Below are 57,671 nucleotides of genomic sequence, written 5' to 3' on the forward strand. Positions count from 1 at the left end.
AATGTCACCTATTGCTTTTGAAAAAAAACTATTAAATTTAAATCAAGCTATATGCTAAACAAAAAATACTTGAATACTAATCAAGTATAAATGACATAAAACGGTCAACTTCATTCAGGCATTCACACAATCCAATTTACCACTTACCATTAACCATTTACCATTCAAAAGTTCTTTTTTTTCCAGAAATAAAATCCTAAATTATTACCTAATCAAGCATTGCATAAATAATAAGGCCTATGAATTTCTCATTTAAAGAATACCAAACAGAAGGGTTTTACGACGAAATGTTCAGTCCAGAAGGACAAGTTCGTGAAGGATACGGACCATTTAAAGAGCGCGTAGAACAATTAAGTCAAGAAGAGTTTTTACGTCGACATCAATCTGCCGAAAGAGCCTTAATGGCCATGGGGATTACGTTCAATGTCTATTCCGAAAATGAAGGAACAGAGCGTATCATGCCGGTAGATATTATTCCCAGAATTGTGAATGGTTCTGATTGGGATAATGTAGAGAAAGGCTTAGTTCAGCGAATCACTGCCTTAAATTTATTTTTATCCGATATTTATTCCGATCAAAAAATCATCAAAGACGGAATCATTCCCAAGGAAGTGATCTATTCTTCCAAGAACTTTTTAGAACCTTGCATGGGCATAAAGCCTCCCAAAAACATTTGGATTCACATTACTGGAACGGATTTGATCCGTGGCGACAATGGTGAATTCATGGTATTGGAAGACAATTTGCGTTGTCCCTCAGGCGTATCCTACATGTTGGAAAACCGAGAATTGTTCAAACAAACATTTCCTGAAGTAGTAGCCAAAACGCAGATTCGTACTATTTCTGATTACCCGCATAAACTGTTGGAAATGCTGCGTTTCATCAGTGATCGTCCAGAGCCTACTGTGGTGGTTTTAACCCCCGGTATATATAATTCTGCCTATTTTGAGCATTCCTATTTGGCCCAGCAAATGGGAGTCGAATTAGTGGATGCCCGAGATTTGGTCGTTCATGAAGGCTATGTCAAAATGCGTACAACAAAAGGTTTCAAGATCGTGGATGTGATTTACCGTCGCATTGATGATACCTTCTTAGACCCACAAACCTTCAACCCTGATTCCATGATTGGTATTCCGGGGATATTTGAGGTGTACAAAAAAGGAAGAGTAGCCTTAGCCAATGCCCCTGGAACGGGTGTGGCAGATGATAAGGTAATCTATGCCTATGTACCTAAAATCATCAAATACTATTTAGGCGAAGATGCTATCTTACCTAATGTGGAAACTTATATCTGTGGAGAAGAGGCCGACAGAAAGTATGTCTTGGAAAACATTGAAAAACTGGTGGTGAAAGAAGCCAATGAAGCAGGAGGCTATGGGATGTTGATTGGCCCAAAATCCACGAAAGAAGAACAAGAGAAATTCAAGCAATATATCTTAGCAAATCCAAGAAACTACATCGCTCAACCGACCATCTCTTTATCACGTGTACCCTGTTTGATAGAAGACCATCCTGAAGGGCGCCATGTGGATCTAAGGCCTTATATTTTATACGGAAATGAAGTTAAGGTAATCCCCGGTGGACTAACCCGTGTGGCACTTAGAAAAGGCTCCTTAGTGGTCAATTCATCACAAGGAGGTGGCTCGAAGGATACTTGGGTGCTTTATTAATGGTGAATGTAGAATGACTTAACCTTAAAGGTAATGTGTCTTTTCCACTAGTAATGCATGGTAATGTCGGATGCGATATATTGGGAATTTATTCGCAAAACCCTTCAGTGAATTTATTTAATTGCATTCCAATTTCAGTCTAAAATTTACTATTTATTCAAAATGAACCTTCGGAATATTTAAATAGTGTAGTAAAATTCAAATTTATATGTAAGATTCCCTCCAAATAATTTGAATTAAGAATAATGAAAAGCAAAAGCTGGTTAGATTTAAAGCCATTAAAAAACCAAGACAGAAATATTGAATATTTTGAAGATTATTATAATAGAATTAAACTAAAAACTGAATTTTCACATATTCCAAAAGGAGTTTTTGAACAATGGTTGTGGGCTCATCATGATAAAGAGGAAAGTAAAACAAATTACGGATGGTTGAATTATGAAAATATCGAATTTCAAATTTGCAGTTGGCCAACTAATCAATTTTCAAATATTTATATTTTAGATAGTTATCGTGAATATTACAAACTCAGATCAAGTTATAATGATTTAAATAAATTTTGCTGCACAAAAATTGACTTAAATCATTGGGAACAAAAAGGAACATGGAGAACACCACCTATTATTTTGGATATTATGTCTTTAAATAAAGAAATACCCAAATGGTGTGAATTAATCCCCCCTTTTCAATTGGTAGAAGGGCATTCACGATTAGGATATTTACATTCAATGGTTACTATTGACACACTTGGAAAAGAAAAAATAGCACCTAAACATGATATTTTTTTGATGAAAATAAATCGAAATAATTTTTAGAGCAGTAGTTAAATATAATTTTGTTGATTTTTTGAATAAAATTTGGTTTGAAAAAATATAAACACCCAATATTTTAAAGTAAATTTCCAAACATTTCATTGAACTATGAAAACAGAATCAATCATTCAAAGCAAAAAGTTAGAATTAATTCAATGGTTATCAACTATCGATGATTTAACTGTGCTCAATAAAATCGTTGAATTAAAAAAGCAAGAAAATATTGATTGGTGGAACAGTATTTCAACAAAGGAAAAGCAATCAATTGAAAATGGATTGCAAGATGCAGAAGACGGAAAAATAAATAATCATTCGAAAGCCAAGCAGCTTTATGAAAAGTGGTTATAGAATTGTTTGGACAAATCATGCTTTAACTGAATTACAAAATACAATCCATTATTTAGAAGAAAATTGGACAGGAAAAGAATTACAAAATCTTGCAACAAATATTGAAGAAGCCATTTCTTTAATTTCTCATAATCCATACTTATTCCAAGTATCTGAAATCAAAAGAAATATTCGCAGAGTCACCATTGCGAAACATAATACTTTATATTATCGACTGAAAGAAGATCAAATTGAAATACTATCTTTCTTTTCTCATCGTCAAAGTCCGGAGAAAAGAAAACTAGGAACCACCTCTTAATTGTGTATTAGAAAATCGTGTTGGTTTTGGTAGATTGGCAAGCATCAGCTGTTCGATTTCTATGATTGTTAATACATTAATGGGTTAAAATTCGAGTCATACCTATTTTGGGTATAGAATATTTGATTAGCACTCCATTAGAAAAATAAATCCCTATTTTTATTTGAGCTATTGTTTCTAATTTTACTTTCCATGGAAATAATTTACAATCAATGATACTTCCTTCAAAACATGATTTCAGATAAAAATTTAGCCCGAATTGCAGGGTTTTGCTATTTAGTCGTGATTGCTACAGGATTGTTTTCAGAAGTTTTTGTAAGGCAAGCTTTACGAGTGCCGAATAATGCCTTGGCAACTGCCCATCATATTAAAACGAATGAAATGCTTTATCGTTGGGGTTTTGCTGCTGACCTGATCAATTTTGTGATTGGAATACCCACCATATTGATCATTTATCACTTTTTCAAAAAACTCTGCTGTTCGACATGTTCCGAAGGGTCATGTCGAACGACAGATGAAAGGGATTTGTAATCCCATGCTAAAAATAAATTTGGCTTCGAGAACCTCAGCCAACTTCTAGAACCTCCGCTGTTCGATTTCTCTGATTGTTAATACATCAATGGGTTAAAATTCGGGTCATGCCTACTCTGCTGTTCGACATGTTCCAATGGGTCATGTCGAACGACAGATGAAAGGGATTTGTAATCCCATGCTAAAAATAAATTTGGCTTCGAGAACCTCAGCCAACTTCTAGAACTTCCGCTGTTCGATTTCTCTGATTGTTAATACATCAATGGGTTAAAATTCGGGTCATACCTATTTTGAATATAGAATATTTGATTAGCTTACCATCTGAAAAATAAGCCTCTATTTTTATTTGAGCTATTGTTTCTAATTTTACTTTCCATGGAAATAATTTACAATCTATGATACTTCCTACAAAACATGATTTCAGATAAAAATTTAGCCCGAATTGCAGGGTTTTGCTATTTAGTCGTGATTGCAACAGGATTGTTTTCAGAAGTTTTTGTAAGGCAAGCTTTACGAGTGCCAAATAATGCCTTGGCAACTGCCCATCATATTCAAACGAATGAAATGCTGTATCGTTGGGGTTTTGCTGCTGACCTGGTCAATTTTGTGATTGGAATACCTACCATATTGATCATTTATCACTTTTTCAAAAAATCGAATAAGCTTATCCTACAAATTGCTTTAGCCATGGTTATTATTCAAACGGCCATTATTGCAGTCAATTTATTAAATCAAATTACCCCTTTGTTACTTTTAAGCAATGACACTTACTTAACATCTTTTCAATCAAGTCAATTAGCCACACTCTCCCTTTTGTCCTTAAATATTCAAGCACAAGGTTATGGAATTGGTTTAGTATTCTTTGGATTTTATTGTATTCTAATTGGGTATATCATTTTCAAAACCAATGCCATACCTAAAATTATTGGTGTATTATATGCCATAGCTGGACTGTGCTATTTGATCAATAGTTTTACCATGTTTCTCTCCAAAGGATTTGCCAATCCGATGTTCATGTACCTTGCCATTCCGATTTTTGTAGGTGAATTATCTCTTTGTTTGTGGTTGCTCATCAAAGGAATTGATTCATCAAAATGCTAAGGATTGTCGAAGCTTGGAACTAAGATTTGTCAAATTTTGAAAATTTGACAAATCTCAAACGCCAATCTCAAACACAAATCTCAAACACAAATCCCTAAAAGATCTGATTCCTCACCAAATCCTCCAAGGAATCTCTTTTGCGGATTAATTTGGCTTCAGATTGGTCTACCAATACTTCGGCGGGAAGAAAGCGAGAGTTGTAATGAGATGCCATGGTAAAACCATAAGCGCCAGCATTGGCGAAGGCAATGATGTCTCCTTCCTTCACTTCATTTAATATGCGCTCATTTTGATTTCCTTCAAAATCAAAGGAGAAAGTATCTGTCTCGCATATATTTCCGACCACACGGTAAGCATCTTGCTGAATATCTTCCTCGTTAGAAGCATTGAAAATATAATGATATGAACCGTACATCATCGGACGAATCAAGTGGTTTAATCCAGAATTAATGCCCACAAATGTTTTAATGGGATCACGTTTAACCACTGTAGCAGTAGTCAATAAAGTTCCTGCCTCTGACACTAAAAACTTACCCGGTTCCACCCAAAGCTTCAATTCTTTGCCATAATGGGCACAAAATTTTAAGAAAGCATTGCCCATGATTTGGCCAATCTCTTGCATGTTAACTCCTGGATCTTCCGGTGAATAAGGTACTTTAAACCCTCCACCCAAATCCATCAATTCCAAATCTGGAAAATCCTTCGCAAATTCAAACAAAGCAGACGCTGCTTGTTCAAAGGTCTTTCCATCTTTAATATCAGAACCCGTATGTTGATGTAAACCAATCACTTTGATTTGATATTGATTCACTAAAGCCAATATTTCCGCCTTCTGATGAATGGATATACCAAATTTGGATTCGGGATGTGCCGTCATGATTTTGGCATTTCCACCTCCAAAAACGTGGGGCTTGATGCGTAATAAACATGGCACAGAAGAACCATATTGTTGGCCAAATTTTTCCAATACCGACAAATTATCCAAATTCACCATCGCGCCTTTGGATACCGCAAATTCTATTTCCTCAAATTCCACTCCACTTGGTGTAAAGGTTATTTGATCTCCTCGATACCCTGCCAATAAACCTAATTCCAATTCCTGTGGCGAAACCACATCCAAGTCCACGCCTTCAGCCAACATCAACTTCAATACGGAGATATTCGTATTTGCCTTACAAGCGTACTTGATCGACAAGGATATATCATCAAATGCGGAACGAAGAACCGAGATTTTTTCTCTAATTTTGTCGGCATTATATACGTAAAGAGGTGTACCAAATTGTTTGGCAAGCGTTGTCAAAGGAATACCTTGAATGGAATAATAGGCCATTGTTAATAAATTAAGGCACAAAGATAGTGCTAATCTTCTTATCTATGCAGTCAACAAACAAAATAAGACGTATCCTATTCAGCTTATTCTTCGGAATTGCAGCCATTTTCTCTTCTTGGGCACAAGTAAAAAGCGGCCCCATGTTGGGATATTCTGAAATGAAAGAAGTACTGATTTGGGTACAAACTCAAAAGCCCGCTCAGGTTCAAATCAAATATTGGGAAAAAGGTAATGAAGCCAATAAATTGCTTCACCTTTCTTCTGCCATTAGCACACAAAAATCCCAAGCCAATATCGCTCGAATCATTGCTGATGATGTCAGCATGGATAAAAAATATACTTACGAAGTGTGGGTAGATAACAAAAAGGTCAACTTTGATTATCCATTAGAATTTCAAACTCAAACGCTTTGGCAATACCGAACTGATCCTCCCAATTTTCAATTCGTAGTTGGTTCATGTAATTACATCAATGAAGAGGCCACCGACAGACCCGGAAGACCCTATGGTGGGGCTGACGAAATCTACAAGGCGATATATGACAAAAAGCCTGATTTCATGATTTGGGGAGGTGATAACTTTTATTACCGAGAAGCCGATTGGAATACAAGAACGGGCATGATACACAGAAATGACCATACTCGTGGACAAAAATCCGTTCAGCCATTATTGGCTAGTACGCACCATTATGCGATTTGGGATGATCACGATTATGGCCCTAACGACGCCGACCGTTCATTTGCTTTAAAGCATACCTCTTTGGAATTGTTTAAACTGTATTGGGGTAACCCCAATTTTGTTTATCCCAATGAAGCCGTTACCGGGATGTTTCAATGGGCGGATGTCGAGTTTTTCATGATGGACGATCGCTGGTTTAAAGCACCCAACGATGAAAAGAATCCAGCCAAAGATTATTTTGGACAAAAACAATTGCAGTGGTTGTTGGATGCTTTAACGACCAGCAGAGCTAGTTTTAAAATCATCGTCAATGGCGGACAAGTGATTAATCCTGCCAAGGTATTTGAAAATATGGCGAATTATGAACAAGAGCATACTCAATTATTAAAAGAGATTAAAAATAGAAATATTCCAGGTGTTTTATTCATTTCTGGCGACCGTCATTGGTCAAGTTTTTGGAAAATGGAACGCCCAGGCACCTATCCTTTGTTTGACTTAACAGTTTCTCCATTAACTGCAGGAACTGCAAGCCCTACCCCGGAGGATTTAAATAAAACATTAGTACCTGGTACAGTGAGTAATCAACGTGCTTTTGCCCATATTTCTGTCAGCGGTCCACTAAAAGATCGTATATTAGAGATTAATTTAGTGAATTCAGAGGGGAAGGAATTGTGGAAACAACGTATCACATCAAGTCAATTGAAATAACATGGAAGTTGTATTAAATCGAGTAGATCAAGATTTTCATTTCGAAGCAAGGGGCAGTTCTGCTGTACCTGTACATATCGATGCCGCTGAGGGAATCGGTGGCCATAATGCAGGCGCAAGACCGATGGAGTTACTCTTAATGGGTTTAGGGGGCTGTACCGCCATTGATGTCATCTTAATTTTGAAGAAACAAAGACAGGTGGTAGATGATTTTCAAATCCGGGTTTCAGGCACTCGAGAGAAAATAGAAGGGACAGAAAAAACGCCCTTTAGAACGATCAACATTCAGTTTGAATTACAAGGCAATATCGATGGAGCTAAAGCTTTGAAAGCGATACAAATGTCCATGGACAAATATTGCTCGGCAACAGCCCAATTAGAACCTAGTTCTGTCATTACCCATACCCTAATGTTGAACGGTGAAGCCTTTGAAATTTAGTCCATGAAAGTATATTTAGACCTATTACGTCATATCAAAGAAAACGGCACCTTTAAATCGGACCGTACAGGCACAGGAACTTTAAGTGTATTTGGTTACCAAATGCGATTCAACTTGGAGGAAGGTTTCCCCATGTTGACCACAAAAAAAGTACATACCAAATCCATCATTTATGAGTTATTGTGGTTCTTGAAAGGTGAAACTAATATTCAGTACTTAAAAGAACATGAAGTGTCTATTTGGGATGAATGGGCGAATGAAAACGGAGATTTGGGGCCAGTATATGGTAAACAATGGCGTTCATGGGAAGGCCCCAATGGTCAAGTGATTGACCAAATCAAAGAGGTTATCCATACCTTAAAAACCAATCCAGATTCTCGAAGGATCATTGTTTCGGCTTGGAATGTGGCTGATTTACCTAAAATGGCCTTGATGCCGTGTCATGCCCTTTTTCAGTTTTATGTGGCTGATGGTAAGTTATCTTGTCAGTTATACCAGCGTTCGGCCGATGTATTTTTAGGAGTGCCATTCAACATTGCTAGTTATGCACTCTTGACGATGATGATAGCCCAGGTTTGTGATTTAGGTTTAGGAGATTTTGTGTGGACTGGTGGTGATACTCACCTATATTCCAATCATATGGAACAAGTGGAAAAGCAGTTGTCCCGTGAACCAAGAGCTTTGCCTCAAATGAAAATTAATCCAGCCGTTAAAGATATTTTTGAATTTACTTACGAGGATTTCACCTTAGAAAACTACGACCCTCATCCGGGGATTAAGGCACCGGTGGCCGTGTAAATGTAGAATGTAGAATGAAGAATGTAGAATTCTTACTCATGAAACAGTGAAAATAAAAATATAACTAAACGAATTATTCTTCATTCTTAATTCTTCATTCTACATTACAATCTTCCTCACCACTTCCGCGGCATTCAATCCTTGTGATTCCGCTTTGTAATTCAATATAATACGATGTTGAAGAACGGGTACAGCAACTGCACGTACGTCTTCCACATTGGGTGAAAATCTCCCTTGCAATAAAGCGCGGCACTTAGCAGCCAAAATTAAATTTTGAGAGGCACGAGGGCCAGCACCCCAAGAAATATAGGAATTAGTCACGTCCGTAGCCAAAGCTGAATTAGGTCTAGTTTGATGTACCCATTTCACGGCTGTTTCTACCACATGATCTGGTACGGGCACTCGTTTAACCAATTGCTGGTATTCCAACAAAGTATGGGCATTTAAAATGGATGCTGGTAAGGTTTCGACATTGGATTTTTCCGACATACGCACTACCGCAACTTCTTCTTCATAGGATGGATAATCCAAGACCAACATGAATAAAAAGCGATCCAACTGCGCCTCTGGAAGTGGGTAAGTACCTTCTTGTTCAATGGGATTTTGTGTCGCTAAAACAAAGAAAGGCTTAGGTAAAGGATAACTCTCCCCTGCCACTGAAACTGTCTCTTCCTGCATTGCCTCTAACAAAGCAGACTGCGTTTTAGGAGGAGTACGGTTAATTTCATCGGCCAATACAATATTGGAGAAAATTGGCCCACGGTTAAACACAAAATTTCTTTGTGCATCCATTACTTCAGCTCCAATGATATCCGAAGGCATTAAATCTGGTGTAAACTGAATCCTTCTGAATTCCAAATCCGTCAATGCAGCTACCGTATGTACTAATCTTGTTTTGGCTAATCCAGGTACACCCACTAATAAGCAGTGGCCTTCGCAAAACAATGAAATTAGAAGTAAATCAATAATTTCATCCTGACCAACGATTCGTTCGGCAACTGCTGTTTTAATACGCTGGAAATCTTTTACAAATGATTCGGCTAGTTGTACGTCGTTCATCATTCTCCTGTTACACTGCCCGACAATAATTTACAATCCTTAAACTCATCATCAATGAAAATGAAAACATCATCCTTGGCTTTCATAAACCATTTTTCAACAGCTTGGTTCTTTTTACGGGTCAAAGCAATGGCGGCAATCTTTTGATAATCATCTTTCAAATTGGCAAAATGTGGAGGATGCTTTGCTTTAAAATATAAAACACGAACGGCACTTCTTCCATCTTCTGTACGGTAAGGAATGGGCGTTGAAATAGTCCCTACTTTCATAGAATCTAAAGAGAAATACAATCCTGGCTCCATACCACTATCAAATGGCATTCGAGTAGTGCGTGTACCTGGATCAATCAACATACCCCCTGCATCTTGTGTGGGTTTATCTTCTGAAAAATCTCTAGCTGCACGATCAAACTTGATAGAATCACGCTGAATCAAGACACGGATACTATCCAAAAATTTAGTAGGCTCCGTCAAATCAAGCTTCTGGTAATCAGGACGCAATAAAATATGTCTTGCATGGTATTCTTGTCCACGAATTTCTAGTAATTGAATTAAGTGAAATCCAAATTCCGATTCCACAACATCAGACATGACACCTGGTTTTAACTTTAAGGCTGCAGCTTCAAATGGTGCGACCATTTGACCACGTTTAGAAAAACCTAAATCTCCCCCACGTTTTCCACTACCTAAATCTTCGGAATATAATTTAGCCAACTCCTCGAAGCTCTCCCCTTTATCTACTCGTTTGCGGTAATCCAATAACTTAGCAATCAACTCATCCTTTTGGTTTTTATTAGGTTGTGCCAAACGAACAATGTGCCCTACTTCTACCTCAGATGGCAAATAAGGTAATGAATCCGTAGGAATAGCAGCAAAAAACGCAGCAACCTCCTTAGGAGTAATTTTCACATCACCCGTAATCTTATCTTGCATTTTACGGCCTGTTAATTGCTCTTTTAAGGAAGTACGTAAATCTTCCTTTAAATTAACAATGGACTTACCAAATGCCTCTACAATGTTTTTTGAAGATCCATATTGCGTTTCCATTTGATCCATGCGGGAATTCAATTCCATTTCCACACGTTTATCTTCCACAATCACGGAGTCAATTTCAGCCTTGGCTAACATCAACTTATTAATGACCAAACCTTCCAGCAATTGACAGCGAGTGGGTGTATTACCTTGTCCACTCGATAAATACTGCTGGTACTGCTGCTCAACTTCTGATTTTAAAATATAGTGGTTGTCGACCTTAACAATGATCTTATCCAACAAAGTCCCTTTACTTGCTTCTTGCGCGAATGTTGCCCAAGACAGCATCAACATCACTCCTCCAAAAATCCAACGATTCAATTTCATAAATTTTTTATTGCATTAATTTTTGTAATTCCTCCTGTTGTATAACAATCGGATACTTATTCTTCAATTTCTGTAACCACTCCTTATCTAATTGAGCCTGTAAGTCGCGAATGATACCACTTCTACATTCATCAAAAGTTTTCACGCGCTGTTCTTCTACTTTTTTAATCTCAAGATAAACATAACGACCCTCATATTCCAAATTCTTTTTGCCAACCTGCCAGCTTTGAGCATCTAAAACGGGGATTTCACCTTTTTTGAAATACCCTTCGGTAGCTTCTAAGCTCTTCGGTTTGATGGCATTAAAACGCTTGACTACATCGTCCATCGACTGAGAGAATAAACGAAAACTCACACGAGCATTCTTTGATTTATCTGTTTTGGAAGCAGAAACCAATTTCCCTTCATCCTTTTCAATGAATCTAACTTGATTAATACCCTTACTAGCTAAAAATTTAATTGCTTGATTAACACGCCCTTCAGATAATGTATCCTGTTCTGAAGCATCAATATGCCCCGTTACTTCGACCACATAATCCCTGTTTTTACTCATCAACAAGCCTAATTCCTGCAATACTTTTTTGGCATTTGCTGTCAATTCTGATTGTCCTAATTTGAATAAAATATCTGGATAACGTTTGTTCATTGGATAAGGCGCCGCTTTAAGTAATTCCATGGCATCAGTCAATGTTTTGGCATTATCCGATGAAATTAATTTTACTTCTGCTCTAACAGGCATCGTAAACAATGACAAATTTTGTTGATAATAGGCATGCTGACGCAAGGAATCCAATGATTTATCAAAAATCTCCCGGTCTGTTATCTTGCTTAATAAACTGCCTTCCAAAAACTCTCCCATTTGCTCCTTAAAAGCAGGGTATTTAGTTTCTAAATGCTGTTCTTCGGCTTGTAATGTCTGTGAATCAATAAACTCTTCTAACCAAGTAGCCTCTGAAACAGCGGGCAAATAGCCTAATTCCTTAACTTTTCTACGCTGCTGAGCTATGATAAATTGATAGAACTCTTGAATCGTGAATGACTTATCTAACACTTTAAAAAGAGGGAATTGTAACCAAGGCTCATCTCCTACCCGATCACGAGCAAAGCGCTCTAAAGCCATTTTCTTAGATTCTTCCAGAATGGCCACTCGATTTTCGCCACGTACACGTTTCATGAAGGATTGACGAATTAGCGCACTTCGCTCAGGATCCGTATTCACCTTTTGACGAAGGTACTCAGCCATTTCCTCGTAAGAAAGTAGCGGTTTTTTATCCAATAATTTAAATATTTGCCAACCTAAATTGGTTCGTATTGGCTCTGAAATATCACCCAAACGCTGTAACCCAAATAATTTATCTTGTAATTCTTCACTTAAATCCGAAGAATAATACCAGCGACGTAGCTCCCCACCACGACCTTTGGAATAAGGATCTTCGGAATAATTCCGACAAACATCTTCATAACTTTCCCCCTTTTTCAAATAGGCTTCCACTTGTTCAATTTTCTTTTTGGCTTCCACCTGAAAGGGCGTGCCAGCTTCAACAGGTACAGAAATTAAAATATGAGCTAAACGAATTTTTCCTTGATTAGGACGTTGTTTCAGTATCTTGATTATATGATAGCCCGTGGATGTTCTAATTGGGCTAGAATATTCCCCTAAAGCGAGTTCATATACCTTATTTTCAAAAGCATATTGAGTTTGTAAACTGGTAATAAACCCTAAATTTCCACCTTTTTTAGCCGTTAATTCATCATCTGAAAAGCGTTGAGCCAAGGAAGCAAAATCCTCTCCTGCTTTTAGTTTCTTGTATAAATTATCAATTTTCTGATAGGCTATTAAGGTATCTCCCGGACTAGGATTGGCTGGCAATTTAACGAGTATATGAGCTACTTGCTTTTCATCCTTCAAACGTAGATATGCCTCTTTCACCAGGGCATTTACTTTATCATTATCTACTAAATACGGACTTGCCAATTCCTTACGAAAACTAGCATACTCCTCTTGAAATCCGGGTGTTTCAGCTAATTTCTCATCTTCTGCGGCTACTAATTTTAAAGATAAGTCGAGATAGTCCGATAAAAATTTATTCTTATTATCTGGTTTAATACTATCACTTTCAATTAAACGACGGTATAAGGAAGAAAACTGAGCCGAACTGATCTTTTTGGGTCCAATCTGTATAGGAAATCCCTCTTGAGCCAAAGAGCTTGAAAAGGTAAAAAGAAAATATATAGTTACTACTAAGTAAAAACGAAAGCGCATAGTTTGCCAATTTTGCTTGTCCAATGGGTTATAAACGACAACAAGCTTATAAAATTACGAATAATCCCTAAATAAACCCTTTAATTCATCAATCCCTTACGCTAATTTCATAAGAGAAATCATAGTGATAGTCATTAAGCATCTTAGGTCCACTTTTCCAAGTACCTTTTTTATTCAAACGGCTGACCTTATCCCAAGGAATTTGCATCTCGGAAATACCCAAGCGATCATTTCCATCCAATTTGCTCCATAATTCCATTCCTAGACCACTTGCTCTTAAACCCCACATAAACCAACCGAATGGATTAGACACTGATGATAGTTCCAATAATGACACTGGAACTTGCAATACTCCACCCCACTGATTGACTTGCCTCAATAGCTGTTGAACCTGTTGATAATCGTCTACTTCCCACAATGTCGTTTGAACACCCAAACTTTGACCGGGTTTCAATTTGATGGACAATGAAGGTATATCTTTCAAAGTAACAATTGTTCCTTGCTTAACTTTTCCGAGATAATGTGAGAACTGCTGGATCTGCACAACTTGTTGATTTTCGATAGCTACTACCGAGTAAACAAGCAATAGCTCATCGGTTTGGGTGATATTTTCTTGAATATTTTTTGCTAAAATTTGATTCCAACGAAACTGCACCAGTTTATCTTGAATAACAGGCTTCTTTTCTGGTACAACAGTTTTAACAGGAATTGCCTCTTTTCGACAAGAAATCAATGCTATACTTAGCAAAAAAATTAGGTATTTTATCATAAAGCTGCCTTAGGCTCTTGCTGAGTCAAACAATGAAAACTTCCTTGTCCCCAAATTATTTCTCTAGCTGAAAGTCCTATTACTGGCCTGTCCGTAAATAATTGAGATAAAATATCCAATGCGACGGCATCCTGAGGACAATCAAAAATGGGTACAATGACTGCAGCATTACAAATATAAAAATTGGCATAAGATCCCGGGGCTCTAAATTCATCAATCACTACGGCCTCTGGCATGGGTATTTCTATGATATTGAGCGGGCTACCGTCCAATAGCCTCATTTCTTTCAATTCGCTTAAATTTTGAGCTAAAACAGCATGATTTTCATCTTCTAAATTAGGCTCAACCATGGTAATAACCGTATTTTCATTGACAAACCGAACCGTATCGTCAATATGTCCATCGGTATCATCCCCTACAATCCCATCACTAACCCATAGCACTTGGTCAACACCATAATATCCTTTCAAATAATTCTCAATTTGTGCCTGATTCAGTTGCGGGTTACGGTTGGGGTTTAATAAGCAGGAACGGCTAGTCAAAACGGTGCCTTTTCCATTAAATTCCACAGATCCTCCTTCCATAATAATTCCAGGACTTTGGAATTCAATACCTAAATCTTGAGCAATAGCCTGTGGAATCTGATTATCAGCATCAAATGGAGGATATTTCCCTCCCCAAGCATTATATCCCCAATCGATCAACAATCGCTCAGAGCTATCATTTTTTATTAAAAATGCTGGACCATGGTCACGGCACCAAGCATCATTCGTAGGACGAATGAATAATTCAACCTGTTGAGGATCAATTTTATAAGTAAGTAATTCTCCTAAAATGAAATCTTTCAGGGCCTCATGATTGACATTAATTTTCACTTTTTCTCCTTGTGAAATTGCTTTAATCAATGCAAAGTACTCAGGATACATGTTGGACAACTTATCTCCTTGCCAAGAATGGTCATTGTGAGGAAAAGTAATCCAAGTAGCTTCATGAGGATGCCATTCAGCAGGAAAAAAAAAGCCTCTTTCTTTCGGGGACGATACCATATTAATCTATGTAATTTTCTGAAATCAGACGTAAGCCTTCCAGAGTTATTAATTTATTCACCTCATCAAAATAGGATTCTAATGGGGTTAAAATGGAAGATAAGCCACCAGTAGCTAATACTTTGACATGTTGTCCTTTCTCATCTTTGACCCGATGAATCATCTCTTTTACCATACCCACATATCCCCATAATATACCTGATTGAATAGCACTGACCGTATCGAATCCAAGCGCAGAATGAGGCATTTCTAGAGGTACTTCAGGCAATTGGGCGGTTTGAGAAAACAAAGATTTGACTGCCGTTTTTAGTCCTGGAGCAATGGAAACCCCCTCCATTTTTCCTTGAGCATTCACCAAGGTAAAAGTTAATGCCGTTCCAAAATCAACAATTAACACATCTGCTTGATAGGCATGATGCGCATAAACGGCATTGGCTACCAAATCAGAACCTATTTCATCTGGAGAAATAATGTCAATGGGGAATTTCTTGTACAATTTAGGCGACATGATATCGGCGGATATTGACAACCAGTTTTCTAACCCCTTTTGAACATGATAGGAAACAGCAGGTACTACGGAAGAAATGATCAGTTTTTGAGGCTTCAATGAACCAATATTTTTCTCTAACCACTCCTGACGAATCCAATTTTCCATCCTCAAAGTAGTCCAAGGCTGATGGGTAGGTGTTCTTAATATCAATTTCCAATCGCCTTCGGTATAAAATCCAAAAACAATGTCCGTATTTCCAATATCGACAACTAAGAGCATGTGTTAGGGTTTAATATCTTTTTCTAATCCTGCGGATAAAATTGGAAAACGAAGCCATGATTTAGGATCCAAACTATAGTCGTCCACGTGAAAACCTGGTGCATAACGTTCCCTTTTCCACTGGTTTCTAGCCCATAATCGGAAGAATCGTGAACAAAAACCTGTTAGTTGTTCTTCCGTAAAATGCGAACCGTATTCCTGAATTAGGTTTTGTAGGCATATTGCTGGTGAAAGTTTTTCATAAAAAGCCCAGCGTTCGATGGCATTCAAAATAGGATAAGGCATTAAATCTTCCTCATCCACTTGCTTAGATGTTAAAGGTCTTAATTCGGCACTTGGTTCTAATGAATTCACATGAGATAAACCGTACATCCTTAATGTGCCATCCAAACCTGACTTTTCCATCCAAATAAGCCATTGACGAATAAAAGTCTTATCAATTCCAGCTATGGGTGATATGGAACCTGAGGTATCTCCATCCATGGTAGCATAACCTACTGAAGCCTCAGAACGATTGGAAGTCGCTAATAATAAAGCATTATTAATGTTTGCTAGCATCCAAACACTAGGGCTACGTAATCTAGCTTGTACATTTTGAAGGGTGATATCATCTTTTTCCCAGCTCAGGGTACGACCAATAGCCTGCTCAATGATGCCACGATATTCTTGAACCAACACATCGATATTCCAATCATAATGGGTTGTGCCAATACATTCAGCCAAAGCCTTGGCAGACGCGCGGGTTTGATCAGATGAATTTTCGGTTCCTTGGTATGCTGTCGTTAACATACGAGCTATAAAATCCTTTTCAGAAGAAATGCCATTAATCCAAGGAATGTAATTCATTTTCTCTTGAATACCCTTCCATCCCAACTCTTTATAGGCCAATTGCATGGCTAAATAACATAAGGTAGCTATCGCTGATGAATCAGCTCCACCAGAAAGTGAAATAACCCAACCAAAGGAATGTGATTTTCTGACATAATCCCAAAGCCCTAAACTAACAGCTCGAGCAAATTCCTCATCTTTGATATTCTCTGAATATTCCCATGAAGCGGCTTCAAAGCTCGGATATGACTGATTTAATACGGGCCATTCAACATCAGCGGATAGAAGGTCTTCTGCAGTATTGGTTTCACTCGTTACATCAACAGCAGCCAAAATCAATTGGCTATCTTTAAAACTAAATCGCTGAGATTCAGCAACAATTTTTCCATCTTGAACAATGTAGGCATCTCCATCAAAGATGGTTCTTCCTGATTCGTTTCCTAATAAATTAGCAAAGACATAAGCACCTTGAATGATTTGGGAACCTTCAATACTTAATCTTTGACGTGTTTTAGATTTGCCAAAAGCAAAATGTGAAGCCGTAGGACTACAAAGAACCGAAACACCACGCTTGGCTAGAGCGTGAGCAGGTCTATTTTCTCCTTCCCAGGCATCTTGACAGATTTCTATTCCAATACTGATTCCATCCGCTTGAATGCGGTAATCTCCTATCGGAATATTTCCCAAATTGGTGGAAATGAAGCTTCTTTTTTGCGCAGGCCAAGGATTAAACCACCTGGTTTCATAATGCACACCGTCATTGGCTAAATGTTGCTTTGGAATTAAAGCAATCAACTTTTTATTGGCCAAACAGGCGGCTACATTATATAATTTCCCTTCAAAAAAAACAGGTAAACCAAGCCATACTAAGATTTGTTGGGTATGTGGAAGTATTTGAAGCAAAGACTCCCAGGCTTTCTCTGAGGTATAAGCAGATAAAAACTGATCTTCGCATCCATAGCCTGTTAAACAAAGCTCGGGTAAGCAAAGTATTCCAGCTTGTTTTTGTTGGGCTTCTTGAATTAACGAAATGATACGGTCTTGATTTCCTTTCCAATCCAAAGGTATTTGGTTGAGAACCCCGGCGGCAAGTGCAATTTTAGGCATGATAATTAACGGGGTTTCTTGGAACTTACACGATTAGCTGGTTTATAAAATTGATACCAAGCTCTTTTCTTTGTAGGCTTATTAGGTCCTATGGTCGCGTAGTTGGAAGTTCTCACGTGCTTATAGCGGGGAGTCCACATCCAAGAAAATGCTTCTCTAGGTCGATAATAACTCTCTCCATGACGGTGTTCAACCCGTACACGACATGTATCTCTGGGACAGCGTGCTGACCAACAAGAACTCATCCCAACTGTTAGGAGGGTTCCTATAAAAAACATCCAAAAAATGCGGAATGTTTGATTCTTGATCATTTTAAGAGAAAAATAAAAAATCGATCCTGTCTATAAGAACGATTTCTTATTAGTTAAATTACAAATCAAAGCTTAATTTTACTTAGAATTTTAGCCTTGCATGCAATCAAACACCAAAGATATAAAATCAGTTGTAAAAAGAGATGCTTTTGAGTATCCAGTGATGGAATCTTTTTACACAATTCAAGGTGAGGGAAAATTCCAAGGCCATGCGGCCTATTTCATTCGTTTGGGCGGTTGTGATGTGGGATGCCATTGGTGTGATGTGAAAGAATCTTGGCCCATAGATACCCATCCGATTAAAACAGTCGCTGAATTAGTTCAAGAAGCATCTGGATTCCCGGGTAGAATCGTTGTTATAACTGGTGGAGAACCTTTGATGCATGATTTAAACCCACTAACTGAAGCCTTGCAAGAGGCTGGCTTTAGAACCCATATCGAAACTTCAGGAGTAGGTAAACAAATAACGGGTGTATGGGATTGGGTATGTTTCTCCCCAAAGAAATTCAAAGAACCGAATCCTGATATTTTTCCTTTGGTCGACGAACTTAAGGTTGTCATTTTCCATCCTTCTGATATTGCTTGGTCACAATCTTGGACATCCAAATTACCCTTGGAAAGCCTTTGGTTGATGCAGCCAGAATGGTCTAAACAAGTTGAAATGAATCCTTTGATTGTCGATTTTGTCAAAGAAAATCCTCGTTGGCAGATTTCGGTTCAAACACATAAGTTTTTACAAATCCCCTAACACATGCTTGCGGCTTGGATTTTTTCATTCAGTCTGTGGGGATTATCCTCAGATAGCCTAACATCGGCACCCATTACCGAGCTCAATCTTCAAAAAGCACAGTATTTCCCTCATTATTCTCCTGCCAGGAAAGAAATTTTTTTTACAAGCCGAGGAAATCAATCGGATGAAGAGTTACAAGTAGCCACTTGGAATGGGGAAAAATTCATTCAGCCACAAGCCATCACAAGCCTTAACCAAGATACTAATGAAGGAACGGCCACTTTATCCCAAGATGGAAATACCTTAATCTTTTCGGGCTGTGAATACCGAAATAGCTTTGGTGGCTGTGATTTGTATGAAAGTAATTGGGTCAATGGCGGTTGGACTAAGCCCAGAAATCTTGGAATACTGATTAATTCCCATGATTGGGAGGGTCAACCTTATCTAAGTCAGGACGGCAAGAAATTGTATTTTTCATCAGATAGACCGGGTGGACAAGGCAAAAGAGACCTTTGGATGAGTGAAAAAGATGCCCAAGGACGCTGGAAAATGGCCAAAAATTTAGGGGCTCCAATCAATAGCCCTTCCGATGAACAAGGACCCTATTACTTAGAAAAACGGGATGTTTTACTCTTTTCTAGTGATAAAAAAGGGGGGAAAGGAGGATTGGATTATTACCAAAGTCTATTTGAGAGTGGGCAGTGGACTGTACCAAAAAACGTACTTGAATTAAATAGCTCAGGAAACGAGGCTGGAATATGTTTAGGTATAAATGAAAATGAATATTTCATTTCAAGAAATAAGGTGGGTCAAGTTACTGAAGAAGAACTACATCGCATCATCATTCCACATTCCATTTGGTTGGAGAAAAAGGTAATCGCTATTCAGGTAGAACCCAAAGTAATTGAAGTTCCCAAAATCAAATTTCAAGATGTCAGCTTTGATGATATACAATTTGCATCGAATCAATGGACCATCCCCACTCCTATTCCTACTAGTTTAATTAAACTCGTGAAATTCTTGAATGAAAATCCTCAACAAAAAATAGAAATCAGAGGTCATACCGATGAAGTAGGCCAAGCCAAATCCAATCAGATTCTATCAGAAAAGAGGGCCAATACTATCAAAACTTACTTAGTCAATCAAGGCATTGATGCAAGTCGGATTTTAACAAAGGGCCTCAGCTTTCTAAAACCTAAAATAGCGACTAATCAAACAGAAGCTAGGAAATGGAATCGAAGGATTGAAATTGTTCTATTGAGGGATAAGGTGGAGTGAAGAATGTAGAATGACAGATAATAGGGATTAGTAATCTTATGTTAAATGTTGGCTTCGAGAACCTCAGCCAACTTCGAAAACCTCAGCCAACTTCGAGAGCCTCAGCCATCTTAGAGAGCCTCAACCAACATGATTCGCAAACAATAGCATTCTACATGTACTTCCATAATTAGAATTGACCGGTTTATCAATTTTTGAATTCTACAAACTTCATTTTACATTCTACATGGAGAGGTTAATCCCAACGAAAGATGGGAACGCAGCATGAGCGAAGCGGAAGGCGCATCTTTGACCTAGTGCGTAGGCTAAAGCTAAGCGTCAAAGATTAAAGCCGTATGCGGAGTGACAATCGGTTCTGCGCAGCAGAATTCGTCTTAGGATTAACCGTCTTTCTTCTGTTTTTTTTGTTTCTTTTTTTATAAAAAAAAAGAAATGCCAAAGAAAGTTAAGCTTCTGAAAATTGGTGAATTCAAAGAGCTTAAAATACTTTTCGTTTCATTAATTCACATGGATTTTCTTTTTTTATGAAAAAAAAGAAATGCCAAAGAAAGTTAAGCTTCTGAAAATTGATGAATTCAAAAGAGTTTAACATACTTTTCGTTTCATTAATTCACATGGATTTTCTTTTTTTGAAAAAATTCTAAATGCTTCATTTTACATTCTACATGGAGAGGTTAACCGCAGGGTCATGTCGAATGACAGATAATAGGGATTAGCAATCTTATGTTAAATGTTGGCTTCGAGAACCTCAGCCAACATGATTCGCAAACAATAGCATGTAATCCCTACTAACTAATCACTTTTTCTTCTTTTTTCTTTTTGACTTCTTCTTCTTTTTCTTCGCCTTTTTGACATAAACCGTATAAGGATGCTCCTCTAAAATGAGGCTATCCCTTTTTTTCAAGAAGCTTAAAAGAGTATCGCTTAAGTCGGCATCTTCCAGTGGACGAATATGAACGGGAGCGATTCCTGCTCCTACAATACCTAATTCTTTGGCAGCACTAAATGACACATCAATCAACAAACGTCTTTGGTATGGTCCTCGATCATTGACGCGCACATAGGACTTGATCCCCGATTTTATATTAGTGACCTCTAACCAGGTTCCCATCGGATATTTCCTATGAGCTGCCGTGAATAAATAGGAATTATAACGTTCTCCGCTATATGTCTTTTTACCACTTAAATTCTTATGGTAATAAGAGGCTTTTCCTTGTTGATTTTGAGCTAATATTCCTTCAATAAACACCCCCATGAAAAGGAGGACAAAAAGAAAATATGGCTTTATTTGTAATGTCATGCATTCCATTTAAGCTTGCAAATTAGCCCTAATACCTCATTAAAGCAAAAAAGCCCTTCGGAGGAAGGGCTTTTGAACTGTTAAAAATCGTTAGGAAAATAGGCCTATCGTTGAGTTATCTCAACAAATGAACGGCTTGTTGCCCCAGTATAAATTTGTCTTGGACGACCAATTGGCTCCTTGTTCGCACGCATTTCTTTCCATTGTGCAATCCAACCTGGAAGACGACCAATGGCAAACATCACGGTAAACATATCTGTAGGAATTCCTAAAGCACGGTAGATAATTCCTGAGTAAAAATCGACATTCGGGTAAAGCTTTCTGGCAACAAAATACTCATCACTTAGCGCAGCTGCTTCCAAACGAGCAGCGATAGCCAACACTGGATCATTCACGCCCAGCGCAGTTAGCACATCATCAGCCGCCATTTTAATGATTTTGGCACGAGGATCAAAGTTTTTGTACACCCGGTGACCAAATCCCATCAAACGAAAACCGGAATTTTTGTCTTTCGCCATGGCGATGTACTTATCTGTATCCCCACCGTCGGCCTTAATTGCTTCTAGCATTTCAATCACCTCTTGGTTAGCACCACCATGCAATGGTCCCCAAAGCGCATTGATACCCGCTGAAATAGAGGCATATAAATTAGCATGTGATGATCCTACCAAACGTACGGTAGAGGTTGAACAGTTTTGTTCGTGATCAGCATGCAAGATTAATAACTTATTTAAGGCTTTAGAAACTACCGCATCCGCTGTATATTTCTCCCCTGGTTTAGCAAACATCATTTGCAAGAAGGTTGAACAGTAATCAACGGACGTATCTGGTTCTACGATACCTTCACCTATGGATTTTTTATACGACCAAGTGGCCATTACAGGCAATTGAGCTAATAATCTCAATACGCTTTTTTCATCATCACCGGCTTCATCTGTCGAGTAGAACGCCGACATAGCTCCTACCAATGCAGCAATAGTACACATCGGATGTGAACTAGTTGGGAATCCTTCAGATATCCTCAACAAATCTTGATTAACTTGAGTATAAGATTGGATATCAGCAGAAAATGCATCTAACTGAGCTTGGGTAGGTAATTCTTCATGAATAAGCAAATATGCCACCTCTAAAAACGAAGCTTTATCTGCTAATTCTTCAATGCTATAACCTCGGTAACGCAAAATTCCATCTTCTCCATCTAAATAAGTAATAGAACTTTTAGTAACTCCAGTATTTTTGAAGCCAGGATCAAACGTAATGTAGCCCGTCAAATCACGTAATTTTGCGATATCGATGGCCTTTTCGTTCTCTGTACCTTCCAGAGTAGGCAATTCAAAGGATTTACCTTCGAGGTTAATGGTAGCCGGTTGAGACATAATTTTTTATAAGCTTAACTTGGTATGATTCTAAATTTAGTGGAAGCTTTTTGCTTCAAGCAAAATTCAAGCCTCTAAGATAATACGTAATTTTGAAAGGTTAATTACCTTTATGAATCCAAAAAAAATAAATTTATTTAACACAATTTTTTCTTTCTATATTTCAAAAATAATCGGTTTTTATGACCAATATCTCCCAATTTTTCCAAAAGTACACCTATAGTTCCGCACAGCGATTTCTTACTTATGTACAAATTGATACTCAATCTGACCCCAACTCCTCTAGCAGTCCTACTACAGAGAAACAAAAAGATTTGGGAAAAGTTTTGGTTCAAGAATTAAAACTTCTGGGAATTGACTCGGCCCATATGGATGAATTTGGGTATGTATATGCTCATTTGCCTTCCAACATACATCAAACCATTCCCAGTATTTGTTTTTGTGCGCACATGGATACTTCTCCTGATTGCTCTGGTAAAGATGTCAAGCCCTTAATCCACCGAGATTACCAAGGACAAGATTTAATTTTACCAGATGATTCATCGGTAGTCATTCGCTTAAAGGATCATCACGATTTAGCAGAACAAATAGGACATGATATCATTACGGCTAGCGGAAAAACTCTTTTAGGGGCGGATAATAAAGCTGGCGTAGCTGAAATCATGGATGCTGTACAGTTTTGGGTACAACATCCCAATGTCCCTCATGGCCCCATCTCCATCCTATTTACCCCAGATGAAGAGGTCGGAAGAGGAACTGATCACGTCGATTTAGCCAAAGTAAATGCACAATATGGATATACCATAGACGGTGAAAAAAGAGGCCATTTGGAAAATGAAACTTTTTCTGCCGATGGATTTACCATCAGGATTGAAGGTATATCTCAACATCCTGGCTTTGCCAAAGGACGCATGGAAAGCGCTATCAAAATAGCTTCTGAAATAGTCAGTTTACTTCCTAAAGATTACTTAAGTCCTGAGACTACCGAAAAAATGGAGGGATTTATTCATCCTGTAGAAATTTCTGGTAGTGTAGAAACAGCAGAAATAGCCTTTATCTTACGGGATTTTAAGACGGAAAAGCTTCAAGAATACGGTAATCTGCTACGAGAAATCACCCAGCAGGTTTTGGAGAATTACCCTCATTCTAAAGTTCAATTCGAGCAAACGGAACAATACCGTAATATGAATGAGATTTTAGTTCATCATCCTGATTGCCTGGAAAATGCCATGGAAGCCATGAGGAGGGCTGGATTACATCCTGAAATGCAAAGCATTCGTGGAGGAACGGATGGTTCTCGACTTACCTTCATGGGCTTACCTTGTCCTAATATTTTTGCTGGTGAGCATGCTTTTCACAGCAAACAAGAATGGGTGAGTGTTCAGGATATGCAAAAAGCGACGGAGACAATCGTGCATTTAGCTGCCATTTATGCAGAAAAGGCAACCTCATAAAAAAACAAGCTCTGGGGTTAAACCCAGAGCTTGTTTGACAGCTAATTTAAATCAATTCGCTCCGTTTTTTCCAACGCTGGCAGCGTTTAGAACGCTGACAGCGTTACGGAGCGGAAACGTTTTTAACACGTTTATGTTGTCCAGTTTCTTGATTATTCCCACTCAATCGTTGCTGGTGGCTTAGAAGAAATATCATAAACCACTCGATTTACCCCTTTCACCTTATTGATAATTTCATTGGATATTTTTCCTAAGAATTCATAAGGTAAGTGACACCAATCCGCCGTCATTCCATCTAAACTACTAACAGCTCTCAAAGCGACTACTTGCTCATAGGTTCTTTCATCACCCATCACTCCTACGGAATGAATCGGTAATAAAATTGCTCCAGCTTGCCAAACTTGATCGTAAAGTCCTTCCGACTTCAAACCATTGATAAAAATAGCATCGACCTTTTGAAGGATATCTACTTTTTCTGGTGTGATATCACCCAAAATACGAATCGCTAATCCTGGGCCTGGAAATGGATGACGACCCAAGATATCTTGAGGAATACCTAAGGTTTTACCCACTTTTCTCACCTCATCTTTAAATAAGGTATTCAATGGCTCCACCACTTTCAACTTCATAAAATCAGGCAAACCACCCACATTATGGTGGGATTTGATGGTGGCTGACGGTCCTTTCACTGATACTGACTCAATCACATCTGGATAAATAGTCCCTTGGCCTAACCAAGCTACTCCTTCAATAGCATGCGCCTCATGGTCAAATACATCAATAAAGGTTTTACCGATCGCCTTTCTCTTCAATTCTGGATCACTTAAACCAGCCAAAGCATCATAAAAACGCTGCTTGGTATCCACTCCTTTTACATTCAGGCCTAGAGAATGATAAGATTCCAACACTTGCTCAAACTCATCCTTGCGAAGCAATCCATTATCAACAAATATGCAGTATAAATTCTTTCCAATAGCACGATGTAACAATACAGCAGCCACTGAACTATCCACTCCTCCTGATAAACCCAACACCACTTTATCTTGGCCTAATTTCTCCTTTAATTGAGCTACGGTAGTCTCTACAAATGAATCTGATGTCCAATCCTGGGTACAAGCACATACTTTCACAACAAAATTGCGCAATATGATACTTCCTTCCGTACTATGAGTTACTTCAGGATGAAACTGTATACCAAAAATAGGTTTGGTAGCATGAGCAAATGCTGCAACCTTAACTGTTTCTGTAGAACCTATAATTTCATAGGGAGCAGGTAATTCCATGATGGTATCACCATGCGACATCCAAACTTGACTATTAGTGGAAATTTCATCCCACAATATTGAATCCTTGGTGCCTGTTAAATGAGCACGACCATATTCTCTATGTTGAGAAGCCTGAACAGATCCACCTCCTTGATGGGCTAAAAGCTGAGCGCCGTAACAAATTCCCAAAATAGGTAATTCGCCAAATAGACTTAAATCCACACGAGGCGAATCCTCATCACGAACGGAACATGGACTACCTGATAAAATGATTCCTTTGACCGATGAGTCAATGGTAGGTATATGATTGTAAGGATGTATTTCACAATAAACTTGAAGTTCACGAACTCTGCGAGCAATCAATTGAGTCACCTGAGAACCGAAGTCAAGAATAATAATTTTTTCCGCCATAGCTAATTAAATAAAAATAAACGGCAAAGGTCGGAATTTTAAACGAAAAATCGAGTATTTATTTGGTAATTCTATCGATAAATCAGGTACTTCTCCCGAATCTTTTTATACTCTTTCAAACCCTCCTGCCAACTAGCTCTGATCTCTTTTTCTGATTTCCCTTCCAGCATCATTTTTCTCAATTCATTGGTTCCTGCCAATTTATCAAAGAAAGCAGGACTGGTAAAAAAGGATTCTTTCTTGCCCGTTTTTTCAAAGAAATAAAATAAGTATTTCAAACTAAAACTTAAATCACGCGTATCAACTTTCGTCAAATCAAAACCAAAACACAACTTTCCTTTCAAGGGTGGATCCATAGCACCTGGCAAAGGCATTGGAGTAAATGTATAATCTCCTAAACCTTCTACATTGGTTCCTACTACTTGAAATTGGGTATGTGTACCTCTTCCTATGCTAACATTCGTTCCTTCAAACAAACACAAAGAAGGATACAAACCAATAGCTTGATCATTCGGCAAATTGGGCGAAGGAGCTACACTGATGTGCACTTTATCTGAATGTTTATATTTTTTGACAGGAATTACGGTCAAATCACATTGAATTCCTCGGTCTAACCAAGCTTCTCCATTCATCATTTTAGCCAACTCCCCTAAGCTACATCCGTGCACCACAGGAATGGGATTTAAGCCCACAAATGAAGCAAACTCCTTTTCCAAAACCGGTCCATCTACATAATGACCATTCGGATTAGGACGATCTAAAATGATTAACTTAATACTATTTTCTGCACAAGCTTCCATGACATAATGCAAAGTAGAACTATAGGTGTAAAAACGTGTCCCCACATCTTGGATATCAAAAATCAACACATCTATGCCATCTAAATCAGCCTTAGTTGGTTTTTTATGCGAACCATACAAGGAAATGATCGGCAATCCAGTCTTCTCATCTTTGCCATTATCAATATGGGCACCCGCATCAGCTGTACCCCTAAAACCATGCTCTGGAGCAAAGATTTTTTTGATGGGAACTTTCAAAGTCAATAAGGTATCTGCCAAATGAGTTTTACCCAAAACCGAAGTATGATTAACGACCAAGCCAATGCGCTTGTCAAAAATCATGGGCAAATACTCAGCAATTTGTTGATCTCCAGGAATAGCTTTGGATGATTGAGCAAGACAAATGGGAGCCATTAGCCCATTGGAAAAGAACAACAATAAAATCATTAGCTTGTAGATTCGATGCATTCCTATTTTCTTTGCGGTTTAACATGATTATATATTTCAAATATCAGATAAATTTTAAGAATATTAACGTAAATCGACTGAATGAATTTTCCTCTTTTTGTTGCACGTCGGATTCGTAATACCCATGAAACCTCCTTTTCTAAAACAGTTACCTACGTTGGTATTGGAACTGTGGCTATGGGAGTTAGCATCATCCTCATTGCTTTTTCCATATTATTTGGTTTTAAAGAGGCAATTCAAGACAAATTAACCAGTTTTGCGGGAGATATTCAGGTGAGCCAAATCACAGGAAATCATTCACTTTCCGACAGTCCCATGCGTAGAAATTTGGCTTGGGAAAAAGCCGTTTTACAAAATACAGCCATTGACCATATACAGGCTCATTTACAAAAACCAGGAATTTTAGTAGGAGACGCAGGCTTAGCAGGCATTATCATTAAAGGAATTGGAAATGATGTACCCAAAGATCAATTGTCCAAAAATATGCTATCTGGACAAGCTCAAATTCACCATCCTCAAGATATTATTCTAAGCAATACATTAGCTAAACAACTGAAAGTCAAGCTACATAGCAGTTTAATCCTCTATTTTTTAAGCAATCCAGAACGCCCAAGAAAAGTAAAAATTACGGGAATTTATGAAACGGGCTTAGAAGAATTGGATAAAATGTCCATTTTGGCTGACCGTAGTTGGGTACAAAAAATGAATGGGTGGTCGGCCGATTCTATTGGTACTTATGAAATATTTCTAAAAAAATCGGCTGATTTATATCAAAGTGCAGATGAAATAGAATCGAGTATGCCTACCGAATGGAGATTAGAAACAATCACCGAGCTGTACCCTGCGCTGTTCGACTGGATGATGATGCTCGATAGAAACATTGTCATTTTTATTACCTTGTTATTGGTTGTTGCCAGTTTCAATCTCATTGCTACTCTTTGGGTTTTAATCATGGAACGCATCCCCATGGTGGGCTTATTAAAAGCTTTGGGGGCTAGTCATCGCCAAATTAGGACCATATTTTGGTGGAATGGATTCTTCATTTTACTTCGTGGTTTAGCTTTGGGCAATGTAGTAGCGGTGGTATTTTGTTATCTTCAATCCACTTATCACCTTATCCCTTTAGATCAAGAAAGCTATTATATGAGTTCGGTACCCATTGTTTGGTCCATGTCTACCTGGGTTTGGGTCAATATCGGAACGAGTCTTTTGGTGGCGCTCATCATCACCTTACCCACCATTTTTATCAAAAAAATTCAGGCACAAGAAGCTCTACAATACAAGCATTAATTATGAAAAGAATACCTATTTACTTGCTGCTTTTCATATCGACTTTTGCCTTTGGGCAAGATAAGATACAGTATAAACTTGACTTGAATAAACTGAACAACGACCGTTTGGAGGTCATTGTTAAAACACCCAAATTCAAACAAAAGGAAGTAATTTATGCACTTCCCAAAATAGTACCAGGAACTTATGCTAATTATGATTTTGGCCGATTTGTTCAGGATTTTAGAGCATTAGACGCTCAGGGAAAAAATTTACGCATCAAGAAAACAAGTCCCAATACCTACCAAATATCCAATGCTTCTCAATTATCCGAGATTCGCTATTTCGTGGATGATACCTGGGATAGTCCAGAAATAGCGGGTGATTATGTTTTTGAGCCGGCAGGTACCTCCTTCCAAAAGGATAGTTTATTTGCCTTGAATACACATGCGATGTTAGGTTATTTTATTGGACATGAAAAAGCACAAGTCCAATTATCCATTGATAAGCCTACCCATATTTATGGTGCTAGTTCTCTTCAAAATAGAAGCAAATCAAAAGTTGATCTTTTTGAAGCTGCTCACTATCAAGAATTGATAGATGCCCCGCTGATGTACGCTTCACCCGATACCATTAGCTTCCCCTTGGCCAATGCCCATATTTTAATTTCAGTCTATTCTCCCAATAAAATGTGTACATCAGCCCAAGTGGCTGAACAAATAAAGCCACTTTTAGAGGCTCAAAAAAAATATTTAGGTGGTCTATTACCTGTATACAATTATGCCTTCATCATTGTCTTATCGGACAATATCAAAAACGGGAGTTACGGTGCCTTAGAACATGCCCAGTCTTCTTTTTATTATTTGCCAGAGGGAAATATTCAGACTTTAGCGGAAACCATCCGTGAGGTCTGCGCCCATGAATTTTTTCATATTGTAACCCCTTTGAACATCCATTCTGAGGAAATAGGCAACTTCAATTTTCTAGAACCGAAAATGTCCAAACATCTATGGTTGTATGAGGGATTAACCGAATATGCGGCACATCATGTTCAGTTAAAATACCAAATTACTGACCTGAAAAAATTCATGTCTACCTTTGAAAACAAGTGGGAAGTAATGAATGTACAATTCGACAGAAAATTACCATTTACGGTGATGAGTGAAAAAGTATTGGATAAGTATAAAGATGAATATGGAAATGTCTACCAAAAGGGTGCTTGGTTAGGTTTTGGTTTAGATTTAACCCTGAGAAAGCTCAGCCAAGGAAAATACGGCACGCAGGAAATGATGCGTGATTTGGCCAAATTTTATGGCCCAAATCAATCGTTTAAAGATGATGAATTATTTGACCAATTAGTACAAATCACTCAAAAGCCCGAATTAAAAAGCTTCTTTGAGAAATATGTAGCAGGAAAAGAAGAAATTCCTGTGGCCGATTGGCTTCATCGTATTGGTTATGAAATACAAGAATTTAACGCCAGTCCAATCAAGACCTTAGGCTTTGATTTCCAGTCATTAAATGTCAATTCAGAGACACATAGAGCCGTAATTAATTCAGATGATGGAATCAATGAATTTGGACGTATACTTGGCCTTCAAGCCAAAGATGAACTAGTCTATATCAATCAACTATCATTTAGCTTAGAAAACTTTAGCATGAACGCTGCTAAAGTACTGAAAGACATACAATTGGGTGAAATTCTAGAAGTTGAAGTTGCCAGACCTAAAGGCAATGGAATCTATGAAACCGTTCGTATGAAAGCCCCATTTCAAACCACCATGGGCAGCGCTCCTACTTCCTTTGTTCCACAAAAGAATCCGAGCGATGCCCAATTGGAATTACGTCAACAATGGATGAATTCTATTCCGTAGTTTGCGCTTCTACTACCGCAATAGCGACCATATTAACGATTTCACGAACACTTGCGCCCAATTGTAATACGTGAACAGGTTTTCTTAATCCTAGAAGTATCGGCCCAATGTATTCAATTTCAGCCGCTTCTTTTAACAGATTATAAGCAATATTAGCCGCTGACAAATTTGGAAAAATGAGCGTGTTCGCTGTTTCGTTTCCTAAAGAAGCAAAGGGATAATTTTGTTGACGTAGCTCCTTATCAAAAGCCAAGTGAGCTTGCATTTCACCTTCAATCAACCATTGAGGATATTTTTCTTGCAAAATATGCGTCGCCTCTCGCATTTTGATAGCATCATCTCCATCGGCTGAACCAAAATTGGAATAACTCAATAAGGCAATTCTTGGCTGTAAATTAAATCGTTCAACAGCCTCTCCCGTTAAACGGGTGATTTCCACGATATCTTCCACATTAGGTTGAAAATTAATGGTGGTGTCTGAGAAAAATAATGGGCCCTTCTTACTCAAAAGTAAATACATACCCGCCACTTTCTTTACCCCTGGTTTTTTACCAATAATCTGCAAAGCAGGACGAATGGCTTCTGGATAATTCTTCGTCAAACCAGAAATAACACCATCTGCACGTTGTGTTTCCAACATCATGGCAGCAAAATAATTACTCTTTCTAACCTGCTTTTCTGCCTCCCAACGCGTATAACCTCTCCTTTTACGCTTTTCATAAAACAAATCGGCAAATTCTTTTAATAAAGGCTCACTATCGGGATGTTTAAAATCCAAAATTTCAGTGCCTTGTAAATCAATGTGGTGCTCTTCGCAAATGGCCTGTATCGTGGCTTGATTACCTAATAAAATGGGCTTCGCTATTCCTTCATCCAATACCTCCCTAACGGCTTTTAACACTTTTAGATTTTGTGCATCAGCGAATACAATGCGCTTAGGGTTACTTTTGGCACGCTTCAAAATGAATTTCATCACTTGATTATCTAAACCTAAGCGTTTAGCTAATTGATTTTCGTATTCATCCCAATTTTTAATATGAACAGTAGCCACACCTGATTCCATGGCTGCCTTGGCCACTGCCATCGACACCGTTGTAATCAATCGAGGGTCTACAGGTTTAGGAATGATATAATCTGGTCCAAAACTGATACTTTTTTCATTGTAGGCCAAATTCACAATATCAGGTACTGGTTTTTTGGCTAAACAAGCCAAGGCCTTTGCTGCTGCCAGTTTCATTTCATCGTTGATCTCAGAGGCTCTAACGTCCAAAGCCCCTCGAAAAATAAAAGGAAATCCCAGCACATTATTGACTTGGTTGGGATAATCGGAACGACCTGTGGCCATGATTAAATCCTCACGAACAGCCTTTGCTTCTAAATAACCAATTTCTGGAGTTGGATTGGCCATAGCAAAAACAATGGGGTCTTTTGCCATGGTCGCGATCATATCAGGACTAAGAATATTTCCAACTGATAATCCTAAGAATACATCGGCTCCTTTCATAGCCTCAGCCAAAGTCTTTTTTTCTTGGGCATTACAAGCTAAAGGGCTCAAGTATGGATTCAAATCCGTTCTAGCTTTTGAAACTAAACCATCTTTATCAAAAATCAGAAAGTTTTCAATCTTAGCGCCTAATTGCAAGTATAATTTAATGCAAGAAATAGCAGCAGCACCAGCTCCAGATACGACAAAACGAGCTTTATCTATTTTTTTACCTACAATTTCTAAGGCATTAATTAAAGCAGCTGAAGAAATAATTGCTGTTCCATGCTGGTCATCGTGCATGATGGGAATCTTCAAGCGTTTCTTTAGTTTTTCTTCTATTTCAAAGCATTCGGGCGACTTGATATCTTCCAAATTGATACCTCCAAAAGTCGGTTCTAAACGTACGACAGTCTCTACGAAATCGTTAGGCTCCATGCAGTTCAACTCGAGGTCAAATACATCGATATCAGCAAAAATCTTAAATAATACCCCTTTCCCTTCCATCACAGGCTTACTGGCTTCAGGACCAATATTTCCTAATCCTAAAACAGCTGTACCGTTCGAAATCACGCCTACCAAATTGCCCTTGGCAGTATATTGGTACACTTTTTCGGGAAAGGCAGCAATCTCTAAGCATGGCTCAGCCACACCAGGGGAATAGGCCAGCGATAAATCCCGCTGCGTGGCAGTTGATTTGGTAGGTTTTACTTCAATTTTCCCAGGTTTACCTTCTGAATGGTAAGCTAAGGCATCTTGTTTTAAAATAGATGAAATGGACATAATTTGATATGTTGATGAAATTTATTCGGGTTCAGGAGCATGAAATTCACCTTCATGCTTGGCCAACCAAATGGTGGCAACCCCATTTCCAATGAAATTCGTAATTGCTCTGGCTTCTGACATGAAACGATCAACCCCTAAAAGCAGGGCTAATCCCTCTAGTGGAATCACTTGTAAAGCAGTTAAGGTAGACGCTAATACCACAAATCCACTTCCTGTTACACCTGCAGCACCTTTGGAGGTCACCATCAAAACGCCAATGATAGTCAGTAATTGTTCCCAATTGAGTTGAATACCATACACTTGAGCTAGAAACAAAGTAGCCATGGATAGGTAAATACTAGTACCATCTAAGTTAAAGGAATATCCTGCAGGAACGACTAAACCTACGACAGACTTAGAACATCCCATTTTTTCCAATTTTTGCATCAAAGATGGTAAGGCAGCCTCCGAAGAAGATGTACCTAAAACAATCAAAAGTTCGGCTTTGATATAACTCAAAAAGGAGGTGATTCTTTCCCCACATGATCGCATTACAAGAGCTAAAATAATGAAGATAAAAAGCCCCATAGTAATGTATACAGAGGCCATTAATTTAGCTAATGGAAGTAGTGAATGTATGCCAAATTTTCCAATGGTATAAGCCATGCCACCCATAGCGCCTAAAGGTGCCAAATACATCACCCAATGCAAGGCTTTAAATACCCAATGGGAGGCTTGTTCCATTCCAGAAATCATACGTGCTTTTCCACGTACCGAATTTAAAAATACCCCAAAAAAGATGGAGAAAAACAATACTTGAACAGTAAAGTTCTCTTTCAAAAACAATAACCATGAGAATGAGGCCGCTTTGGAAGTATATTTACTAATATCTCCTCCGGCCACATCAGAGCGAATAACGCCTTCACCAGGTACTAATATAGTGGATACTAAAAGTCCTATGACCAATGCCACCGTAGTAATGACCTCAAAATATAACAAGGCTTTCCCTCCTACTCGCCCTACCTTTTTCAAATTACCCATATTAACGATTCCCAAACTGATGGTTAAGAAAATAATGGGGTGAATAAATAATTTCACTAAACTGATAAAAAAGCCACTCAGCAATTCACTGACACTGGGCCCCATGCTGATATCTGCCCCTAAAAATGAATAAGTGAATTTCTTTTCCATCAGGGAATACAAAGCCCATTCTGGAGCAAAATGTCCCACTAAAACACCCAGAAAAATGGAGAGCAATACCCAAAAAGTAAGGTTCTGTGTAATTTTCTTTTTACTCATTCGTTTGATAGCAGAAGATAAACAAATGTAAGGATTAATAGTAAAATATCCTCGTTTGGGATTCTGCGCTTATTTACCGAATTTTGCACCTTCATGAACCTTTTGAGGTCTTCAAGGTGTTATCAATGTTATGGCAGAAAAAATAAAATGTTTGATTATCGGCTCAGGGCCGGCAGGTTATACCGCAGCTATTTATGCATCTAGAGCAGGTTTACAACCAATCATGTATCAAGGAGGACAACCAGGTGGTCAATTAACAACGACCACAGAGGTTGACAATTTTCCTGGCTACCCAAAAGGTGTAGATGGGCCGACCATGATGCAGGATTTAGAAAATCAAGCGAAGCGATTTGGTACTGATGTGCGCTTTGGATTAGCTACGAAAGTGGACTTTAGCAGTCAACCAAAAAAAGTTTGGATCGATGATCAAATTGAATTAGAGGCAGATGCCGTTATCATAGCTACCGGAGCTTCTGCTAAATGGTTAGGATTAGAAGGAGAAACAACTTTCAATGGTTTAGGTGTTTCGGCCTGTGCGGTTTGTGATGGATTCTTTTACCGAAATCAAGTAGTAGCCGTAGTAGGTGCTGGTGATACCGCTGCAGAGGAAGCAAGTTACTTAGCCAATTTATGTACAGAAGTACACATGATTGTTCGTCGAAATGAAATGCGTGCTTCATTAATTATGCAAGAGCGCGTTAAAAACAATCCTAAAATACATATTCATTGGAACTCAGAAACAGAAGAAATTCTGGGAGATGCCAATGGAGTTACCGGTATTCGCATCAAAAATCGAGAAAATGGAGCCACGGAAGAAATTACCTTAACTGGCTTTTTTGTAGCCATCGGTCACCAACCGAACACTTCCATTTTCAAAGATCAATTGGATATGGATGCTCAAGAATATTTGATTACAGAAAAAGGAAGTTCTAGAACCAATATCCCTGGTGTATTTGCTTGTGGTGATGTACAGGATTCCATTTATCGTCAAGCAGTAACAGCAGCAGGTAGCGGTTGCATGGCTGCATTAGACGCAGAAAGATGGTTGGCTGCCAATCATTTACATTAACAATTATTTATGTCAGTAAAAAACCTGATTTTCTTCCTTTCCGTCACTTTTTTTGCCTTTACTGCAAAGGCGCAAGAACGTAATTTGTTCAAAAAGAGTACGAAAATCGAGACCAAATCAAGCCCCAATACGAAAGATAAGAAAGAGGAAATCGATGATCTCCCACCTTTACAATTTAGAAACGAAACAGAAACATCGGGCATGGTGGCAGGTTCTGAGATGCAGGAACGTAAATACGAACCTATCAAAATCTTAAATCCAAGCATCAGTAATTTCGATACCACCTCCATTGATGAAGGTGAAGCCTTAGTGGTAGAAATTGAAGAAGAAAATGCGCCCGTAGGAAGTGAAGATTTTGTTACGGTTGCCTCTTATTTTGCCATTTGGGATACCAAAAGTATTGACCCTTATGACATCGACATCAAAGACTTTGACGAACCCGTTGACATTGAGTTATACAATGTTGGCAGTGGTAGAAATTGGTCACCACCTCTCAATGTAGTCAAACAAACTAGTCCGTTTGGACCTCGTTGGGGACGCTTGCATGCTGGAGTTGACCTAGATTTAGAGACAGGCTACCCAGTCATGTCAGCCTTTGATGGTATTGTTCGAATATCGGGATTTGATTATTCTGGATATGGTAACTATGTGGTAGTCAGACATTATAATGGACTAGAAACACTTTACGGCCACCTTTCCAAGAGAAATTTAGAACCTGGAACTTTTGTTAAAGCTGGAGATGAAATTGGCTTAGGTGGAAATACTGGAAGAAGTACAGGCTCTCACTTGCATTTTGAAACGAGGTATGAAGGAAACCCTTTCAACCCGAACAACGTATACAATTTAAGTACAGGAGAACCACTTTCCGATCACTTGTTAATAACGGCTAGAACTTTTGACAGGCGTTCACTTTCTTTAAAAAATGAATACGGAAGTGCGGGTGAAAAAATTCGTTCTAGACGTACGGCTTGGACACGCGTTCGTTCAGGGGATTCTTTGTATTCCATTGCACAAAGAGCAGGAATTTCGGTGACTAAATTGGCTAGATTAAATGGATTAAAACTTAGCTCAACCATTCGAGCAGGTAGACGTTTACGAATTCACTAATGATGAAACTTGATATTTTAGTCATGGCCGCGCATCCAGATGATGCCGAGCTAGCTTGTTCGGGTACTATTGTATCTCAAATTCAACAAGGAAAAAAAGTTGGGATTGTTGATTTCACACGAGGTGAATTAGGTACACGAGGTACCCCAGAAATTAGAATCGCTGAATCTGCCGCTTCTACTGCCATTTTAGGAATCCATGCCCGTGAAAACCTAGGGATTAGAGATGGATTTTTTCGAAATGACGAAGAAAGTCAATTGAAATTGATACAAGTCATTCGTAAATACCAACCCGATATTGTTTTAGCCAACGCTTTAGAGGACCGACATCCTGACCATGGTAAAGGTGCTCAATTGGCCATTGATGCTTGTTTTTTATCAGGATTACGGAAAATAGAAACGCGAGACGAGCAAGGTAATGCACAGTCTGCTTGGAGACCTAAGCATGTATTTCATTACATTCAAGACCGATATATAAACCCAGATTTCGTCATTGATATAAGTGCTCATTGGGATATCAAAGAACAATCCATCCGTGCGTTTAAAAGTCAATTCTTTGATCCGAACTCAACTGAACCTGACTCTTACATTTCCTCTCCTGACTTCTTGGAATTCATTCGTGCACGTTCTATGGAAATGGGCCATAAAATTGGCGTTAAATATGGAGAAGGATATCAGAGTCAGAGAACGATGGGCTTAGATGGATTTGAGGCAATTTTGTAAATTATAAATGATGAATTATAATTTATAAATGTCTTGTCTGAAAATATGAATGCCGGAATGACGTTGACCGTTTTATCGATTTTGGGATTCCACATTTTTCATTCTACATTGTACATTTTAACAGTAGTCCGCGGAGTGAACATCGGTTCCGTATAGCAGAATTCGTCTTAGGATTACCTTCTTTCTTCTTTTATGTCGTTCAGCCAAGGTTGAAAAGGAATTTTAAAATATGAATTTTATTTGAATTAAAACTCATTTATAAATTATAATTCATCATTTATAATTTATTTAAGGCGCAATTCGATACCTCTCCCAATTTCCATGGACCAATTCATACACCACGCGGTCGTGAAGTCTAGATGGCCTTCCCTGCCAAAATTCGATATAATCAGGAATTAATTCATATCCACCCCAATGTGCTGGCTTAGGAATTTCTTGTCCTTCGTATTGTTTCTCCAATGCATTGAATCGCTCTTCTAAAAATTCACGATGAGGAATTTTAGCACTTTGTTCAGAAACCCAAGCCCCAATTTGGGATGCTCTAGGACGAGATTGAAAATACTCCGTTGATAATTTCTCATCTACTTTCTCCACATGCCCTTCAATACGGACTTGTCGCTCTAATTCCCCCCAAAAAAAAGTAATAGATGCTTTGTCGTGATGCTCGATATCATGCCCCTTTCTTGAAAAATAATTGGTAAAAAAAGAAAATCCACGATCCACATATTTCAACAAAACAATTCGACCTGAAGGACGCATATCTTTCCCCAAAGTACTTAAAAACATGGCATTAGGCTCCGGCAATTCCGCATTTTGTGCTTCTTTAAACCAAATTTTAAATTGTTCCAATGGATCAGGATGTACCTTATTTTCCAATAATTCACCTTTCTGATAATTTTCTCTTAGGGCCGCTAAATTCATAATTCGAGTATTTATTCCTTATCTTTGTTTAGGCTCCAAAAGCCCGTAAATAAAGATTAAATATATGAAAAAATTATTCCTTTTTGATGCAATGGCCTTGATTTATCGTGCCCATTTTGCATTTGCTAAAACACCCAGAATCTCATCAAAAGGAATAAATACCAGTGCCGTCTTTGGTTTTACGAATACCATTTTAGAAGTTATTCAAAAGGAAAAACCCGACTATTTGGGTGTTGCCTTTGACACCTCGGCTCCTACTTTTCGACACATCGAATACACGCCTTATAAGGCGCAGCGACAAGTCCAGCCAGAAGACATCACCATCGCCATTCCCTATGTAAAACGTCTAGTGGAAGCCATGGATATTCCCTTACTTATCTTGGATGGATATGAAGCCGATGACATCATTGGAACCATTGCCAAAAAAGCCGTAAAAGCCAATCCGGATATCGTGGTTTACATGATGACCCCTGATAAAGATTATGGGCAATTAGTGGAGGAAAGAATTAAGATGTATAAGCCTGCCTTCATGGGTAAAGGCGTAGAAATATTAGGACCAGAAGAAGTTTGTGCACGCTGGAATATCCAACATGTGGATCAAGTGGTTGATATGCTAGGATTAATGGGGGATGCTGTGGACAATATTCCAGGCATACCAGGTGTAGGAGAAAAAACTGCACAGAAACTGATTGAGCAATATGGTTCTTTAGAAAATCTATTAGAGAATACCGATCAACTCAAAGGAAAACTTCAAGAAAACCTCGTCAATTTTAAAGAACAAGGCATATTATCCAAACATTTGGCTAGAATACTTTGTGAAGTTCCCTTAGAATACGAAGAAGAAAGACTGCTTTACACTCCACCTAATAAAGCTTTATTAGAGCCCTTATTAGATGAGTTGGAATTCCGAACACTACGAAAGAGAATTTTAGGTGAAGATGCCCCAGCCGAAAATGCTGCACCTAAAGCCAAGGCTAGTCCTAAAGTAGCCGCCAATCAAATGGACATGTTTGGTAGCCCAGCCCCGGCTGTAGCCATTACCTCTGTTTCTACAGAAGAAAACGCTGAAGAGGAAGATGCATCTACGTATCAATCTTTCAATACGCTAGAAAATACGCCTCACCAATACCATTTAGTCCAAGGTGAAGGTGCTATTAAAGGATTAATTACCTATTTAGCTCGACAATCCTCTTTTTGCTTTGATACCGAAACTACGAACATCAATGCCATTGATGCAGAATTAGTGGGAATGTCCTTCGCTTACAGAAATGGGGAAGCTTTTTATATTCCTTTTCCTGAAGATACAGAAGCATGTCAACAGCAATTAGCATGGTTCAGGGAATTATTTGCGAATGAGCAGATTCAAAAGATTGCTCAAAATATCAAATATGATATGAGTGTATTGGCCAACTATGGCATTGAAATCAAAGGAGAAACCTACGATACCATGTTAGCCCATTATTTGATCGAGCCAGAAAAGCGACATAATATGGATGCGATGTCCATGAGCTACCTGCATTATGAACCCATGTCAATCGAAAAATTAATTGGCAAAAAAGGGGCCAAACAAGGCAATATGCGTGATGTAGATTTGGATTTGGTCAAAGAATATGCTGCAGAAGATGCCGACATTACCTGGCAAATAAAACCATATTTAGACCAGTTAATGGCTAGCAATGATAAAACGGTTCAACTGTTCAAAGAGGTTGAAATGCCTTTAGCTAGAGTTTTATCTACCGTAGAAAGAGAGGGTGTTTTATTGGATATTCCTTTCTTAAAAGACATGTCAAATACCCTTGAAAAAGATTCGATTGAAGTTCAAAAGCAAATATTTGAATTAGCGGGCGAGTCATTCAATATCGCTTCTCCCAAACAATTAGGTGAAGTATTGTTTGAAAAACTACGCTTAGATCCGAAAGCTAAAAAGACTAAGACCGGTCAATATATGACGGGGGAAGAAATCCTTTCCAAATTAGAAGGGGAACACAAAATCGCCTCCTTGATCCTGGACTTCAGAGAATTACAAAAATTGAAATCCACTTATGTGGATGCTCTTCCTCAATTGATCTCGCCGAAGACGGGTCGCATTCATACTTCTTTCATGCAAGCGGTTACGGCTACAGGAAGATTGTCATCTAAAGATCCTAACTTACAAAATATACCTATCCGAACGGTTCGAGGTCGAGAAATCAGAAAAGCCTTTATACCTAGAAATGAGGAATACCAAATTCTTTCTGCGGATTATTCTCAAATAGAATTGCGAATCATGGCGGCTTTTTCACAAGATGATTCCATGTGTGAAGCCTTTAACAAAGGATTGGATGTTCACAAAGCCACCGCTGCCAAAGTTTTTCAAGTTCCATTGGAAGAGGTAAGTTCCGATATGAGAAGAAAAGCCAAAACGGTCAACTTTGGAATTATTTATGGTGTATCTGCCTTTGGTTTAGCCGCTCAAATTGGAATTTCCAGAACTGAAGCCAAAGAAATCATAGACCAATACTTCCTTGAATTCCCCAAGGTGAAATCCTACATGGATCAAAGTATAGCCAAAGCAAGGGATTTTGGCTATGTTGAAACGGTTTTAGGAAGAAGAAGGTATTTGAAAGACATCCTATCTCCTAACATGAATGAAAGGGGTTTTGCGGAACGAAACGCCATCAATGCCCCCATTCAGGGATCAGCTGCCGACATGATTAAAGTGGCCATGATTCAGATTCAAGATTTCTTATGGAAAGAAAATTTGAAATCGAAAATGATCCTAACAGTACATGACGAACTTGTATTTGATGCTCATATGGATGAAATTGGCTACCTTCGTGAAAGGATAAATGAAATCATGTGTTCTGCCCTTGATTTGGGTGTAGTCATTGAAACGGGTATTGGTGTTGGTGCAAATTGGTTGGAGGCCCATTAAAGATTAAATTGTGAATATTTCCATCGCATTATGTACCCGTAACGGGGAAAAATTTTTAAGAACACAACTAAGCAGCTTTGTTGATCAAACCTTGCAAGCCGATGAAATCATTGTTTGCGATGAAGGATCTACGGATCAAACGTTAGCTATCCTTGAGCAATTTTCCGACAGATTACCCCTTAAAATTTATAAAAACCCAGAACGTTTAGGTACCTATCGAAATTTTGAAAAGGCCTTATCGCTTTGCCAGGGTGATATTATTTTCCCAGCAGACCAAGATGATTTTTGGGTTCCGCAAAAGTTAGAACGCGTTTTCACCTATTTTAATTTACATCCAGAAATTGATGCCATCTTTACAGATGCGCTATTAGTAGATGAATTTGGACAAACTTCAGGCAAACAACTTTGGCAATCTTTCCGCTTTAGACAAAAACAGCAGCAGGAATGGAAAAATGGTAAATCTTTAGAAATCTTGTTGGATGGAAACCGGGTTACAGGTTGTACCATGGGCATTAGAAAATCTTATTTTGAACGTGTCAGTCCCTTTCCAAGTTCACTTCCCTCCTCTTTCTTGCATGATGCGTGGTTAGGCATTATGGCAGCTGCTGAAAATAAAATCGACTTTATTCCTGCTACCTATGTACACTACCGTTTGCATTCAGAACAACAAGTGGGTGTGAAAGGAAGTGAAGGAAAACCACCCACCATGGTAGACCGCATGAGTCGCCCTCATGCAGAAAAAGTAGCACCTTATTTGAAAAACTTATCATTTCTTTGTCAAGTTCGAGAAGCCATGTTGGCCAGCAACCCATCTCTCTCCTTGGAAGCTCTTGATACCAAAATTGAGTATTTAGAAAGACGAGCTCATCTTCCTGAAACTCGCTGGAAACGCTTAAAACCAACTCTTCATAACCTCCTAGGTGGTCATTACCATCGATTCAAAGACATGGATTCCGAAGCCCTAGCGCCCTATTTGATGTTTTTGGGGGATCTTTTGGAATGAAAAATGTAGAATGTAGAATGAAGAATGTAGAATGAAGAATGTAGAATTAATGGTATAAATGACTTGACTTTAATATACTCCCTAAAATTCTAAGTAGCTCATCTAATTTATTTTATAAATCTTCATTACAATAGATTTTGGACCCTTTTAAAAGCTTAATCCAATATCCTGTTTCTCTTGCCTCTTTATAAGCAATATGCATTTTCGCATAAAAATCCCTTTTCGAAGACCCTCCAATTGCTTCTTCAACATTAGCTCCAATGGAGGTTCCAGACTTTAAAATTTGTTTACTAATCACATATTCATGTTTTTCAACTTGAATGTAATTAACAATTTAAATGATTTCTAATGCAAATTGAAAACTTTTTATTTGAATAATATTGTCAGATTTCATTTTATTTTTCATCAAATATCTTACAAAAAAAATATTGTAGAATTTAAATAATTGATATTGGATGCCAATTTACTTATAAATTGTAGGTCCATTCTACATTCTACATTCTTCATTAATCCACAAACCGCTTTACCACATTCCCATAAGAATCAATCCTCCTGTCGCGGAAGAAAGGCCAGGTTTTACGGTAGTATTCACTCGACTCAACATCAACGGATAAAACGGCTATTTCTTCTTGATCATGAGGGGCTTGGTACATGACACGTCCAAATGCATTGGACACAAAACTTCCACCCCAAAATTGCTGGCCATTTTCAATACCCACTCGATTGACTGAAACCACAGGAATACCATTCGCTATGGCATGGCTCCGTTGAATCGTTTGCCAAGCTTGATATTGCTCCCGATTGATATCTCCATTTTTCTCTTCCAAATCCCAACCTATAGCCGTAGGATACACCAAAACCTCTGCTCCTTTCAAGGCCGTCAGACGTGCTGCTTCTGGGTACCATTGATCCCAACAAATTAAAACGCCAATTTTGGCAAATTTGGTTTGATATACTTGATAGCCTAAATCTCCTGGGGTGAAATAATACTTTTCATAATAGCCAGGATCATCTGGAATATGCATTTTACGATATTTTCCGAGGTAAGAACCATCCGCATCAATCACCGCGGTAGTATTATGGTATAATCCTGCCGCTCTTTTCTCAAACAAAGAAGCAATAATCACTACGTTCAACTCTTTCGCCAATTCTCCCAATTCATCGGTGCTAGGCCCAGGAATTGCCTCAGCCAATTCAAAAAAACGAGGATTTTCTTCATAGCAGAAATAAATAGACTGGAATAATTCCTGTAGACAGATTACTTGAGCACCCTTAGCAGCTGCATCTCGGATGGATTGAATAGTCTTAGTCCAGTTTTCCGTCAGATTTTCTGAAACTGACAATTGAATCAAGGCAAAGGATACGTTTTTCATAATGTTTGAGAGGCGCTAATAATGGGATCTAAAGAAACCTTGTTCAAACAATCAAAATGACCTAGAGGACAAAAATTGCCTCCTTGAGTTGAACATGGCCGACAAGTAATTTCTTTATTTTCAATGGAAGTATACTCAGTTTGATATGGATAGAAGCCAAAATCGGAATGCGTAGCACCCCATAAGACAAATAATTTCTTTTTTAAAGCAGCAGCAATATGCATCATACTGGAATCATGTGCAATGACAAACTCGGCTTGCTGTATCAAAGATGCCGATGCCGCTACAGAAGTACGGTTGCATAAATTGATGACCTTTTCTGGAAATAAGGTCTGTAAACGATAGCCATAATGTTCATCCCAATTATCTCCGATCAGTACCAATTGTCCATTAATTCGCTCACACAATTCAATCATTTTAGGGTAAGAAAGCACCTTGGTGATGTATTGAGCTCCAATCGCATAAACGATGTACTTTCCTTGAATTCCAACATCTTTTGGATTTATGGCCTGACCAGAGGCTATGAAATAATCCAATCCTTTTCCATCCGAATGAATATCCAATTTTTGTAAGGAATCAAAATATCGATCCACCAAATGTTTTTTAGGCAATAAGTTAATTTTCTCTTTTACCAATAGATTGCGTTCCTTAGTGAACTTATCAATCTGGTAAGGAATTTTACCGAGTAATAAACATAATAAATGCGAACGCACATTTTTGTGTAAGTCGACCACCGCATCAAAACCCTCCTTTCTAAGCTCTGAGGCTAGATTCCAAAGGCTTCCTTGGTAAGCATGTACCTGATGAACATAAGGGTTTCCTTCCCACAAATTTGCGTATTGTTCCTTGGTGGCAATATGTATTTCAGCCTCAGGATATCGACTTTTCAATGCCCGAATGATGGGAGTTGTCAAGATAATATCCCCTAATGAGGAAAAACGAATGCAGAGAATTTTGTTCATTGTACGCAAATAGCACCGTAAAATTAAGAAAATTCAATAGCCAAGCCTCATACTTTCATTCTTTTCGGTAAATTGCGCTCTAATTTGATTGCTTTAATGGAAAATAAAAAACAAGACACCGCCTCAGCTTTAAAAGACATTATTTCACATGCTAAAGAATACGGCTTCGTATTTCCTTCTTCTGAAATTTATGATGGTTTGCAGGCTGTATACGATTACGGCCAAAATGGTGTTGAACTAAAGAATAATTTAAAAATGGTATGGTGGAAAGCCATGACCATGTTAAACGATAATGTGGTAGGAATAGATGCTTCTATTTTCATGCATCCCCTCACTTGGAAAGCTTCTGGTCACGTAGATTCATTCAACGACCCGATGATTGACAATAAAGACTCCAAGAAGCGTTATCGGGCAGATACTTTATTAGAAGACCGTGCTGCTCTATATGAAGCAGAAGGACAAGCTGAAGTAGGCAAAGCCTTGTTGCAAAAGATGGCCAAGGCCTTGGATGCTGGGGATTTGGAGGCGGTCCGACAAATCATTATTGATGAAAATATCACCTGTCCTGTATCTAATACAGCCAATTGGACAGAAGTTCGCCAGTTTAATTTGATGTTTTCAACCCAAGTGGGAGCTGTATCGGAAGATGCCAGCTTGATATACTTACGACCTGAAACAGCTCAAGGAATCTTTGTTAATTTCTTGAACGTACAAAAAACAGGCCGAATGAAAGTGCCATTTGGTATCGCTCAGATAGGAAAAGCGTTTCGTAACGAGATTGTAGCTCGAAATTTCATTTTCCGTATGCGTGAATTTGAACAAATGGAAATGCAATTCTTTGTTCGTCCTGGTACTGAAATGGAATGGTATGCTGCTTGGAAAGAGGTTCGTATGAAATTCCACCAGGCCATTGGTTTGCCTGCTTCTAAGTTGAAATACCACGATCATGAAAAGTTGGCCCATTATGCCAATGCTGCCGTGGATATTGAATATAAATTCCCTTTTGGATTCAAAGAAATGGAAGGTATTCACTCCAGAACGGATTTTGATCTCAAAGCGCATCAAGATTTATCCAGGAAAAAACAACAATATTTTGATCCTGAAATCAATGAAAACTACATTCCTTACGTCATTGAAACCTCCGTTGGAGCAGATCGATTGTTCTTAGCTATCTTATGTAATGCCTATACAGAAGAAATAGTTGGTGAAGGAGACCAACAAAAACAAAGAATTTACCTTAATTTACATCCTGCAATAGCCCCCATCAAAGTGGCGGTATTGCCATTAGTGAAAAAAGATGGTCTCGCTGAAAAAGCTCAGGAAATCAACCGTTCACTGAAATTTGCCTTTAATACTACCTACGATGAGGGTGGCGCCATTGGAAAGCGTTATACTCGTCAGGATTTAATAGGAACCCCTTATTGTGTGGTGATTGATTATCAAACGATGGAAGACGATACGGTAACCGTACGTGATCGTAACACAATGAGTCAGGAGCGCATTTCTATAGCTGACCTAAAAGAAAAATTAGGTTATGCTGTATCGATGGAGCGTATTTTTGAAAAATTACTTGTTTAAACACGCAAACAACGATGAGTATGATGACCGAAGAGACCCCAAAAGCTGAAGCTATTTCTGTAGAAGCAATCTCCTCTACACCTGTTTCTCCCTTGGAAGAAACAGAAAAAGTGATAGAAAGCAATGCAGAGATTGAATTAAGTAGTCCAGCTGAAGCCGTGTTGAGTACGGATGACAAAACCTTGGAATATCCACTTTTGGAGGACGGACATTCAAAAGAGCATTTACATCGCTTTTTTGGAAAACTAAAAGATTTGGTACAGCTTCATGCAGGTCCTGCGGTTTATAAAAAAGTAGATGAATTATTAAAAGAAGCCAAGGAATCTTGGGATCATATCAAGCAAGTTGAGCGACAAGCTGCATTGGATAGTTTCAAAGCTGCTAATGAAGGATCTGAAGAAGGATTTACTTATAAAGGAGATAGTTTGGCGCAAGAGATTGATTCAGCAATTCATACCATTAAAAAGACCAAACAAGACTTTTTCCAACAATTAGAAAAAGTTAGGGAGAAAGCTTTGGAAGGTAAAACACGTTTGATCAATGAATTACGCACCTTAGTCGATGCGGATGATAATTCTGATCCAGCTCATGTCAATGCCAGTTTTAAGGCATTCAAAAAAATCCAAGACGAGTGGAAGACCTTAGGTTCAGTTCAAGGACCTATGAATCAAACACTTTGGCAGAGTTATCATGCCTTAGTGGATCGTTTTTATAGTAACCGCAGTATCTTTTTTGAATTGCTGGAACTAGATCGCAAAAAGAATTTACAAGCCAAAGAAACCATAGCGGTGAAGTTAGAAAGTCTAGCCGAAATGGTGAAACAAAATGCTCCTTTGCAAAAATTAATGAAGGATGCAGAAGAATTGTTTGAAGAATACAAGCATATTGGACCTGCTCATCGTGAAGAGAATGAAGCATTGTGGCAACGAGTTAAAAAATCATTGGATGTGTTGTTTGAACAAAAAAGACAAGTCAATGAAACTCAAAAAGTTGTTTATGAAGAAAATTTAAAGATTAAGAAAGAATTAGCCGATTTAATGCACCACCACGCCACCTTCCAGTCGGGCAGTATTGCTGAATGGAATCAGGCATCCAAGTCTGTATTAGCTTTACAAGAGCAATGGGGTAAGTTAAAAGGTGGTTTGCCTAGAGAAGGGGGCAAAGAAGTGAGTCATCAATTCTGGTCCGATTTGAAACTATTCTTCAAACATAAAAGTGAGTTTTTTGCCAAAATAGATGCGGAAAGAAAGGCCAATTTAGCAGCTAAACTTTTGTTGATTGAACAAGTGGAAGGAATCGTTGCGGTAGGTACAGAAACCCAAGAAATCACGCAGCAAGTGATTGAATTACAGAAGAAGTGGAAAGAAATAGGCCATGTACCTGAAAAACAAAAGGATCAGATCTATGCCAAATTTAAAGCAGCCTGTGATGCTTATTTCAATTTAAAACGCAGTAAAGGTAAAGGAGCGCAGGATGAAGAATTTGATGCGAATTTACTGGCAAAACAAGCCCTCTTAGCTGATTTAGAAGCGACTTTGAAGGATCCAAGTTTATTAGCTAATTTAAAAGCGAAGAAAGAAGCTTGGGATTCCATTGGTTTTGTACCGCGCAAAAATGTCAAAGAGATTCAGGAGAAATTTCGCAATACATGGAATGCGGTCATAGATTTGGCTAGGACTCAACCGAAAGAGCAATTAGCGGCTTGGGGATTTGAGTTAAAATCATTGCCTGCGGAGACAGGTGGAGGATCTGAGGAGCGTCGGGGACACTCGGGTGACAACCGTAAGAAAATCCAAGCGTTGGAAAATGATATAGCCGTGTTAACCAATAACTTAGAGTTTTTTGCCAAATCGAAAGGTGCGGATAAATTACGTGCTGAGGTAGAAAAGAAGATTGAGCAGGCACAAAAGGAATTGGAAAAACTTAAAAAAGATTAAAAAATAATACGTTTTTTTTGGGGCAATACTTGTCAATTTAAGCCTAGATGCTTACTTTTGCATACCCAATTCAAGCCTCCTTAGCTCAGCTGGTAGAGCAACTGACTTGTAATCAGTAGGTCATTGGTTCGATCCCGATAGGAGGCTCATCAAAGCTCAGCAGAAATGTTGGGCTTTTTTGTTGTAATTCGTAGGTCATTGGACTAGCCGTCCGCGTCGTCCCGATAGGAGGCTCATCAAAGCTCAGCAGAAATGTTGGGCTTTTTTGTTGTAATCGTAGGTCATTGGACTAGCCGTCCGCGTCGTCCCGATAGGAGGCTCATTAAAGCTCAACAGAAATGTTGGGCTTTTTTGTTGTAATCGTAGGTCATTGGAATTGTATTCCGCGTCCTCCCGATAGGAGGCTCATTAAAGCTAAGCAGAAATGTTGGGCTTTTTTGTTGTAATTCGTAGGTCATTGGAATTGCTTTCCCCGACTGGGCGTCCCCGTTGATCCCGAAGAGGCTCATCTATTGATACATGGATAGAGCTTGTTCTAATTTTTCCTTGATCTGCTTTCTTAAATTTTCAGGATTCAAGACTTCCAAATCATTGGCATACCTCATTAAAAAACTCTCCAATTCCACATTAATTTCAATATGCCAAGTAATATGAATCATCCTATTTGATCCATCCCTTACATCTATCTGCTGGGATGGATGTAAGGGATATTTTGTCAAATATTCCAACAACCAATTATCGGTATTCAAGCAAACGCTAACTTTTTCTGTCTTAATTTCTGGGTTAGTCAGATTATTTCGAAGTATCCCCAACATATTTTTAAAATAATTAGGAGGATAAAAATCAGGCGCAAAACGGAGTTGGTATTTCGAATTTACCACCTGTAGATTTTCCATTCGATCCAAGGCAAATAAGCGAAGTGAATTGATGTCCGTTTTTACCCATCGTTCATGCTCTTTCACTTCTTGAATCAGCACATACCATCCTGTATACCAGCCATTATTGTATTCTTTGATCATCAATGGTATACCTTGATAGGTTTTATGACGAGCTGATTTGGATAAACTTTGGTATGAAAAAAGTAAACAATTTTTCGCTGCAATTGCTTCTAAGATAGGTTTAATAAGATCTGAACCTGCTCTTTCTCCATCCTTGATCAATTGAATACTTGGCCAAGCAAGAATTTCATGGTAATTCGATAAATTATTTTCTAAAATAATGGCCCTTAACTTATTGACAATTCCCTTCCCTATTCCATCCGTAAATAAATGCTGATTCAAATCAATCATGGAAGCAATCTGATTTAATTCCTTTTCGGAAAAACTGGGAAAAGCAGAAATGTCTTGTCGAACGTAGTAAAAACTAAACGTTGACCTCGAAAAACGAATTAATTCGCCCTGTTCCTCCTCCAAACTAGGGTATCGTTCTTGGAGTAATTCTTTTAAGGTATTGATATCCCGACTAAAACTTCGTTCAGAATAACTGAGAATATCAAATTGCTCGAATAAATATTGCTCTACCCTCCGATAATTCACTTGAAAAGTCTTCCTTAAAAATAAATTATTGATTTCTCTGAGTCGGTCTTGTGGGGAAAGCATAGGCAAATAAGAATGAAGAATGTAGGATTGATTAATATGACAAGCTAATAAATTATTTATAAGTCGCCAAGTTTTGGCGGTTTGTATATTGAATTTTGGGTATCGAAAATAAAAACATACAAATTTTAGATCCCATGAATAACAAACTTGTAAAAATCATGATGTTGAGTTTGGTCCTAGTATGGATCATGATCTATGCCACAGAGGGTATTGCTAAGGCTATTTGGCCAACAAAGCAGTACAAAAAATACCGCTTATGGATTTTTGCCATGGTGTTGTTGAATGTATTTATTTCATTCTTTCTTATGTTTTCTCCCTACCAATTATTTGGTCAAAGCAGCAGCGACGGGTACTATTCTTTGTTGGTTACAGCTCACATTACTTATTTAATCGTAGGATGTGGCCTGCATGTTTTCTCCCAAGTGGATGAAAAAAAAATAGTAGCATAGAAATTCCCCTATGTAGATTCGTTAAGTCGAGCTGAGTATAAACTAGATGATACACCGAAAATTGGCACAGGTTGAATATTTATGGCCATTTGAATTCAAAATTCAATATTTATTGGCTAAATTAGTTCACTGTTCACTGTGTTCCATAAAATCATGTATTATTCCAATTCTTCCTATTCCAAAAGGAATAATTGGGTGCATATTCTAGTAGGTGCAAAGGGGCAAGCATTCTCTATCCTACAAATGTATGCAATCAATTATTTTACCTGTTCCTCAACATGAAGAAGATAGATTAAAAGCTTTATTGCATTATAACATTCTTGATACCATATCCGAGGAGGAATTTGATGACCTTACCCAATTAGCCTCTTCGATTTGTCAAGTACCCATTGCTTTAATCTCGTTAATTGACAAAGATAGACAATGGTTTAAATCAAGAATTGGCATTTCTGAACAGGAAACAAGCAGGGATATTTCCTTTTGTCAATACACCATCATGGGTGATTCCATATTTGAAGTTCAAAATACACTTCAAGATGATCGCTTTATCACTAATCCCTTTGTTACAGGGAAAGATGAAATTCGTTTTTATGCTGGTGCGCCCTTACTGAATCCCGATGGCTATCCCATAGGTTCTTTATGTGTGTTGGACCGAGTACCACGGCAATTGACAGATGAACAAAAAAAATCCTTACAAACACTTTCTAAACAAGTCATCAATCAATTAGAGCTTCGACAAAAAAACATACAATTAAAAAATGAGATTGCTTCTTTGGCCAAAGACGCCTTGGAAGTATTAACAAAAGAACTCAACTCCTATAAACTTGCATTGGATCAAACCTCCTGTATCATCATCACTGATGAGCATGGGATTATCAAATTTGTCAATGATACCACGTGTAAAGTTACCAAATTCAGTAAAGAAGAATTGATTGGTCAGCATAACCGTATCTTAAATTCAGGTTACCATAAATCTGACTATTTTGCCGATATGTGGAAAACCATTCAAAATGGATCCATTTGGAAAGGAGAAATTAAAAACAAAGCCAAAGACGGCTCCTTATTTTGGGCTGATTTGACCATTGTTCCCATATTTGATGAAGCAGGAAAAGCCAGTAAATTTCTTGCCATCAAAAGCGATATCACCCGCCAAAAACAGGGTGAAGATCAACTAAAACAGTATTTTGATTTGTCGAAAGATTTATTGTGCATTGCCAATGTCAATGGGTATTTTGAACGCATAAGTCCGAGTTTTTCAGAGATTCTTGGTTTTTCAAACGAAGAACTCATGAACAAGCCATTCTATGATTTCATTATAGCCGAGGATGTCCTTCCGACGCAAAAAGTCATTTCTAGCTTAGCAGATGGAAAGGATGTCATCAATTTTGAAGCTAGGTTTATTTGCAAATCCGGTGGTCATCGAATATTAAGCTGGAATGCCTCACCCAACAAAGAGTCGGGCTTATTATTTGCCACTGCTAGGGATATCACAGAAATCAAAGCAAGGGAAGAGGAAAACAAACGATTATCTTTTGTGGCACGAGCCACGGACAACATGGTGGTCATCACCGACAAAACAGAAAGAATTCAATGGGTCAATGAACCCTTTGAAAAAATATCGGGCTATACTTTTGAAGAATCACTGGGTAAAAAACCGGCAGAACTTGTTCAGTTCTCCGAAACCAGTGTAGAAACTCGTCGTGCTATCCGAGAAGCTCTCAATCAATTAAAGCCTTATAGAGGTGAGATTCAAAATATCAGTAAATCCGGTAGAAAATATTGGGTAGATGTATTTATTAGTCCGATTTTCAATGATTATGGGGACATCATCAATTACATCGCCATTGAATCTGACATAACAGAGAAAAAAGAAAAAGACAGTAATATTGCCAATTTGTTGGCTACTCAAAAAGCTATTTTCTATGGTGTAGGGCTGGGCGTTATTTTTACTGACACCCAAGGTATCATTCAAAACATCAATCAAGCAGCCTTAAATTTATTGGAGTATAGTAGTTCGGAGCTAATTGGAAAGTCCACTCCTGCCCTATTTCATGATCCTGAAGAAATCAAAAAGCGTACCAAAGACTTAAGCTTGGAACTGGGAATTGATCTTAAAACTAGTTTTGACACCTTTGTCATTAAAGCGAGAAGCCAAGGTGTTGCTGATGCCAATGAGTGGACCTATATTTCTAAATCAGGAAAGCGCATTCCTGTATGGTTAAGTGTGACATGTATTCGCCATGTCAATGGAGGAATCTTAGGATATTTGGGAGTAGCAGAAGACTATACACTCAAAAAACAAGTAGAAAATGAGTTAATCCAGGCCAAAAACTTGGCAGAACAAGCGGTGTTTGCCAAAGATAGTTTCTTGGCCAATATGAGCCACGAAATCAGAACACCTTTAAATGCTGTCATTGGGTTTACTGAACTATTGACACAAAGTGAATTATCTACTGAACAAAAAGAATACCTAGAGCATATTCAAACTGCCGGCGATAATTTATTGGTGATTATCAATGAAATTCTTGATTTATCGAAAATTGATTCAGGGCAATTACACATAGAAGAGCATCCCTTCCAAGTTAGAAATACCCTCAAGCATGTGTATGAATTACTTAAAGTAAAAGCTCAAAAAAACCACTTGGAGTTTAGCTTATTGTTGGATGCCCAAATCCCTGAGATTGTGATAGGCGATAAAGTCCGAATAAACCAAATTTTGATGAATTTAGCAGGTAATGCTATTAAATTCACAGAAGAGGGCGAAGTTATCATTTCTGTCAAAAAAACCGCTGAAACGGATTCTACGGTTACCCTTCGTTTTTCAGTCAAAGACACGGGGATTGGTATTGCTGAATCAAAACTTGAGAGTATTTTCGAAAGGTTTAGGCAAGCCGAAGAAAGTACCACAAGGAAATTTGGAGGCACGGGATTAGGATTGAATATTGCCAAACAAATGGTGGAACTCCAGCATGGAAAATTAGAAGTGAAAAGCAAATTAGGACAGGGTTCAGAGTTCTACTTTAGCTTAACGTTTAAGAAAACCTTGGATAGTAACCAAGAAGTAAACAATTCACACAATATAGTGAACAATGACTTAGGGAAATTATCCATTCTCTTATGTGAAGACAATGAATTAAACCAGCGCCTGGCAAAAACGGTGGTTCAAAATTTTGGTTTTGAAATTGATATTGCTGCGAATGGTCAACTAGGCATAGAAAAGCTTTTACAAAAAAAGTATGATCTAATTTTGATGGATTTACAAATGCCTGTACAAGATGGCTATCAAACCACCATCATGATCAGAAATGAACTAAACATGGATATTCCGATCATTGCCATGACGGCCCATTCATTAGTAGGTGAGCAACAAAAATGTTTTGATATTGGGATGAATGCGTATGTTGCTAAACCATTCAAGCAATTTGAATTATTGGAAGCCATCCAAGAAGTCATAAAAAAAAGAGGTCAACTTGGAACAAAATCGGTAACGACAAGCGCAGATATCGCCATGGAAGCCAATACGATAGCCATAAATTTCACTTATTTAGACGAATTGTCAGGCGGAGATGATGATTTCAAAAAAGAAATGATCGAGCTTTTCATCAAAAATGTCCCGGAAGATGTAGAAAAGTTATCGCTAGCTATTCTAGTTGAAAATCAAGCACAAATCAAAAAAACGGCCCATCATTTGAAATCATCCTTGGCGATGTTTCAACTAAACGATGGTATTCAATTTTTAGAATTTGCAGAACAGCAATCATTAGCTGAAACAACGGATCCTAGTTTGACCGACAAAATGAAACAATTCCAAACATATATAAATACCGTTATTTTATCATTACAAGAATTACGCTAATCTACCTCATAAAAAACCTAGCATTTCTTATCAATTGCCCATGCTAGGCCTATAAAATTTATACAATGAAAGTATTACTCGCCGAAGACAATGAAATATTACGAACTTCACTTTCTTTCTTCTTAAAGAAGCAAGGCTTTGAAGTTAGTCCATTTAGTAATGGAAAAGACGCCCTAGAATCCATCAAAGTGCATAAATACGATATTATTCTATCGGATATCAATATGCCAGGCTTTAGTGGTTTGGAAATAACCGAATATGTTCGAAATACGATGCAACTGGAAACGCCCATCATTATATTCACATCTTCCACGGTGGAACAAACGGAATTAGATTCATTTCGAATTGGTGCCAATGAATTTATCGCAAAACCGGTAAGTCCTGCCATATTATTGATTAGAATGAATAAATTACTGAATCAATAAGCCTTAGCTCAATTCAGATGTTAGAATACAGCAAGCAATTCTTTTCGGATTTACAACCTGCGGACTTTTTCATCGTGGGGGCTATACTATTGTTTACCTTAGTATCTATCGTGCTGTTCATTGCTATCGTGCTGAGTCGATTATACCATATCCGACAAGCGATACATTTTGAAAAAAATACAGAAACGATTAATAATCTTTTATTAGAAGTACTTTTTAATGAGAAGAGTTATTTTGATTTAATAGAAGACAAAAAGCTATTGCGCCTTTTTTCGATTCCTCAATTTAGAGCTCAAATGATGGAGTCCGTGATAAATTTGCACCAAAATTATGAAGGTGAATATGCCGAAAGTCTTAAGAAATTTTATGTAGAATCTCAATTAATGGCTGATTCATTTGTGAAACTGCGCGATAAAAAATGGGAAGTTAAATGTAAGGGAATCAAGGAATTAACTGAAATGAACATTCAAAGAGCCTATGATCATTTGATTGAAATATCCAAAACCAATCACCCAATTTTGAAAATCAATGCTTTAAATGGTTGCATTAAAATCAACGGTCCACAGGGCATCATACATTTAGCCAAACATAAATTTACTATTGATTTATGGACTCAATTAAACATCATTGATGCTTTGAAAAAAACGTCTTTATTGGATACACAAAACATCGAACTCTTACTTCAAGCCAAAAATAATTCTGTGATAAGTTTGGGTTTAAAAATCATTCAAACATTTAGATTATTTGAAAAGCAAAGTCATGTCGAGGCCTTGTTACAACAAAAGCATGATAAACATATATTGAAGGAAGCTGAAAATCTATTAGCTACCTTTAGCACCTACGGTAAAGAGATAAACTGATATGGGACCATCTAATTTACCCTTTCTGGTAGAATTATATTTGAACATAGCCTTGGTTTATGCCGTCACCATCATGACCTCGTATATATATTTGGCCTATTTATCGGTCAAAGAATTAAAAGCCTATTCCAAGAAAAACAGTTTTGAAAATTACGAAGTCCTGCTTTCTAGTGAATATGCCCCCTATTTATCTATTATAGCCCCTGCCTATAATGAGGGATTCACCATAGAAGAGAATGTGAAGTCACTCTTATCACTGAATTACAATCATTATGAGGTTATCATTGTCAATGATGGCAGCAAGGATAATTCCATGGAAATCCTACAATCCACCTATGATTTGATACCCCTAGAATTAAAGAAAATTGGATCCATTCCTACAAAAAATGTAAAGGCGGTTTATCAATCGCAAAATTCGGCTTTTAATAAGTTGATTGTGGTGGATAAAGAAAATGGAGGAAAGGCTGATGCTCTGAATGTTGGTATCAATTTTTCAAAACACCCCTACGTTGTGTGTATTGATGTTGATTGTATCTTGGACAAAGACGCACTATTAAAATTAGTAAAGCCTTTTATGGAAAATAATCATAAAAGAGTGATCGCAACAGGTGGTGTCGTACGAATAGCGAATCAATGTGTCATTCAAGATGGTCGATTGATTGAAGTCAACATACCCGATAAATTAATGCCAAGAATTCAGGTATTGGAATATTTACGTGCTTTTCTTTTGGGAAGGATGGCTTGGGAAAGATTGGATGGTCTTTTGCTTATCAGTGGAGCATTTGGAGCATTTGATAAAGAAATTGTCATTGCAGCTGGTGGATATAGTACGAAAACCGTGGGTGAGGACATGGAGCTGGTAGTTAGAATGCGGCGGTATATGCACGAAAGAAAATTAGCCTATACTGTAAGCTACATCCCCGATCCACTCTGCTGGACCGAAGCTCCAGAATCAATGGATATATTCATGAAACAGAGGAGTCGATGGATGCGGGGTACGATAGAAACCTTATGGTCGCATCGAATTATGTTTTTTAATCCTAAATACAAATTATTGGGTTTAGTTAGTGTCCCATATTGGACATTTTTTGAGTTTTTTGCACCGCTAGCTGAAGTGATAGGTATTTTAGCCACTTTGTATTTTATTTTAGTTGGCATGATGAATTGGCATTATTTCTTTTTGTTGATGATTTTTGTGTATGCCTTTGCGATTCTATTTTCCATCCTGACCTTATTTACAGAGGAACGTACTTACCACAAATACAACAAAATAAATGATTTTTTAAAGTTGCTTGCTGCTGCCTTCATTGAGCCATTTTATTTTCATCCTTTGAGTGTCATTTCAGCCTTTAAGGGCTATATCGATAAGATCAAAGGAACGCATTCCTGGGGTGAAATGACGAGAAAAGGCTTTAATAAGAAATGATAAATTATAAGTTATATATGGTGAATTGTGAATGCCTGAAATAAAATTTATGTTTAAAATTTCACTTTTAAAACGGTCAACTCTAATATGAGAAATACAAAAATCTAAACACTTATTCTACATTCTTCATTCTTCATTCTACATTCTTCATTCTACATTCTACATTTATACCATGAAAGCATTTAAACTACTCCTTCTTTTTGGATTACTGAGTTTTCAAGCACCCGCTCAGATCATGGATAAACTAAAATCCATGAAAGCATACACTGGATTTGTCAATTTCTACTACGATGAAAGCTCAGACAAAATCTATTTGTGGGTAGATAAATTAAATCACGAATTTCTATATGTGTATTCATTAAGTCAGGGAGTAGGAAATAATGATTTAGGTTTGGATCGAGGACAGTTAGGAAATGAGCAAGTCGTTTATTTTGAGAAACAAGGAAATAAACTATTTCTTATTCAACCCAACTATCAATATAGGGCTAATTCGACTAATCCTTTGGAAAAGATTTCGGTGCAACAAGCTTTTGCTAAATCCATTCTTTTTGGATTTAAAATTGAAGGTCAAGAAAATGGAAAATACCTCATTGATGCTACTGATTTTTTAATGCAGGACGCACATGGCGTGTTAAAAACATTAACTAGAGCGAAGCAGGGATCATATCAATTGGATAAATCAAAAAGTTCAATATTGCTGGAAAGAACCAAATCTTTCCCAAAAAATGCTGAATTTGAGGCCCGACTTACCTTTTCTGGAAATGCTACTGGTTCAGAGATTCGCTCGGTAACACCTAATCCAGATTATGTAACGGTGGTAGAACATCATTCGTTTATTGAACTACCTGATAATCAATACAAACCCAGGGTATATGACCCACGATCAGGTTCGAATGCCATCTCCTTCATGGATTATGCCACACCCGTCACAGAAGCTATTGAAAAGAAATGGATTACGCGCCATAGATTAGAAAAGAAAGATCCTAGCGCTCTTGTCAGTGAAGCTGTAAAACCCATCATTTATTACCTCGACAATGGCACGCCTGAGCCTATCCGATCAGCCTTATTAGAAGGGGGCAAGTGGTGGAACCAAGCGTTTGAGGCCATCGGATACAAGGATGCGTTTCAAGTAAAAATTTTACCTGATGATGCTGATCCTATGGATGTCAGGTATCATGTGATCCAATGGGTTCATCGCTCTACTAGAGGATGGAGCTATGGCGCAAGTATTGCTGATCCAAGGACAGGTGAAATTATCAAAGGGCATGTGAGTTTGGGAAGCTTACGGATCCGACAAGATTTCATGATTGCCCAATCACTGATGAATGCACCTTATGCTAGCAATAATCAAAATAACCAGCACATGCTGGAAATGGCCTTAGCGCGTATTCGCCAACTGGCTGCCCATGAAATTGGCCATACTTTGGGTTTTGCACATAATTATGCCGCAAGTGCCCAAGGCAATTCGAGTGTCATGGATTATCCACATCCTCAAGTG

47 protein-coding genes and 1 tRNA gene (1 of these 48 running past the window's edge) are annotated in these 57,671 nt (G+C 38.1%); 28 read left to right on the forward strand and 20 right to left on the reverse strand.

Translation table 11 applies throughout. The annotated features are described in order from the left end of the window. Nucleotides 1-239: 239 nt before the first annotated feature. The 6 genes from G9H65_RS12115 to G9H65_RS12140 all read left to right on the forward strand — a co-directional run bounded on the left by G9H65_RS12115 (nt 240) and on the right by G9H65_RS12140 (nt 4,760). The gene (locus tag G9H65_RS12115) at nt 240-1,670 is read left to right on the forward strand and encodes a circularly permuted type 2 ATP-grasp protein (RefSeq protein WP_166375604.1); all 1,431 of its coding nucleotides are present in this window, start codon (nt 240-242) and stop codon (nt 1,668-1,670) included. A gap of 245 nt (nt 1,671-1,915) precedes the next feature. Continuing rightward, nucleotides 1,916-2,485, forward strand: a complete 570-nt coding sequence (locus tag G9H65_RS12120; RefSeq protein WP_166375605.1) for a hypothetical protein — start codon at nt 1,916-1,918, stop codon at nt 2,483-2,485. A gap of 105 nt (nt 2,486-2,590) precedes the next feature. Beyond that, complete coding sequence (locus tag G9H65_RS12125; RefSeq protein WP_166375606.1) at nt 2,591-2,830, forward strand: hypothetical protein; 240 nt, start codon at nt 2,591-2,593, stop codon at nt 2,828-2,830. After that, nucleotides 2,814-3,128 (forward strand): type II toxin-antitoxin system RelE/ParE family toxin, encoded by a 315-nt coding sequence (locus G9H65_RS12130; protein ID WP_166375607.1) that lies wholly within the window; start codon nt 2,814-2,816, stop codon nt 3,126-3,128. The genes G9H65_RS12125 and G9H65_RS12130 overlap by 17 nt, the downstream gene beginning before the upstream one ends. 231 nt (nt 3,129-3,359) lie before the next feature. Then, a complete protein-coding gene (locus G9H65_RS12135; RefSeq protein ID WP_166375608.1) occupies nt 3,360-3,659 on the forward strand; it encodes a DUF4386 domain-containing protein in 300 nt (99 codons plus the stop codon). Between the two features lie 414 nt (nt 3,660-4,073). Further along, nucleotides 4,074-4,760: a DUF4386 domain-containing protein gene (locus G9H65_RS12140; protein WP_166375609.1), complete on the forward strand. Its 687-nt coding sequence runs from the start codon at nt 4,074-4,076 to the stop codon at nt 4,758-4,760. Nucleotides 4,761-4,854: 94 nt separating this feature from the next. Here G9H65_RS12140 and lysA read toward each other — a convergent pair whose 3' ends face one another. Beyond that, entirely contained in the window at nt 4,855-6,090 is a 1,236-nt protein-coding gene (lysA, locus tag G9H65_RS12145; RefSeq protein ID WP_166375610.1) for a diaminopimelate decarboxylase, read from the reverse strand. 44 nt (nt 6,091-6,134) lie between these two features. On the opposite strand from lysA, the gene G9H65_RS12150 reads away from it, so the two are divergent. Genes G9H65_RS12150 through G9H65_RS12160 form a run of 3 tightly spaced genes read left to right on the forward strand, consistent with a single transcriptional unit; the run spans nt 6,135 to nt 8,712 of the window. Then, nucleotides 6,135-7,475, forward strand: a complete 1,341-nt coding sequence (locus G9H65_RS12150; RefSeq protein WP_166375611.1) for an alkaline phosphatase D family protein — start codon at nt 6,135-6,137, stop codon at nt 7,473-7,475. A 1-nt stretch (nt 7,476) separates the two neighbouring features. Then, nucleotides 7,477-7,914, forward strand: coding sequence for an OsmC family protein (locus tag G9H65_RS12155; RefSeq protein WP_166375612.1), 438 nt, complete (start codon nt 7,477-7,479; stop codon nt 7,912-7,914). Nucleotides 7,915-7,917: 3 nt separating this feature from the next. Further along, the gene (locus tag G9H65_RS12160; protein ID WP_109322699.1) at nt 7,918-8,712 is read left to right on the forward strand and encodes a thymidylate synthase; all 795 of its coding nucleotides are present in this window, start codon (nt 7,918-7,920) and stop codon (nt 8,710-8,712) included. 99 nt (nt 8,713-8,811) lie between these two features. Here G9H65_RS12160 and G9H65_RS12165 read toward each other — a convergent pair whose 3' ends face one another. From G9H65_RS12165 to G9H65_RS12200, 8 genes are all read right to left on the reverse strand, one after another. Continuing rightward, nucleotides 8,812-9,774 (reverse strand): AAA family ATPase, encoded by a 963-nt coding sequence (locus tag G9H65_RS12165; protein WP_166375613.1) that lies wholly within the window; start codon nt 9,772-9,774, stop codon nt 8,812-8,814. Next, on the reverse strand, nt 9,771-11,129 hold the full coding sequence (locus tag G9H65_RS12170) for a peptidylprolyl isomerase (protein WP_166375614.1): 1,359 nt from the start codon (nt 11,127-11,129) through the stop codon (nt 9,771-9,773). Before G9H65_RS12170 ends, G9H65_RS12165 begins: the two co-directional genes overlap by 4 nt. Nucleotides 11,130-11,136: 7 nt before the next feature. Then, nucleotides 11,137-13,392: a peptidylprolyl isomerase gene (locus G9H65_RS12175; protein WP_166375615.1), complete on the reverse strand. Its 2,256-nt coding sequence runs from the start codon at nt 13,390-13,392 to the stop codon at nt 11,137-11,139. Nucleotides 13,393-13,480: 88 nt separating this feature from the next. Beyond that, entirely contained in the window at nt 13,481-14,161 is a 681-nt protein-coding gene (locus G9H65_RS12180; protein ID WP_166375616.1) for a hypothetical protein, read from the reverse strand. Further along, entirely contained in the window at nt 14,158-15,207 is a 1,050-nt protein-coding gene (locus G9H65_RS12185) for an agmatine deiminase family protein (protein ID WP_166375617.1), read from the reverse strand. The genes G9H65_RS12180 and G9H65_RS12185 overlap by 4 nt, the downstream gene beginning before the upstream one ends. A 1-nt stretch (nt 15,208) precedes the next feature. After that, nucleotides 15,209-15,976 (reverse strand): type III pantothenate kinase, encoded by a 768-nt coding sequence (locus tag G9H65_RS12190; protein WP_166375618.1) that lies wholly within the window; start codon nt 15,974-15,976, stop codon nt 15,209-15,211. Nucleotides 15,977-15,979: 3 nt separating this feature from the next. Beyond that, nucleotides 15,980-17,911: a nitrilase-related carbon-nitrogen hydrolase gene (locus G9H65_RS12195; RefSeq protein WP_166375619.1), complete on the reverse strand. Its 1,932-nt coding sequence runs from the start codon at nt 17,909-17,911 to the stop codon at nt 15,980-15,982. 5 nt (nt 17,912-17,916) lie between these two features. Beyond that, complete coding sequence (locus G9H65_RS12200; protein ID WP_166375620.1) at nt 17,917-18,222, reverse strand: hypothetical protein; 306 nt, start codon at nt 18,220-18,222, stop codon at nt 17,917-17,919. 100 nt (nt 18,223-18,322) lie between these two features. On the opposite strand from G9H65_RS12200, the gene G9H65_RS12205 reads away from it, so the two are divergent. Then, a complete protein-coding gene (locus G9H65_RS12205) occupies nt 18,323-18,970 on the forward strand; it encodes a 7-carboxy-7-deazaguanine synthase QueE (protein WP_235927510.1) in 648 nt (215 codons plus the stop codon). Nucleotides 18,971-18,973: 3 nt separating this feature from the next. After that, nucleotides 18,974-20,230, forward strand: coding sequence for an OmpA family protein (locus tag G9H65_RS12210; RefSeq protein WP_166375621.1), 1,257 nt, complete (start codon nt 18,974-18,976; stop codon nt 20,228-20,230). A gap of 796 nt (nt 20,231-21,026) precedes the next feature. Here G9H65_RS12210 and G9H65_RS12215 read toward each other — a convergent pair. Together G9H65_RS12215 and G9H65_RS12220 are read right to left on the reverse strand one after the other, a co-directional pair. Further along, complete coding sequence (locus G9H65_RS12215; RefSeq protein ID WP_166375622.1) at nt 21,027-21,530, reverse strand: septal ring lytic transglycosylase RlpA family protein; 504 nt, start codon at nt 21,528-21,530, stop codon at nt 21,027-21,029. Nucleotides 21,531-21,634: 104 nt separating this feature from the next. Then, entirely contained in the window at nt 21,635-22,906 is a 1,272-nt protein-coding gene (locus G9H65_RS12220; protein ID WP_166375623.1) for a citrate synthase, read from the reverse strand. Between the two features lie 182 nt (nt 22,907-23,088). On the opposite strand from G9H65_RS12220, the gene pepT reads away from it, so the two are divergent. Continuing rightward, the gene (pepT, locus tag G9H65_RS12225) at nt 23,089-24,360 is read left to right on the forward strand and encodes a peptidase T (RefSeq protein WP_166375624.1); all 1,272 of its coding nucleotides are present in this window, start codon (nt 23,089-23,091) and stop codon (nt 24,358-24,360) included. Between the two features lie 152 nt (nt 24,361-24,512). Here pepT and guaA read toward each other — a convergent pair whose 3' ends face one another. Next, nucleotides 24,513-26,036, reverse strand: coding sequence for a glutamine-hydrolyzing GMP synthase (guaA, locus tag G9H65_RS12230; RefSeq protein WP_166375625.1), 1,524 nt, complete (start codon nt 26,034-26,036; stop codon nt 24,513-24,515). Nucleotides 26,037-26,107: 71 nt separating this feature from the next. After that, the gene (locus G9H65_RS12235; RefSeq protein WP_235927511.1) at nt 26,108-27,262 is read right to left on the reverse strand and encodes an exo-beta-N-acetylmuramidase NamZ family protein; all 1,155 of its coding nucleotides are present in this window, start codon (nt 27,260-27,262) and stop codon (nt 26,108-26,110) included. Between the two features lie 102 nt (nt 27,263-27,364). Between G9H65_RS12235 and G9H65_RS12240 the strand changes: the two genes are divergently transcribed. Continuing rightward, entirely contained in the window at nt 27,365-28,573 is a 1,209-nt protein-coding gene (locus tag G9H65_RS12240; protein WP_166375627.1) for an ABC transporter permease, read from the forward strand. Nucleotides 28,574-28,575: 2 nt separating this feature from the next. Next, nucleotides 28,576-30,426 (forward strand): M61 family metallopeptidase, encoded by a 1,851-nt coding sequence (locus G9H65_RS12245; RefSeq protein ID WP_166375628.1) that lies wholly within the window; start codon nt 28,576-28,578, stop codon nt 30,424-30,426. Here G9H65_RS12245 and G9H65_RS12250 read toward each other — a convergent pair. Both G9H65_RS12250 and G9H65_RS12255 read right to left on the reverse strand, forming a co-directional pair. Beyond that, nucleotides 30,416-32,692, reverse strand: a complete 2,277-nt coding sequence (locus G9H65_RS12250) for an NADP-dependent malic enzyme (RefSeq protein ID WP_166375629.1) — start codon at nt 32,690-32,692, stop codon at nt 30,416-30,418. The two genes, G9H65_RS12245 and G9H65_RS12250, sit on opposite strands and share 11 nt — an antisense overlap. Nucleotides 32,693-32,713: 21 nt before the next feature. Continuing rightward, nucleotides 32,714-33,973, reverse strand: a complete 1,260-nt coding sequence (locus G9H65_RS12255; RefSeq protein WP_166375630.1) for a cation:dicarboxylate symporter family transporter — start codon at nt 33,971-33,973, stop codon at nt 32,714-32,716. A 130-nt stretch (nt 33,974-34,103) separates the two neighbouring features. Here G9H65_RS12255 and trxB point away from each other — a divergent pair, with 130 nt between their 5' ends. From trxB to bshB1, 3 genes are read left to right on the forward strand one after another with little or no spacing between them, the layout of a single operon-like run. Continuing rightward, nucleotides 34,104-35,042, forward strand: coding sequence for a thioredoxin-disulfide reductase (gene trxB / locus G9H65_RS12260; protein WP_166375631.1), 939 nt, complete (start codon nt 34,104-34,106; stop codon nt 35,040-35,042). A 9-nt stretch (nt 35,043-35,051) separates the two neighbouring features. Continuing rightward, nucleotides 35,052-36,149: a peptidoglycan DD-metalloendopeptidase family protein gene (locus tag G9H65_RS12265; RefSeq protein ID WP_166375632.1), complete on the forward strand. Its 1,098-nt coding sequence runs from the start codon at nt 35,052-35,054 to the stop codon at nt 36,147-36,149. 2 nt (nt 36,150-36,151) lie between these two features. Continuing rightward, a complete protein-coding gene (bshB1, locus tag G9H65_RS12270) occupies nt 36,152-36,871 on the forward strand; it encodes a bacillithiol biosynthesis deacetylase BshB1 (RefSeq protein WP_166375689.1) in 720 nt (239 codons plus the stop codon). 288 nt (nt 36,872-37,159) lie between these two features. Here bshB1 and pdxH read toward each other — a convergent pair whose 3' ends face one another. After that, nucleotides 37,160-37,792, reverse strand: coding sequence for a pyridoxamine 5'-phosphate oxidase (gene pdxH, locus G9H65_RS12275; protein WP_166375633.1), 633 nt, complete (start codon nt 37,790-37,792; stop codon nt 37,160-37,162). 64 nt (nt 37,793-37,856) lie between these two features. Between pdxH and polA the strand changes: the two genes are divergently transcribed. Beyond that, the gene (gene polA, locus G9H65_RS12280; RefSeq protein WP_166375634.1) at nt 37,857-40,706 is read left to right on the forward strand and encodes a DNA polymerase I; all 2,850 of its coding nucleotides are present in this window, start codon (nt 37,857-37,859) and stop codon (nt 40,704-40,706) included. A gap of 10 nt (nt 40,707-40,716) precedes the next feature. Next, entirely contained in the window at nt 40,717-41,709 is a 993-nt protein-coding gene (locus G9H65_RS12285; protein WP_166375635.1) for a glycosyltransferase, read from the forward strand. Nucleotides 41,710-41,821: 112 nt separating this feature from the next. Here G9H65_RS12285 and G9H65_RS13440 read toward each other — a convergent pair whose 3' ends face one another. The 3 genes from G9H65_RS13440 to G9H65_RS12300 all read right to left on the reverse strand — a co-directional run bounded on the left by G9H65_RS13440 (nt 41,822) and on the right by G9H65_RS12300 (nt 44,044). Further along, entirely contained in the window at nt 41,822-42,043 is a 222-nt protein-coding gene (locus G9H65_RS13440) for a four helix bundle protein (RefSeq protein ID WP_317164426.1), read from the reverse strand. 172 nt (nt 42,044-42,215) lie between these two features. Beyond that, on the reverse strand, nt 42,216-43,085 hold the full coding sequence (locus tag G9H65_RS12295) for a carbon-nitrogen hydrolase (protein WP_166375690.1): 870 nt from the start codon (nt 43,083-43,085) through the stop codon (nt 42,216-42,218). Continuing rightward, nucleotides 43,079-44,044 carry a glycosyltransferase family 9 protein gene (locus G9H65_RS12300; RefSeq protein ID WP_166375636.1) on the reverse strand — a complete coding sequence of 322 codons (966 nt, stop codon included), beginning with the start codon at nt 44,042-44,044 and terminating at the stop codon, nt 43,079-43,081. Before G9H65_RS12300 ends, G9H65_RS12295 begins: the two co-directional genes overlap by 7 nt. A 96-nt stretch (nt 44,045-44,140) precedes the next feature. Between G9H65_RS12300 and G9H65_RS12305 the strand changes: the two genes are divergently transcribed. From G9H65_RS12305 to G9H65_RS12315, 3 genes are all read left to right on the forward strand, one after another. After that, on the forward strand, nt 44,141-45,622 hold the full coding sequence (locus G9H65_RS12305; protein ID WP_166375637.1) for a glycine--tRNA ligase: 1,482 nt from the start codon (nt 44,141-44,143) through the stop codon (nt 45,620-45,622). 20 nt (nt 45,623-45,642) lie between these two features. Continuing rightward, nucleotides 45,643-47,559: a DUF349 domain-containing protein gene (locus tag G9H65_RS12310; protein WP_166375638.1), complete on the forward strand. Its 1,917-nt coding sequence runs from the start codon at nt 45,643-45,645 to the stop codon at nt 47,557-47,559. 74 nt (nt 47,560-47,633) lie between these two features. Further along, nucleotides 47,634-47,706 (forward strand) — tRNA-Thr (locus tag G9H65_RS12315). A 362-nt stretch (nt 47,707-48,068) separates the two neighbouring features. Here the strand turns inward: G9H65_RS12315 and G9H65_RS12320 are convergent. Then, entirely contained in the window at nt 48,069-49,157 is a 1,089-nt protein-coding gene (locus G9H65_RS12320; RefSeq protein WP_166375639.1) for a helix-turn-helix transcriptional regulator, read from the reverse strand. A gap of 134 nt (nt 49,158-49,291) precedes the next feature. On the opposite strand from G9H65_RS12320, the gene G9H65_RS12325 reads away from it, so the two are divergent. The 6 genes from G9H65_RS12325 to G9H65_RS12350 all read left to right on the forward strand — a co-directional run. Beyond that, on the forward strand, nt 49,292-49,606 hold the full coding sequence (locus tag G9H65_RS12325; protein ID WP_166375640.1) for a hypothetical protein: 315 nt from the start codon (nt 49,292-49,294) through the stop codon (nt 49,604-49,606). Between the two features lie 247 nt (nt 49,607-49,853). Next, entirely contained in the window at nt 49,854-53,462 is a 3,609-nt protein-coding gene (locus G9H65_RS12330) for a PAS domain S-box protein (protein ID WP_166375641.1), read from the forward strand. A 65-nt stretch (nt 53,463-53,527) separates the two neighbouring features. Further along, nucleotides 53,528-53,887 carry a response regulator transcription factor gene (locus G9H65_RS12335; protein ID WP_166375642.1) on the forward strand — a complete coding sequence of 120 codons (360 nt, stop codon included), beginning with the start codon at nt 53,528-53,530 and terminating at the stop codon, nt 53,885-53,887. A gap of 17 nt (nt 53,888-53,904) precedes the next feature. After that, on the forward strand, nt 53,905-54,747 hold the full coding sequence (locus G9H65_RS12340) for a hypothetical protein (RefSeq protein WP_166375643.1): 843 nt from the start codon (nt 53,905-53,907) through the stop codon (nt 54,745-54,747). 1 nt (nt 54,748) lies between these two features. Next, the gene (locus tag G9H65_RS12345; protein WP_205753309.1) at nt 54,749-56,173 is read left to right on the forward strand and encodes a glycosyltransferase family 2 protein; all 1,425 of its coding nucleotides are present in this window, start codon (nt 54,749-54,751) and stop codon (nt 56,171-56,173) included. Between the two features lie 172 nt (nt 56,174-56,345). After that, nucleotides 56,346-57,671 carry the 5' portion of a zinc-dependent metalloprotease gene (locus G9H65_RS12350; RefSeq protein ID WP_166375644.1) on the forward strand. Its footprint extends 1,059 nt past the window's final position, so 1,326 of the gene's 2,385 nt are visible here — the first part of the coding sequence; its start codon is at nt 56,346-56,348; the stop codon falls past the right edge of the window.

The sequence above is a fragment of the Aquirufa ecclesiirivi genome (genome assembly GCF_011250515.1).
Classification (GTDB): domain Bacteria; phylum Bacteroidota; class Bacteroidia; order Cytophagales; family Spirosomataceae; genus Aquirufa; species Aquirufa ecclesiirivi.

What these genes read in the sequence shown, in the direction of transcription:
- G9H65_RS12115 (WP_166375604.1), top strand. Translation starts at nt 240, where the DNA reads ATGAATTTCTCATTTAAAGAATACCAAACAGAAGGGTTTTACGACGAA.
- G9H65_RS12120 (WP_166375605.1), top strand. Translation starts at nt 1,916, where the DNA reads ATGAAAAGCAAAAGCTGGTTAGATTTAAAGCCATTAAAAAACCAAGAC.
- G9H65_RS12125 (WP_166375606.1), top strand. Translation starts at nt 2,591, where the DNA reads ATGAAAACAGAATCAATCATTCAAAGCAAAAAGTTAGAATTAATTCAA.
- G9H65_RS12130 (WP_166375607.1), top strand. Translation starts at nt 2,814, where the DNA reads ATGAAAAGTGGTTATAGAATTGTTTGGACAAATCATGCTTTAACTGAA.
- G9H65_RS12135 (WP_166375608.1), top strand. Translation starts at nt 3,360, where the DNA reads ATGATTTCAGATAAAAATTTAGCCCGAATTGCAGGGTTTTGCTATTTA.
- G9H65_RS12140 (WP_166375609.1), top strand. Translation starts at nt 4,074, where the DNA reads ATGATTTCAGATAAAAATTTAGCCCGAATTGCAGGGTTTTGCTATTTA.
- lysA (WP_166375610.1), bottom strand. Translation starts at nt 6,090, where the DNA reads ATGGCCTATTATTCCATTCAAGGTATTCCTTTGACAACGCTTGCCAAA.
- G9H65_RS12150 (WP_166375611.1), top strand. Translation starts at nt 6,135, where the DNA reads ATGCAGTCAACAAACAAAATAAGACGTATCCTATTCAGCTTATTCTTC.
- G9H65_RS12155 (WP_166375612.1), top strand. Translation starts at nt 7,477, where the DNA reads ATGGAAGTTGTATTAAATCGAGTAGATCAAGATTTTCATTTCGAAGCA.
- G9H65_RS12160 (WP_109322699.1), top strand. Translation starts at nt 7,918, where the DNA reads ATGAAAGTATATTTAGACCTATTACGTCATATCAAAGAAAACGGCACC.
- G9H65_RS12165 (WP_166375613.1), bottom strand. Translation starts at nt 9,774, where the DNA reads ATGATGAACGACGTACAACTAGCCGAATCATTTGTAAAAGATTTCCAG.
- G9H65_RS12170 (WP_166375614.1), bottom strand. Translation starts at nt 11,129, where the DNA reads ATGAAATTGAATCGTTGGATTTTTGGAGGAGTGATGTTGATGCTGTCT.
- G9H65_RS12175 (WP_166375615.1), bottom strand. Translation starts at nt 13,392, where the DNA reads ATGCGCTTTCGTTTTTACTTAGTAGTAACTATATATTTTCTTTTTACC.
- G9H65_RS12180 (WP_166375616.1), bottom strand. Translation starts at nt 14,161, where the DNA reads ATGATAAAATACCTAATTTTTTTGCTAAGTATAGCATTGATTTCTTGT.
- G9H65_RS12185 (WP_166375617.1), bottom strand. Translation starts at nt 15,207, where the DNA reads ATGGTATCGTCCCCGAAAGAAAGAGGCTTTTTTTTTCCTGCTGAATGG.
- G9H65_RS12190 (WP_166375618.1), bottom strand. Translation starts at nt 15,976, where the DNA reads ATGCTCTTAGTTGTCGATATTGGAAATACGGACATTGTTTTTGGATTT.
- G9H65_RS12195 (WP_166375619.1), bottom strand. Translation starts at nt 17,911, where the DNA reads ATGCCTAAAATTGCACTTGCCGCCGGGGTTCTCAACCAAATACCTTTG.
- G9H65_RS12200 (WP_166375620.1), bottom strand. Translation starts at nt 18,222, where the DNA reads ATGATCAAGAATCAAACATTCCGCATTTTTTGGATGTTTTTTATAGGA.
- G9H65_RS12205 (WP_235927510.1), top strand. Translation starts at nt 18,323, where the DNA reads ATGCAATCAAACACCAAAGATATAAAATCAGTTGTAAAAAGAGATGCT.
- G9H65_RS12210 (WP_166375621.1), top strand. Translation starts at nt 18,974, where the DNA reads ATGCTTGCGGCTTGGATTTTTTCATTCAGTCTGTGGGGATTATCCTCA.
- G9H65_RS12215 (WP_166375622.1), bottom strand. Translation starts at nt 21,530, where the DNA reads ATGACATTACAAATAAAGCCATATTTTCTTTTTGTCCTCCTTTTCATG.
- G9H65_RS12220 (WP_166375623.1), bottom strand. Translation starts at nt 22,906, where the DNA reads ATGTCTCAACCGGCTACCATTAACCTCGAAGGTAAATCCTTTGAATTG.
- pepT (WP_166375624.1), top strand. Translation starts at nt 23,089, where the DNA reads ATGACCAATATCTCCCAATTTTTCCAAAAGTACACCTATAGTTCCGCA.
- guaA (WP_166375625.1), bottom strand. Translation starts at nt 26,036, where the DNA reads ATGGCGGAAAAAATTATTATTCTTGACTTCGGTTCTCAGGTGACTCAA.
- G9H65_RS12235 (WP_235927511.1), bottom strand. Translation starts at nt 27,262, where the DNA reads ATGATTTTATTGTTGTTCTTTTCCAATGGGCTAATGGCTCCCATTTGT.
- G9H65_RS12240 (WP_166375627.1), top strand. Translation starts at nt 27,365, where the DNA reads ATGAATTTTCCTCTTTTTGTTGCACGTCGGATTCGTAATACCCATGAA.
- G9H65_RS12245 (WP_166375628.1), top strand. Translation starts at nt 28,576, where the DNA reads ATGAAAAGAATACCTATTTACTTGCTGCTTTTCATATCGACTTTTGCC.
- G9H65_RS12250 (WP_166375629.1), bottom strand. Translation starts at nt 32,692, where the DNA reads ATGTCCATTTCATCTATTTTAAAACAAGATGCCTTAGCTTACCATTCA.
- G9H65_RS12255 (WP_166375630.1), bottom strand. Translation starts at nt 33,973, where the DNA reads ATGAGTAAAAAGAAAATTACACAGAACCTTACTTTTTGGGTATTGCTC.
- trxB (WP_166375631.1), top strand. Translation starts at nt 34,104, where the DNA reads ATGGCAGAAAAAATAAAATGTTTGATTATCGGCTCAGGGCCGGCAGGT.
- G9H65_RS12265 (WP_166375632.1), top strand. Translation starts at nt 35,052, where the DNA reads ATGTCAGTAAAAAACCTGATTTTCTTCCTTTCCGTCACTTTTTTTGCC.
- bshB1 (WP_166375689.1), top strand. Translation starts at nt 36,152, where the DNA reads ATGAAACTTGATATTTTAGTCATGGCCGCGCATCCAGATGATGCCGAG.
- pdxH (WP_166375633.1), bottom strand. Translation starts at nt 37,792, where the DNA reads ATGAATTTAGCGGCCCTAAGAGAAAATTATCAGAAAGGTGAATTATTG.
- polA (WP_166375634.1), top strand. Translation starts at nt 37,857, where the DNA reads ATGAAAAAATTATTCCTTTTTGATGCAATGGCCTTGATTTATCGTGCC.
- G9H65_RS12300 (WP_166375636.1), bottom strand. Translation starts at nt 44,044, where the DNA reads ATGAACAAAATTCTCTGCATTCGTTTTTCCTCATTAGGGGATATTATC.
- G9H65_RS12305 (WP_166375637.1), top strand. Translation starts at nt 44,141, where the DNA reads ATGGAAAATAAAAAACAAGACACCGCCTCAGCTTTAAAAGACATTATT.
- G9H65_RS12310 (WP_166375638.1), top strand. Translation starts at nt 45,643, where the DNA reads ATGATGACCGAAGAGACCCCAAAAGCTGAAGCTATTTCTGTAGAAGCA.
- G9H65_RS12320 (WP_166375639.1), bottom strand. Translation starts at nt 49,157, where the DNA reads ATGCTTTCCCCACAAGACCGACTCAGAGAAATCAATAATTTATTTTTA.
- G9H65_RS12325 (WP_166375640.1), top strand. Translation starts at nt 49,292, where the DNA reads ATGAATAACAAACTTGTAAAAATCATGATGTTGAGTTTGGTCCTAGTA.
- G9H65_RS12330 (WP_166375641.1), top strand. Translation starts at nt 49,854, where the DNA reads ATGCAATCAATTATTTTACCTGTTCCTCAACATGAAGAAGATAGATTA.
- G9H65_RS12335 (WP_166375642.1), top strand. Translation starts at nt 53,528, where the DNA reads ATGAAAGTATTACTCGCCGAAGACAATGAAATATTACGAACTTCACTT.
- G9H65_RS12340 (WP_166375643.1), top strand. Translation starts at nt 53,905, where the DNA reads ATGTTAGAATACAGCAAGCAATTCTTTTCGGATTTACAACCTGCGGAC.
- G9H65_RS12345 (WP_205753309.1), top strand. Translation starts at nt 54,749, where the DNA reads ATGGGACCATCTAATTTACCCTTTCTGGTAGAATTATATTTGAACATA.